The following is a 57,671-nucleotide window of genomic DNA, read 5'->3' as shown; positions in this document are numbered from 1 at the left end:
CGAAGCCGCCGAACTCCTGCTGCAGGAAAAGCCGCCGCGCGAAATCCCGGTGATGAGCGCCAAGTACGAGCCCCAGACCCCCGGCAAGGGACAGGCCGACCTGTTGCGTCCGGAAATCCGCACCATCACAGATCCGGCCAACAAGGAACGCGAAGTCGCCTTCCTGTCGAACGGACATTACTCGGTGATGCTGACGGCAACCGGCTCCGGCTATTCTCGCTGGAACGGCCAGTCGGTTTCCCGCTGGAAGGCCGACCCGACCGAAGACCGCTGGGGCACCTTCATCTTCCTGCGCGACACGGCAAGCGGCCAGTGGTGGTCGGCGACCGCCGCGCCGCGCCGCGCCGAGGATGAAAAGACCAAGGTCATCTTCGGCGACGACAAGGCCGAGTTCTTCAAGACGGTCGGCGATATCCAGACGAGCGTCGAGTGCATCGTCGCCACCGAACACGATGCGGAAGGCCGCCGCCTGACCATCCTCAACACCGGCCCGGAAGACCGCTTCATCGAAGTGACCTCCTATCTGGAACCGGTGCTGGGCTATGACGATGCCGACAACGCCCATCCGCTGTTCTCGCGCATGTTCGTCAAGACCGAGTTCGGCCGCCGTCGCGACGTGATCCGCGCAGAGCGCAACAAGCGAAGCCCCAGTGATCCGGATATCTGCGTCGCCCATCTGGTGGTCGACAATGCCGGTCCCGGCCGTCCGACCGAGTTCGAGACGGATCGCCGTCGCTTCCTCGGTCGTGGTCGCAGCCTTGCGGAGGCAGCCGCCTTCGATCCGGGTGCGACGCTTTCCGGCACGGAAGGCTTCACGCTCGATCCGGTGCTCAGCCTGCGCCGCGTCGTGCGCGTGCCCTCCGGCAAGAAGGTCAGCGTGATCTTCTGGACCATCGCCACGCCGAGCCGCGAAGAGGTCGACAAGGCCATCGAGCGCTACCGGCATCCGGATGCCTTCGCACACGAACTCATCCATGCCTGGACCCGCGCCCAGGTGGAACTGCGCCACATCGGCATTACCTCGCAGCAGGCCGCAGCCTTCCAGCATCTTGGCCGCTACCTCGTCTATCCAGATCCGCATCTGCGTGCGGATCCGGAAACGGTCCGCACCGGCCTGCGCTCGCAGTCGGCACTCTGGCCGATGGCGATTTCAGGCGACTTCCCGATTTTTGCGCTGCGCATCAACGACGACATGGACATCGACATCGCCCGCGAAGCGCTGAGCGGCCTCGAATACCTGCGTCGCCGTGGCGTCACCGCGGACCTCGCAATCGTCAACGAGCGCGCGACCTCCTACATCCAGGACATGCAGCATGCGCTGGACCGCATCGCGGAAAACATGCGCAACCGGCTGCAGGATGTATCCGGCCGCCAGCACGTCTTCACGGTCCGCCACGACCTGATGGACGAGAACGGCTCGCAGGCCCTTCTCGCCGCCGCCCGCGTCGTCTTCCATGCCCGCAACGGCAAGATCGTCGACCAGATCAACCGCGCGGTCTCGCTGTTTGCCACGCCGCGCATTCCGGATGGTGCAGAAGCCGAATGGACAGGCCTGCTGCCGGCAACGCCGGCTTCGGCTCCGGTCGCAACGACACCTGTAACGGCCGATGACCTCGACATGTGGAACGGCTTCGGCGGCTTTGCCAAGGACGGCACGGAATATGTCGTGCGCCTCGACGCAGCGACCTCGACGCCGCAGCCGTGGATCAACGTGATCGCCAACGAGCAGTTCGGCTTCCACGTCTCCGCGGAAGGTGCAGGCTTCAGCTGGAGCCAGAACTCGCGCGACTATCAGGTCACACCCTGGTCCAACGATCCGGTGACGAACCGTCCGGGCGAGGCCTTCTATGTGGTCGACCTCGAAAGCCGCAGCACCTATGTGCCGTTCCAGTCGCTGAACCTCAACGACAGCGCCCGTTTCGAGACGCGCCACGGCCTCGGCTACTCGGTCTTCACCAGCCGCCAAGACGGTCTCGAGCTCGAGCTGACCCAGACAGTGGACAGGAACCGCCCGGTCAAGCTTTCGCGTCTTGTCCTGAAGAATACCGGCAGCGAAGCCCGCACCTATCGGGTCTACGGCTATGCGGAATGGGTGCTGGGCAACAATGCCCAGAAGACGGCTCCATTCGTTCTTGCCTCTCATGACGAGGAAACGGGTGCGCTCTTCGCCACCAATCCGTATGACATCAACTATCCCGGCCGCATCGCCTTCCTCGCCGGCATCGAAACGCCGGCCGGCTTCACCGCGAGCCGGAGGGAGTTCATCGGACGCCATGGCACCATCCGGATGCCGCAGGCGCTTGCCCGCCAGTCGCGCCTCTCGGGTTCCATCGACACCGAGGGTGATCCCTGCGCGGCGCTTGCCTTCGACATCGAAGTGCCGGCGGGAGCGGAAAAGGATGTGACCTTCCTGCTCGGCGAGACCGCAACGGCGGAAGCCGCCCGCGCGCTGATCGGCGAAATCCGGAAGGAAGATTTCCAGTCGATCCTGTCGACTACCCAGTCCTTCTGGACCGACTTCACCGGCAAGCTGCAGGTCAAGACGGGCGACCAGTCCTTCGATAACCTCGTCAACCGCTGGCTGCCCTATCAGGCGCTTGCCTGCCGCATCTTCGCCCGTGCCGGCTTTTATCAGGCCAGCGGCGCCTATGGCTTCCGCGATCAGCTGCAGGATACGCTCGCCTTCCTGCTGCACCAGCCGGCACTCGCCCGCCGTCAGATCCTCAATGCAGCGGCACGCCAGTTCCCCGAAGGCGATGTCCAGCACTGGTGGTTGCCGCAGACCGGTGCCGGCGTGCGCACCCACATCTCCGACGACGTGGTGTGGCTTGCCCATGCGGTGGATGAGTACATCACAGCAACCGGCGACAGGACCTTCCTCGACGAGAAGCTCTCCTTCCTCGAGGGACCGCTGCTTGACGAAAACCGGCACGATTCCTTCTTCCAGCCGACGGTGTCGGAACAGGAAGCGGACCTCTACGAGCATGCAGCCCGGGCACTCGACCTTGCGGTCGCCCGCACCGGCCCGCACCGCCTGCCGCTGATCCTCGGCGGTGACTGGAACGACGGCATGAACCGCGTCGGCGCCAAAGGTCAGGGTGAAAGCGTCTGGCTCGGCTGGTTCCTTGCCGCAACGCTCAAATCCTTTCTCGTTTATGCCGAAGACCGGGGTGACAAGGACCGTGTCTCGCGCTGGAGCGCTCATCTCGCAACGCTTTCCGAAGCGCTGGAGACCGCCGGCTGGGATGGCGACTATTATCGTCGCGGCTACTTCGACGACGGCACCCCGCTCGGTTCGAAGGACTCGGAAGAGTGCAGGATCGACTCGATTGCCCAGTCCTGGAGCGTGCTTTCCGGACAGGGCAAGCCGGAGCGCACCGTCAAGGCACTCGACGCGGCCGTTGCCGAACTGGTCGATGAAGAGGCGGGCATCGTTCGTCTGTTCACCCCGCCCTTCGCCAAGTCGCCGCTCGATCCGGGCTACATCAAGGCCTATCCGCCGGGTGTGCGCGAAAACGGCGGCCAGTATACCCATGCCGCGATCTGGCTCGGTCTGGCGCTCGCCAAGGCCGGTCGCGCGGCAGATGCCTGGCGCTGCTTCGAGATCCTCAACCCGGTCAATCACGCCCGGGATGCCGATTCCGCCGAACGCTACCGCGTCGAACCCTATGTCGTCGCAGCCGATGTCTATGGCGGCGATGCCTATACGGGTCGCGGCGGCTGGACCTGGTACACCGGTTCGGCCGGATGGCTCTACCGCTTCGCTATCGAAGGCCTGCTCGGCATCAGCCGCAAGGGCAACCTGCTCTTCGTCCAGCCGGCCCTGCCGCCGGAATGGAACAGCTTCGAGGCAACGGTGACGATCGACGGCACGGCCTATGAGGTCGCCGTCGAACGCAGCGGCGATGCGGCCTTTGCCGTCACCGTCAACGGCAAGAAGGTCACCGATCCGGCAAAGGGCTTCAAGCTCACCAAATCGAAATAACGACTGCTTCGGGACAAGACCAAAACAAAAGCCCCGGCTCTGAGAGCCGGGGCTTTTTTTGTTACGTACCAGCGTCCCGCGGAGACCGTCAGTCGGCGAAGACCACCAGTAGATCCTTGGCGTCGATCTGGTCCCCGGTCTTGACCAGCACTTCGGCAATGGTGCCGTCGCGGTCCGCATGAAGCGCCGTTTCCATCTTCATCGCCTCGATGGAAAGCAGCACGTCGCCCGACTTGATCGACTGGCCGGCGGAGACGGAAACGGTCGAGACCACGCCCGGCATCGGTGCGCCGAGATGGGCGGAATTCGCCACGTCGGCCTTGCGACGCGCCAGCGAGGTGGCGGCGCGGTTGCGATCCGGTACCTTGATCAGGCGCGGCTGGCCATTGAGTTCGAAGAACACCTTCACCATCGCCTGCTCGTCCGGCTCGCTCTTGGCCTGATGCAGAATGACCAGCGACTTGCCCCGCTCGATCTCCGGCTGCAGTTCCTCGCCCGGCGCCAGCCCGTAGAAATAGGCAAGCGTCGGCAAAACGCCCACCGGGCCATAGGTCTCGGCGACCATCGCGTAATCGGTGAAGACCTTGGGATACATCAGGTAGGATGCGAATTCGAAGTCGGAAACCGCACGCTCCAGCTTTGTCTCAATCGTCTTGCGCTCCGCATCGAGATCCGCCGGAGGCAACAGCGATCCCGGGACTGCCGTATAAGGCTTGTCGCCCTTGAGCGCCTTCTTCTGCAGGGCTTCCGGCCAGCCACCCGGAGGCTGACCGAGGTCACCCTTCAGCATGGAGACCACCGAATCCGGGAAGGCGATGTCCTTCTCCGGGTTTACGACATCGGCCACGGTCAGGTCCTGCGAAACCATCATCAAGGCCATGTCGCCGACCACCTTGGAGGACGGCGTCACCTTGACGATATCGCCGAACATCTGGTTGGCGTCGGCATAGGCCTGCGCCACCTGATGCCAGCGTGTCTCCAGACCGAGCGAACGTGCCTGTTCCTTGAGGTTGGTGAACTGCCCGCCCGGCATTTCGTGCAGATAGACTTCCGAAGCCGGTCCCTTGAGATCGCTTTCGAAGGCCACATACTGGTTACGGACGGCCTCCCAATAGAAGGAAATGCGCCGGATCCACTGCGGATCGAGACCCGGATCGCGCTCCGAACCCTTGAGCGCCTCCACGATGGAACCGAGGCAGGGCTGCGACGTATTGCCGGAAAGGGCATCCATTGCCGCATCCACCACGTCGACACCCGTTTCCACCGCCGCAAGCACCGTCGCGGCTGCAATACCGGACGTATCGTGCGTATGAAAATGGATCGGCAGGTCGGTCGCCTCGCGCAATGCCTTGAAGAGCACACGGGCGGCCGCCGGCTTCAGGAGGCCCGCCATGTCCTTCAATGCGATCATGTGCGCACCCGCCCGCTCCAGCTCGGCGGCAAGGGCGGTGTAGTACTTGAGGTCGTATTTCGGCCTAGCCGAATTGAGGATGTCGCCGGTATAGCAGATCGCGGCTTCGCAAATCCTGTTCTCCTCCGCCACCGCATCCATCGAGACACGCATGTTGTCGACCCAGTTGAGGCAGTCGAATACGCGGAAGACATCGATGCCGCCCCTGGCAGCCTGACGGACGAAATACTTCACGACGTTATCGGGATAGTTCTTGTAGCCGACGCCGTTTGCGCCGCGCAGCAGCATCTGCAGGAGCAGGTTCGGCGCGTCCTCACGGATGCGGGCGAGACGGTCCCACGGATCTTCCGTCAGGAAGCGCATGGAAACGTCGAAAGTGGCGCCGCCCCAGCATTCCAGCGAGAAGAGCTGCGGAAGCGCCCGGGCATATGTGCCGGCGACCCGCGCGATGTCATAGGTGCGCATGCGCGTCGCCAGCAATGACTGATGACCGTCGCGCATGGTCGTATCGGTCATCAGAACCTGCTTCTGCGCCCGTACCCATTCGGCAAACTTCTTTGGCCCGAGTTCATCGAGCTTCTGCTTCGTGCCCGCCTGGATATCGCCCTCGATGAAGGGAACCACGGGTGCGGCGATATCGGCTGCGGGCTTCGGCCGACCCTTGGCTTCAGGATGCCCGTTGACGGTCACGTCGGCCAAGTAGGTCAACAGCTTAGTCGCGCGGTCCTGCCGCTTGACCTGCTGGAAGAGTTCCGGCGTCGTGTCGATGAAGCGGGTGGTATAGCTGTTGTCGCGGAACTTCGGATGCGTGATGATCGCTTCGAGGAAGGTGAGGTTTGTTGCCACCCCGCGAATGCGGAACTCGCGAAGCGCGCGGTCCATGCGGGCGATCGCCTCCTCCGGCTGCGGCGCCCAAGCCGTGACCTTGACCAGCAGAGGATCGTAGAACCGGGTGATCACCGCGCCCGGATACGCCGTGCCGCCATCGAGGCGAATGCCGAAACCCGAGGCAGAGCGATAGCCGGTGATACGACCATAGTCCGGGATGAAGTTCTGTTCCGGATCTTCGGTCGTGATGCGGCACTGGAGCGCATGGCCGTTCAGCCGGATGTCTTCCTGCTTCGGAACGCCCGATTCCGGCGTGCCGATGGCAAAACCGTCGAGAATATGGATCTGCGCCTTCACGATGTCGATGCCGGTCACGACTTCGGTGACGGTATGCTCGACCTGGATGCGCGGGTTCACTTCGATGAAGTAGAACTTGCCGGTATCGGCATCCATCAGATACTCGACGGTGCCGGCGCCGATATAGTTCGTCGCCTTGGCGATCTTCAGCGAATAGGCGGCCAGCTCCTGACGCTGGGCGTCGGAGAGGTAGGGGGCGGGAGCCCGCTCGACCACCTTCTGGTTACGCCGCTGGATGGAGCAGTCACGCTCGAACAGATGCACGACATTGCCATGGGTGTCGCCGAGGATCTGGCTTTCCACGTGCCGGGCCCGCTCGACCAGCTTCTCCAGATAGACTTCGTCCTTGCCGAAGGCGGCCTTCGCCTCGCGCTTGGCCTCCGTCACCTCCCGGATCAGGTCCTTGGGATCGCGGATGGCACGCATGCCGCGTCCGCCACCGCCCCAGGAGGCCTTCAACATCACCGGATAGCCGATCTCTTCTGCCAGCCGGTGGATTTCCGTCGGATCGTCCGGCAGCGGATCGGTTGCCGGAACGACGGGAACGCCGACCGAGATCGCCAGATTACGGGCGGCGACCTTGTTGCCGAGCTGGCGCATGGTTTCGGGCCGCGGACCGATAAAAGTGATGCCTGCAACGTTGCAGGCGTCCACAAATTCGGGACTTTCCGACAGAAGACCGTAGCCCGGATGGATTGCATCGGCGCCGGAAAGCTTTGCGACGCGAATGACCTCATCGATTGAAAGATAGCTTTCGATCGGTCCAAGCTCACGGGAAAGATGCGGTCCCCGGCCAATCTGATAGCTTTCGTCCGCCTTGAAGCGATGCAACGAGAGCTTGTCTTCCTCCGCCCATATAGCGACTGTTTTCAGGCCGAGTTCGTTGGCGGCGCGAAAGACGCGAATGGCGATTTCAGATCGGTTGGCGACAAGTATCTTGGAAATGGGCAAATCGGTCTCCTCAAACGACAGGCCAGTGCTTTTTTGCAACTGCGAAATATCTTCATAACCTGTCGTCCGGAGCAAGCCCCATCTGCGCCGTTTCGTCGAAAAATTACCCGTATCAGGTGATGAGGCCGAGCCTGAGAGCCAGCGCGACGACATGCTGGCGGTTCTTGGCGTTGAGCTTGTCCTGGATGCCGTTCATGTACCAGTCGACCGTGTGGTTGGATATCTGCAGGACCTTGCTGATCTCGTTCGAGGTCATTCCGTCGGCGAGATAGTTGAGAACTTCCATCTCTCGACGCGTCATCTTGGTATCGACGCTGGCAGCCGCGTCCAGTTCCTCGGTGTCCTTCTTCAGTTCGAGCAGACGCCAGAAGGCCTTCTTGGCAACTGCATCGAAAAGCGACATTTCCACGGGCGAAAGATCGACCGGCTTGCCACCGAGCGTCATGTTGCCAAGCAGGCCCTGACGTCCATGGATCGGGAAGATATATCCGTCCTCAAGGCCGAATCGAATTGATTCGCCCATCATGCGCTCCATGCGCTTGCGATGCGGGTCATTGCGGAAGGCGACAATGGTATCGCGCCAGCGGAAACCCTTCTGCGCCTGCGCAAGGTAGCGGATCGTCGGATCGATCAGCACGAATTTCTTGGCGATGTACGTTTCCGGCCAGCGATCCGGCCACCGCCCGACCAGCACCAGTTTCATCGGGTTCTCATGCGGCTTTGGATGACGCAAAAGACCATAATAATCAAAACGATAAACGCGGAGAAGCTTCTCCAGCTCGACGACAACTTCTTCCGGTGACCTGCATTCGTCAGCAACGACCAGGAACTGGATTATCTGATTGACACTCACATGAACCCCCAAGACCGCCGAAGCCGCAACATCACGAAAAAGCCATAGCTTTCGCGTTTGTCTTGCGCCCGTCCGGCACGATGTAAACCATTTGCTACCATATCTGGTTAGGAGGCATTTAAATTCGATATCCGAAATCTAGCCATTCCAGCCGGAACTAACCAACCAAAATCCGCCGCCAGCCCTCAATACGGCAGATCTTCCTCAAGTCTGCCTGCTCCGGCAGCGCAACCATTTGCCCCGGTTTCCAGCACTCCTCTTGCCTTGACGCCTGAAAAGCGCTTGAAGCTGTAAGAGGATAGCGGTTTACCGACGAGAGAACGCAATTGTCCCTGTTTCAAGTCTATATCAAGGCGCTCAAATACCTCTCGACCTATCGGTTCCGGGTGGCGCTGGTCGTATTCGCCAACATCATCCTCGCCGTCATCACCATCGCCGAGCCCATTCTTTTCGGCCGCATCATCGATGCCATCTCCGAAAAGCAGGATCCGAAGATGATCCTCATCGCCTGGGGCTGTTTCGGCGTCTTCAACACCTTTGCCTTCGTCCTCGTCGCGCGCGAAGCCGACCGTCTTGCCCACGGCCGCCGCGCTGACCTCCTGACCGAGGCCTTCGGCCGCATCATTTCCATGCCCCTGAGCTGGCACCAGAAACGTGGCACCTCGAACGCGCTCCACACCCTGCTGCGCGCCAGCGAAACGCTGTTCGGCCTCTGGCTCGAATTCATGCGCACCCATCTTTCGACGGCCGTGGCGCTCGCGCTGCTGATCCCGACCGCCTTTTCCATGGACGTTCGCCTCACCGCCGTTCTGATCGTCCTCAGCATCTTCTACGTTCTGATCGGCAAGACGGTAATGACTCGGACCAAGGAAGGGCAGGCCTCCGTCGAGAGCCATTACCACACCGTCTTTTCCCACGTCAGCGACTCGATCAGCAACGTCTCGGTCCTGCACAGCTACAACCGCATAGAAGCGGAAACGCGCGCCCTGAAGCGCTATGCCGAGCAGCTTCTCGCCGCCCAGTATCCCGTACTCGACTGGTGGGCCATCGCCAGCGCGCTGAACCGCATCGCCTCGACCATTTCCATGCTGATCATTCTGATCATCGGTACGCTGCTCGTCCAGCAGGGAGAACTCAAGGTCGGCGACATCATCGCCTTCACCGGCTTCGCCACGCTGCTGATCGGACGCCTCGACCAGATGCGCCAGTTTGCAACCCAGATCTTCGAGGCTCGCTCCAAGCTGGAGGATTTCTACCAGCTCGAGGATGCCGTCCAGGAGCGGGAGGAGCCGGCGGGCGCCGTCGAACTGCAGAACGTCAAAGGCAATGTCGAGTTCCGCGACGTCTCCTTCGATTTCGCCAATACCGGACAAGGCGTCCATGACGTGTCCTTCTCGGTGAAGGCGGGCCAGACCATTGCCATCGTCGGTCCGACCGGAGCTGGCAAGACCACGCTCATCAACCTGCTGCAGCGCGTCTATGTACCCCACAAGGGCAAGATCCTGATCGACGGCACCGACATTTCCACCGTCACCCGCAAGTCACTGCGCCATTCGATCGCCACCGTTTTTCAGGATGCAGGCCTGCTCAACCGCTCGATCCAGGAAAACATCCGCCTTGGCCGCGAAGACGCGACCGAGGAAGAGGTGATGAAGGCGGCGGAAGCGGCAGCGGCAACCGACTTCATCGAAAGCCGCCTCACCGGCTATACGACCGTGGTCGGCGAACGCGGCAACCGGCTCTCCGGTGGCGAGCGCCAGCGTATCGCGATTGCCCGCGCAATTCTGAAAAATGCTCCGATCCTCGTTCTCGACGAAGCCACGAGCGCGCTCGACGTGGAAACCGAAGCGCGCGTGAAAGACGCCATCGACCGACTGCGCAAGGACCGCACGACCTTCATCATCGCCCACCGCCTGTCCACGGTGCGCGAGGCAGATCTCGTGCTCTTCCTCGACCAGGGACGGATTATCGAGATGGGCGGCTATGACGAACTGAGTGCAAAGGGCGGCCGCTTCGCCTCGCTTCTGCGCACCAGCGGCCTGCTTACAGAAACCAAGGGTCAGTAGGCTTTCGTATCTCGGCAAGCACCGCGGATATCGAAGAAGACGCAATAGGCCCGGAATAGGTCGATGCCGGAGCGGCTTCGACTATATCCGGCCCGCGGGAAAGATGAGAAGTTCCGGGTGCCCGTAAAGCCCGAGATCATCGATGCCGCCTCGCCTCTCCCGTTTGATGACGGTCCTTCTTTGCCTGTTTTTCACGTTGCCCTCCATCGTCTCCGCCCAGGAGGGGCTGCGTGAGCGGGAGGACCGCTGGAATGAAGCGGCAGAACGAGCCGAGGAAGCGATCCTCAACGGCGCCGCCTCGCCTGCAGCACTGGAAATCCTGCGTGAGGAGCTTGCCGCCCAGAGGGCCGAGGCCTTCGAACTCATGGGTGCCGGCAGCATCACTGTCGAAAGCCTCCAGGCACAGCTGGAAGCTCTCGGCCCGGCACCGAAAAAGGATGAGAGCGAACCGGCATCCCGCGCCACACGCCGCGCCGAACTCACAAACGCGCTGTCCGAAGCGGAAGCACCCATCCTTGCCGCCCGGCAGGCCTTTAGCCGGTCGGAAGTGCTGATCGGCGGCGTCGACAGGCTCATCCGCCAGGCGCTGCGAGCCGAGATGTTCGCCCTGAGCCCCTCCCCCTTCATTCCGGCGAACTGGCTTCCGGCTCTTTCCGACGCCGGCGAATACATTGCGCGCATCCATGGCGAGATCGTCACGATGCTGCGAAATCCCGGGCAGGAGCTTCTCCTGCGGGAACGGGCGCCTGCCGCCGTGTCGATGATAACGGGTGCGCTTTTCATTCTCGGCCTTGTCCAGCCCGCCCTGATCCGACGGCTGGAGAACCGGGCCCGCGATCCACGGCTGGCCCGGCGCAATAGCGGCATGGTCGGCGCCCTTGCGTTGCGTCTCGCCCTGACGGCAATCGCCGCCGCCCTCTTGTCGCTCGCCCTGCAGACCCTGGATTTCGTGCCGCCCTCCGCAAGGACTGCTGTCAACGCACTTCCGAAACTCGTTTATGTCGCCGTGGCGCCCTATTGGCTCGGGCATCTGATCTTCGCACCCTCCATGCCGGAAGGCCGGCTGTTGCTGATGGACGACGCGCTCGCGCGGCGGGCCAGCCGTTACTGTACGGCGCTCGGTATTGTCGTCGTGTTCGAGGCGGTCAACCAGCTGGTGGAGATCGATTATACCTTCACCGCCGCGACACGCTCCATCTGGGCTGCGATTGTCGTGCTTGCCGGCAGCTATTGCCTCTGGCAACTTGCCCGCATCCTCGTCCAGGCCGGCCGCGACGATCCCACCAACCCTTCCGACGAGCATGATGGCGGCGTGCTGCTGATCGGTCGGCTGATACAGCTGGTCACCGGCGCCGCCATTGCATCCGTCGCCGTCGGCTATGTCGAGATCGCCCGCGAGGCGATGGACCCGATGATCATGTCCCTCGGCCTGGCTGGCGTCGCGGTCACCGTGCACAAGGTCCTCGTCTATCTGCTCCTCAGGCTTCTGGGCGGAAACGGCTACAGGGAGACGGCCGCGCAATCGCTCCTGCCGGTCGGCGTCGGCATCTTCGTGACGTTCCTTCTCCTGCCGGTCCTCGCCTTGCTCTGGGGTGCGCGAACCGCCGATCTGACCGATGCCTGGACCCTGCTGAATGAGGGTGTGGAGATCGGTGGCCGCCGCATCTCCGTCACCACCGCCGTCATGCTTCTGGCCGTCTTCGCATTCGGCATATTCGTCACGCGATGGCTCCAGCGTTTCCTCGGCAGGACCGTATTGCCGCGCACGCGGCTCGACAGTGGCGGCCGTAACGCGGTCGTCACGGGTTCCGGCTATGTCGGCCTGATCCTCTCGGCGCTTGTCGCCGTCTCGGTCGCAGGGCTGGACCTTTCCAATCTGGCAATTGTTGCCGGTGCGCTCTCGGTCGGCATCGGTTTCGGCCTGCAGGCGGTGGTCTCCAACTTCGTTTCCGGCATCATCCTGCTCGCCGAACGTCCGATCAGGGAAGGAGACTGGATCGAGGTATCCGGCCATTCCGGCATCGTGCAGAAGATTTCCGTCCGCTCCACCCGGATCGAGACCTTCGACCGACACGACGTGATCGTCCCGAACGCTGACCTCATCACCGGCGCGGTGAAGAACATGACGCTGAGTTCCACCATCGGCCGCATCATCATACCCGTCAGCGTTTCCCATGGCAGCGGCCTGGAGCTTGTCGCATCCATTCTGCGCCAGGCGGCCGAGCAGCACCCCAGGGTCGAAAGACAGCCCGCACCCGCGGTGCCGCTTGTCGGACTTGGGGAAAGCTCGATGGATTTCGAGCTCCGCTGTTTCATCGATGACGTGTCGGCCGGACTGTCCGTAAAATCGGATCTGCTTCACAATATCCATGCGGCCTTCGCGCGGGCCGGCATAGACATTCCCCATCCCCACCGCGATGTCCTCGTGCGCAATGTCGACGAGATCGCGAAGGCCTTTCTCGGCAATCTGCCGCCAGCGCCGGAGCCTCGCGATACGCCAGCCCCGCCGGTCTGAACGCCTGCACCATCAGGCATGGCCGGTATGCGCAGCGATACCTTCTTGAGCGGATTCTTTTCTTGACAATGCGCATCTGGTTTTGCAGAAAGAAGGGGCTGAAAGTCATGTTTCCCGGTCCACGAAACCATGCTGGTTTGTAGCTGTAATTTCATCACCGACAAAGAAATCAGGGACGTTATCAACGAACTCCTTGATGAGGACTGTTGGCAGCTCATTGTGCCCGCGAAGGTGTATCACGCCATGGGCAAGCGCGGCCGTTGCTGTGGCTGCTTCCCGAACGTGGTCGACATCATCATCAAGACGACCGAAGAATATCACGCCACTCACAACACGGATGGTGTGAAAGTGTGCGACTTCATGGAGCGCCTTCGCCGCTTCCATGAGGAGCAGAGGCTCGCCAATCTCGAGCGCCGCCGCAATCTCGGCAAGGTTGCCTGACCAATATGGGGCGTGCATCACTTTCGCGACGCCTTTGATAAAATCCCGTTTTATTTCAACGCCGAATGCGGAACGCATCCACGACGACAGTCGTTTCCAAAAACGCATTGCTGTTCTAGGATGAATATGGCAGTGTGCGCCTAATCTCGGATTAGAATAATTCTAAAATTGAGGACGAGGCCGCTCTAAGAGCTTCGTGCCGGTCATTGCAACACAGGTAGAGGATATCACCACCATGAAGGGCGATAAGAAAGTCATCGAAAGATTGAACGAGGCACTGTTCCTCGAGCTCGGCGCTGTAAACCAGTACTGGCTGCATTATCGCCTGCTGGAGGACTGGGGCTACCTGAAGCTCGCAAAGAAGGAGCGGGCTGAATCGATCGAGGAAATGCAGCACGCCGACAAGCTTGTTGCCCGCATCATCTTCCTCGAAGGCCATCCGAACCTGCAGACGCTCGCGCCGCTGCGCATCGGCCAGAACGTCAAGGAAGTTCTCGAAGCCGATCTCGCCGGCGAATACGACGCCCGCACCTCCTACAAGAAGTCCCGCGACATCTGTTACGAGGCTGGCGACTACGTCTCGATGAAGCTGTTCGAGACCCTTCTCGCCGATGAAGAAGGCCATATCGACTTCCTGGAAACCCAGCTCGAACTGCTCTCCAAGATCGGCGAACAGAAATACGGCCAGCTCAACGCGGCTTCCGCCGACGAAGCGGAATAAGGGCGAGTCTCGAACCGCAATTCCATATGGAAAAGGCCGGCGGTCTCAACGACCGCCGGCCTTTTTTGTTGGTTGATCCCGCTATCGCGATCAGGCGGGAACGCCGGCAAGATGCGAGAATTCCGCCACGACCTCGTCATAGACTTGACGCTTGAACGGAACGATCAGCTCCGGAAGCTCGGCCATCGGCTTCCAAGCCCAGGCATCGAATTCGGCGACGTGTCCGCCCGGCGGCGGCGAAATGGCGATCTCGTCCTCGTTGCCTTCGAAGCGGAAGGCAAACCAGCGCTGCGTCTGTCCCCGATACTTGCCCCTGAGACCGATGCCGATCAGCGCGGGGGGAAGGTCGTAGTTGATCCAGCGTCCGGCCTCGGCAAGGAACGACACGCTCTTCATGCCGGTTTCCTCGTAAAGCTCCCGGATCGCGGCAGCGAGCGGCTCCTCTCCCTTGTCGATACCGCCCTGCGGCATCTGCCAGAGCATCGGCGAACCGTCATATTCCGAATTGCCTTCCGGTATCCGCCGGCCTGCCCAGACAAGGCCGGCGCGGTTCAGCACCATGACGCCGACGCAGGGGCGGTAGGGCAGGTCTTCAGCTCTGATCTTGGGCTCGCTCATGTTCTCGTCTCATCCTCTGATTATTCCCCATCGGTCGCAAATGCGGATACGCCGACGATTTCGATACCTCGGCCCGAGGCTTCCTTTGCCCATTCGCGGATTGCGAGGATCGTTTCGTCGAAGGCCGAGGCGGTGCCGATGGCTCCGCCGCCGCGTCGCGCGATGCGTTCCAGCTCGTCCAGCTTGTCGAGAATGGCCCGCCGGTCGAGTTGACCATCGAGCAGCAGATTGCCATAGGCCTGCGGCATGCCGATCGCCTTGGCGAAATCACCGCTCAACGAACGTGCCGTGGACCCATCGTCCAGGAACAGCAGACCGCGCTTGCCGATATCGCGCATCACCGGCTCCAGCGCCTCGCCGTCAGCGAGGAACCGGCCGCCCATATAGTTCATGATGCCGGTATAATTGGTCATCCGCGCCATGGCTTCATGCAGGTTCTTCAGATTTTCATCGGCGGGCCTGCCTGTCAGCAGCGTACCGCGCCCAGGATCATTAGACGGATAATCAATTGGCTCGAACGGCACCTGCAGCAGGACCTCGTGACCCTTGCGACGCGCCTCCTGCATCCATCGCGTCAGGCTGTTGCCCGTTGAAGCGAAGGCCAGCGTGATTTCAGGGGGCAATTCCCTGATAGCCTTCTGGCTGCCCGTCTGGCTGAGGCCGATGCCCCCGACGACGATGGCGATACGGGTGCCGCGCGCGCCGGACCACGGCCGGGCATAAAGATCGATGGGCCGCAACCCATCCGGCCCAACCACCGGAATACGGCCTTCGGGCGTATCCTCAAGCAGGTTCTCGTCGGGAAGGGAGGCCATCCGCGGATCCTGGCCAACGTCCTGCGCACTGATCAGTGCGGGACCTTTGCCATCCCGAGCCTTGGGCGAATACTTCGTCACCACCGAACCGTCTTCGGTAACGGTGCGCTCAACATTGGCGCCGGAACGCGGCCGGCTGGCCTCCATTCCACCAGCCGCATCCGGCTTCGACGCAGCCGCTTCCGCTGGCGCGGGATCGGTCGTCCCCGGCTGATCCGTCTGATGCAGCACAGTCAGCGGCAGGGGCGTAAATGTCGAATAGGAGGAAAGACCGAGGAGGCCCACAACGGCAAGCCCGCCTGCAAGCGAGCTTAAAGGGACACGGCGGCGTGCGCCACGGTCTTTTCGGCTCTGACCGAGCGGTGCGTGGAGATCGGCGCTCAAGGTTATTCCGCTCCCGGGTCGCAGATGCGTTCGGGCGCCGGATCGCTCCGGCGCCCTCAGCGTTTACTTCGAAACGACGGCCTTCTGCGGATCCGGCGGGAAGGAAGGATCCGTCTTCACGCCGCGCAGCAGATCGAGCGCGTAGTTGAGCTGGAGGTCGTCCTTGGCTTCCGGCGGAACATAAGCCGAAGAGCCGGAGCCTTCCTCGTTTTCGTTCTGCCCCTTGATATGGCCCGGAAGAGCGGATTCGCCTTCGGAGCGAACCTTGCCCTGAAGTTCCGGCGGCAGCGGCTGTTCGACCTTGACGTCCGGCTCGATGCCGGTGCCCTGGATCGACTTGCCCGACGGCGTGTAATAAAGCGCCGTCGTCAGGCGCAGAGCACCCTTTTCACCCATCGGAATGATGGTCTGCACGGAGCCCTTGCCGAACGAACGCGTGCCGAGCACGGTCGCGCGCTTCAGATCCTGCAGCGCACCGGCCACGATTTCCGAAGCCGAGGCCGAACCGCCATTGACCAGCACGATCAGCGGCTTGCCATCGGTCAGGTCGCCGGCGCTGGCGTTGAAACGGCGGGTATCTTCCGGATCGCGCGAACGCGTGGAAACCACTTCGCCGCGCTCGAGGAAGGCGTCCGACACATAGATTGCCTGGTCGAGCAGACCGCCCGGGTTGAGACGGAGGTCGAGGACAAAGCCCTTCAGCTTGTCGGCCGGGACTTCCTTCTTGATCTTGGCGATCGCGGCTTCGAGGTCGTCATAGGTCTTCTCGGTGAACGAGATCACTCGGAGATAACCGACGTCGCCTTCGACGCGCGACTTGACCGCGCGGATCGGAATGATTTCGCGCACGACGCTAAGCTCGATCGGCTTGTCGGCGCCCTTGCGCAGGATGGTGAGCTTGATCGGCGTGTTGACCGGGCCGCGCATCTTGTCGACGGCCTCTTCCAGCTTCAGGCCGCGAACGGACTCGCCGTTGATATCGGAGATGAAGTCGCCAGCGAGAATGCCGGCCTTGGCGCCGGGCGTGTCGTCGATCGGCGTGATGACCTTGACCATCTCGTCTTCCATCGTCACTTCGATGCCGATGCCGCCGAACTCACCCTTGGTCTGGGTCTGCATGTCGGCAGCGTCCTTGGCATTCATGTAGACCGAATGCGGATCGAGCGAGCTCAGCATGCCGTTGATGGCGTTTTCAACCAGCTTTTCCTCATCTGGCGGCGTGACGTACTGGGCACGCACGCGCTCGAAGACGTCGCCGAAGATCGACAGTTCCTTGTAGGTCGAGGCTCCCGCTGCCTGAGCAGGAATTCCGGCCGAATAAAGAACGCTCATCGCAGTCGCACCCATCAGTGCACCGACGAGAACAAGAGAGACCCTACGTACCATTATCAGCCTTTCCAGAATCGTTCCCGGTCCACCACGGACGGGAATCAACCGGTTTTCCATCTTTGCGAAACTCAATGTAAAGGGTCGGACGATCGGTTTCCAGCGCCAAACCCGTCGCGCTCGCCACTCTTTTTTCTCCCATCACCGCCAGCGGTTCGCCTGAAAGCACGAACTTGCCCTGGCTGGTGCTGATCCTGTCCATGCCGGAGAGAACGACATGATAACCGTCGCCGGTATTGAGGATCACCATCTGTCCGTAACTGCGAAATTCCCCCGCGAAAACCACCCAGGCATCCGCAGGCGCCGTAACAAGCGCACCGGCAGATGCCGCGATCACCATGCCCCTGGCCGGGTGCCCCGTACCATCCGGATCGCCGAACTGGCGCAGGACATCGCCAGCCACGGGCAGTTCCAGTTTCTGCTTCAGTTCAGAGAACGGATATGCGGGCGCAATGCGGTTTTTATCAGGCAATGTCGAGAGCGCCAGCTCCCGCGCTTTCTGCTTTTGTTCCTCGGTCTGCTGCCGCCGTTTATCTTCTTCCGCACGCGCCGCTTCCGCCGCCTCGCGCACCGACGATGTCTCGCTTTCGAGCGAGGCGATCAGGCCTTCCATGGTGGAGGCGCGCTCGGCGAGCTGCTCCGCGCGCCGCCGCTCCGCATCGAGTTCCTCGGCATTCTGCTTCGAAAGCCGGTCGTTTTCGACGAGCAGCAGATCCATCCGCCGCTCTTCCTCCTGCCGGCTCTGCATAGTCGCAACGAGGTTCGTCATCTCCTTCTGGCCTTCATCACGCAGCCTCATGAGCTCCTGAAGATCCGCGGCAAGCCGGTCCGTCTCCTTGCGAACACCGGGAACCACCGCTCCGAGCAGGATCGCCGTACGCACCGAGGCAAGCGCATCGTCCGGACTGACCAGAAGGGCCGGCGGCGGATTGCGACCCATGCGCTGCAGCGCCGCCAGAACCTCCGCGAGAACCGCGCGCCTTTCCTTGAACGAGTGACGGATCCTGTCTTCCCGAATCCCGAAATCGGCAAGCTTTCGCTCGCCTTCGGCCATCTTCCGCTCGAGATCCTTGCGCCGTGAGGCGGATTCGATCAGCGCCGATTTCAGGCTCTCGGATGTCTTGGCAATGGCGGAAATGCTCTGCTGCAGGTTTTCGGACTTCTCCTGTGAAAGCTGCATACTGCGGGAAAGCTCCTGCAGTTCGCGGCCGATCTGGTCCCGTTTAAGGCGCAACGCCTGCGCAGCATCATCCGCTCCGGATTCAGGAGCAGGATTTGCCGAGGGTGCGACGCCGGGTGTTGCGGGGGACGCTGCGGCAGAAGCAGCCGGATCTGCTGGTTCGGCCGGTTCCTGCGCCCTTGCGGACGGCAGCACATGTCCGGCCATGACCGCAGCGAGCACCAGCGCTCCGCCCGCGCCGGCGCGCAGGAGGCGGCGTCCGGAGGCCATAGCGGCTTTTCGCATGGATGGTCGTTCGTCTTGTCGCAAGGGACTTTCCCGGTTTGCCGCGGAAATTACGCTGATTTGCCTTCGGGCGCAAAGCGCCATGCGGCAACAGGCGGGATCAGACCCGGTGATAGGGATGACCGGAAAGAATGGTGACGGCCCGGTAGAGTTGTTCTGCGATCAGGATCCGCACGAGTTGGTGCGGCCAGGTCAGTCTTCCGAGGTTGAGAACGACCTTTGCGCGCTCCCGAAGATCCGGATCGACGCCATCGGCGCCGCCGATCACGATTGCGAGATCACGCTGGCCCCGGTCGCGATGTTCGCCGAGCAGCGCGGCGAACTCCTCGCTATCGAGCGCCTTGCCGCGCTCGTCGAGCACAAGAAGCATCACGCCGTCCGGCATGCTTTTCAGCAGCTCGGCGGCTTCTTCACGCTTGCGCGTCTGAGCGTTTCCCGCGCGGCTTTCGGGGAGCTCGACCATGCGGGAAAGCTCGAGGCCGCTTGGCGGTCCTGCCTTTGCAAATCGGTCCAGATAACGGGACGCAAGTTCCTTCTCCGGCCCGGATTTCAGCCGGCCCACGGCATAGATGCCAATTCGCATGTCGCACTCCATCCATTTCGGCCGCAAAACCTGATCGGCAGCGATAGTCTGGATCGCTGCATCGCTCGGCTTCCTTCACTGCCGGGTTAGCGGCAGCCGGCCGACAGTCGATGGCTTAGTGCAGCCGCCCTTCATCGATATCCGGAGCCGCCCACATCTTTTCGATGTTGTAGAACTCGCGGATTTCAGGACGGAACACATGCACGATCACGTCACCGGTGTCTATCAGCACCCAGTCACCCGTTTCCAGTCCCTCGACACGGGCGGAGCGGAAGCCCTCGTCCTTGAGGTCGGACATCAGGTGCTCGCTGATAGCGGTCACATGCCGGTTCGAACGCCCGGAGACAACGACCATATAGTCGCCCAGCGCGGACTTTCCGGCAATGTTGATGGTGACGATATCTTCTGCCTTGGAGTCCTCGAGGCTTGCGAGGACCAGCTCAAGCTCGCGGGCTGCGGCATCGGCGCCACGTTCCGGGCTTTTGGGAAGGACGACAGGCATCTTTCCCTTGGTGTGTACTGTTGTCAGAGTTTTTCCTTTCCTTGGCATAACAGAACAGCACGTCGGCGATTCCCTCGTTGGGAAATCGCTCATAGAAGGTGGCACCGTTCCATTAATCTTTCAAGAGAGCCCGAATTGGCTATGTGGACAGCGCGGAGGGCATCATTCGGCAGCCTCCCGGAGCGCGGTCGAACTGAGGGGTGAACGCGGCCCGTGGATGAAGGTCCAGGCCGGAGCCTTCTTCTTCCAGAGCACGCCGGCATCATCCTCGTCGATGCGGGCATAATCGAAGGTGCGCGCCATTTTCGAGGAAAGATAGGAAAGCGTCGAACCCGGCCTGTCGATGACCGCTATGGGGAAGGTCTCCGCGATCCGACGCCAATGCTGCCACTTGTGGAACGACTTGAGATTGTCCGCACCCATGATCCAGATAAAGCGAGCATGCGGGTTGCGCGCCTTCACATAATCGAGCGTCCGCGCCGTATAGCTGGTGCCGAGCGTTTGTTCGAATGCCGTCACCTTGATGCGGGGATCGGCGGCGATCTCCTCGCATTTCGCCAGCCTTTCGGAGAGCGGCGCAAGATTGTTATGGCTCTTCAAAGGATTGCCCGGCGTCACGATCCACCAGAGCTGGTCGAGACCGAGACGCCGGATTGCGATCTCGGCCACCAGCGTATGCCCTTCATGCGGCGGATTGAAAGACCCGCCGAACAGGCCGATCACCATGCCTCGCTCGGTATGCGGCATGTATCGGTACCGGTAGGCAATCGGGTCTTTCGCCGTCACGTCAGGGCCGCACCTGTCCGGTGCCACGCACACGGTACTTGAAGGATGTGAGCTGTTCGACGCCGACCGGACCACGCGCATGCATCTTGCCGGTGGCAATGCCGATTTCAGCCCCCATGCCGAATTCGCCGCCATCGGCGAACTGGGTGGAAGCGTTATGCAGCAGGATCGCGGAATCAATCTCGTTGAAGAAGCGCTCCACGACCTCAGGATTTTCCGCAAGGACCGCTTCCGTATGGTTGGACGAATAGCGGTTGATGTGGTCGATCGCACCCGACACACCATCGACGATCGCAACGGAAATGATGGCGTCGAGATATTCGGTGCGCCAGTCTTCTTCCGTCGCAGCCTTGAAACCGGGATGAACCTTGAGCACCGTGGCCGAAGCACGGATTTCGCAGCCCGCTTCCGTCAGCGCGTCGAGAAGCGGCATCAGATGCGTGCCGATCGCCGCGCTGTCGACCAGCAGGGTTTCGGCCGAACCGCAGATGCCAGTACGACGCATCTTGGAATTGACTACGATCTTCCTGGCCATCTCGATATCAGCCGAAGCGTCCACGTAGATATGGCAAAGGCCTTCCAGATGGGCGAAGACCGGCACGCGCGCCTCCGACTGGACGCGGGCGACGAGGCTCTTGCCTCCACGCGGCACGATCACGTCGATTGCTCCACCAAGGCCGGTCAGCATGGCCCCGACCGCGGCGCGATCCGTAACAGGAACGAGCTGGATGGTGTCGGCCGGCAGGCCTGCCTTTTCCAGACCCTTCACGAGGCAGGCGTGGATTGCTCGCGAGGAATGGACCGAATCCGATCCGCCACGCAGGATGACGGCGTTGCCGGCCTTCAGGCACAGCGCACCGGCATCCGCCGTCACGTTCGGGCGGCTCTCATAGATCACGCCGATCACACCAAGCGGCGTGCGCACGCGTTCGATCTTGAGACCGTTCGGACGCTCCCAGGCGGCGATCACTTCGCCGACGGGATCCTTCAGCTCCGCAACCTCCCGAATACCCTTTGCGATGGCCGCGACACGGCCGGAATCGAGCGTCAGGCGATCCATGAAGGAGCCCGTCAGGCCCGATGCCTTGCCGTTCGCGACATCCATGGCATTGGCAGCAAGGATCGCCTCCTCACCGGCCAGGATCGCATCGGCCATGGCAACGAGCGCCGCATTCTTCTGCTCGGTTGGGGCAATTGCCAACGGTCGGGCAGCAGCACGGGCGCTGCGGCCGATATCGAGCATGAGGGCGTCGATGTCCGTGTGGTTGGCTTTTGCCTTGTCAAGCATGGGCTTCGTCCTTGTTTTCAGCACTCGCATGGTAGTCGTGCTTATGCGCCGGATCGGTCATCACCAGATCGTCCCGGTGGATCATGGCCGAACGGCCGGCATAGCCGAGGATTTCCTCGATCTCGCCGGACTTGCGGCCGGCAATCTTGCGGGCATCGTCGGCATCGTAGCCGGCAAGCCCCCGGGCAATCTCGCGGCCCTCGGTCCCGATCACCGAAACAGTGTCGCCGCGGCTGAACTGGCCGGCAACCATGCGCACACCGGCCGGAAGCAGGCTCTTGCCCGCCTTGAGCGCACCCTGCGCGCCGGCATCGATATGCAGTTCGCCCGCCGGCTGCAGCTGGCCGGCAATCCAGGTCTTGCGTGCGGTGACGGGCGCCGCAGACGGCGCAAACCATGAATGACGCGCACCATCGATGATGCTTTTCAACGGGTGATCGGCCTTGCCCGAAGCGATGATCATCGCGCAGCCCGCTCCGGTCGCAATCTTGCCGGCATCGATCTTGGTCCGCATGCCGCCGCGCGAGAACTCGGACGCCGCCCCGCCGGCCATCGCCTCGATCTCCGGCGTGATCTCGGCAATCGCGTCGAGGAACTTCGCCTGCGGATCGAGATGAGGCGGTGCCGTGTAAAGACCGTCGATATCCGACAACAACACCAGCAGGTCGGCCCCGGCCATGGTGGCGACGCGGGCGGCAAGCCGGTCGTTGTCGCCATAGCGGATTTCGGTGGTGGCGACCGTGTCGTTCTCGTTGATGATCGGCACCGCGCCGATCTTTAGAAGCTGCTTCAGCGTTGCGCGCGCGTTGAGATAACGCCGGCGTTCCTCAGTATCGCCGAGCGTCAGAAGAATCTGGCCTGCAACGATGGAGGAACGTGAAAGGCTTTCCGACCAGTGACGCGCCAGTGCAATCTGCCCGACAGCCGCCGCCGCCTGGCTTTCCTCCAGCTTCAGCGCTCCGGATGGAAGGTCGAGCACCGTTCTTCCGAGCGCAATCGCACCCGAGGAAACGACAAGAACATCGATGCCGCGCGCCTTGAGTTCCGCGATATCGTCGCAAATGGCATCAAGCCAGCTCTTCTTCAGGCCGCTGCCGCGATCAACCAGCAGCGCCGAGCCGATCTTGATGACGATGCGCTTGTAGCGCGTCAGCGATTTGCGTGCGGCGGCCATGCTATTCGTCGCTTTCCGTATCCGTATCCAGATCGCGCTTGCGGTTCTTGTCCTTCTTTTCCCGAAGATCCACATCGCCGTTTTCGGCGACGATGACGTCTCGGAGCGCACGCAGCGCCTCGGTCATGCCCTTGCCGGTAATGGCGGAGAGAAGCAGCGGCACCTTGCCGGACGCCTTCTTCAGCTCCTGCGCCTTCTTCTTCAGGCCCGCCTCGTCAAGCACGTCGATCTGCGACAGCGCAACGATCTCCGGCTTGTCCTCGAGCCCGCCGCCATAGGCTTCCAGCTCATGTTTCACGGTCTTGTAGGCCTTGCCGACATTCTCTTCCTGCGCGGAAACGAGGTGCAGCAGAACGCGCGTACGCTCGACATGGCCAAGGAACCGGTCGCCGATGCCCACACCTTCATGGGCGCCTTCGATCAGGCCGGGAATGTCCGCGAGAATGAACTCCCGTTCGTCGATGGTCGCCACGCCGAGGTTCGGATGCAGCGTCGTGAAGGGATAGTTGGCGATCTTCGGCCGGGCGCGGGTCACCGCTGCAAGGAAGGTCGACTTGCCCGCATTCGGCAGACCGACGAGACCGGCATCCGCAATCAGCTTCAGCCTGAGCCAGATGGTCTTTTCCTCGCCCTCGAGACCAGGATTGGCCCAGTTCGGCGCCTGGTTGGTGGCCGACTTGAAATGCGCATTGCCGAAGCCGCCATTACCGCCCTTGCCAAGCCTGAAGCGCTGGCCTTCCACCGTCATATCGACAATCAGCGTCTCGTTGTCTTCCTCGAAGATCTGCGTCCCGACCGGCACTTTCAGCGTCACGTCGTCGCCATTCGCGCCGGTGCGGTTGCGGCCCATGCCATGCATACCGACCTTGGCCTTGAAATGCTGCTGGAAGCGGAAGTCGATCAGCGTGTTGAGACCATTGACCGCCTCGACCCACACGTCACCGCCGCGTCCGCCATCGCCGCCGTCCGGCCCGCCGAACTCGACGAATTTTTCGCGACGGAACGAGACGCTGCCGGCGCCACCGTCGCCTGAGCGGATATAAACCTTTGCCTCGTCGAGAAATTTCATGCTTCAGCCATTGATAACGTGTCGGGATGTACGGAATTTATGCGGCCATCGATATAGCCGGTTGAAGCGGAGGTCAAAGAGTATCGTGAAGTTCGTCAGCTACAACATCCAGTTCGGCATGGGTCTGGATGACAAATTCGATCCCGTGCGGATCGCCGACAGCATCCGGGAGGCGGATGTCATCGCATTGCAGGAAGTCACTCGCGGTTTTCATCGAAACGGTCATGCCGATCTCGCCGAAACCTTCGGCAAGCTCTTCCCCGACTACTTCTGTGCCTTCGCGGCCGCATGCGATGTCCTGATAGACCATCAGATCATCGAAGGACGCCGCAGCGAACGGCGTTTCCAGTTCGGCAACATGGTGCTGTCGCGCTATCCGATCCTCGCAACCCGCAACCTGCTCCTGCCGCGCAGCCGCACCTATGACAAGCTGAACCTGCAGCGCGGCGCCGTCGAAGCGGTCATCGACGCGCCGGGCGGCCCGCTGCGCGTCTATTCCCTGCATCTCGACCATGTCTCGCCCGGCGAACGGATCGCCCAGATCCGCTTCATCAAGGAGCGTGTCGCAAATTTTGGCCGCGAAGGCGGAGCGCTGACGGGAGCCGGTCAATTCGGACTCCCGGATCTGCCACTTCCCTCCGGCTATCTCATCATGGGCGACTTCAACATGGAGCCGGAGTCGCCGGAATATATCGAGATGGTCGGCCTCGACGACGCCTTCTACGGTCGCGTTCCACGCGCCGACCTGCCGCTCGATGCTCTGGCGCATCGCCGCGCCCACAGCCCGGAAGGCTACAGCTGGATGAGTCCCGATCGCACCGTGCGCAAGCATCTCGACTATTGTTTCCTCAGTGGTGATCTCGCCCCTCGCCTGAAGAGTGCGAATGTCGATATTTCCGCCCCAGGCTCCGATCATTTCCCGGTCTGGGTCGAGCTCGACTGATGCCCGGCCCTGAATACTGGCGATACCGGGCAGCTTGTGCCCGCCCGGTATCCTATTCTCATGCACCCGGCCGGAAATCCGCCTGCGTGACCTGCGTCTCGATATGCGGCGCAACCGCATTGCGGGAACGCGAGTAGAGATCGCCGCTGCGGGTGACCGCAAAGCCGAGCTTTTCCTGGATGCGCAGCGAAGCGGCATTGTCGGCGAAAGCGCCGGAATGCAGCACCTCGTCGGGCATGCGCCGGAAAAAGCGCTCGACCGCCGCTCCCGCCGCCTCGGACATGATGCCCTTGCCCCAGTAATAGCGATCCAGCCAATAGCCGAGATGCCACTGGCCATGCCGAAGTTCGATTCCGACGGCGCCGATATGCACGTCGTCACCGCCAAGGGTAATGGCGAACGACCAGTCGGGTGTGATGTCCGAGGTCGCCCGGCTCAACCAGTCGATCGCGTCCTCCCGGTCATAGGGAACCGGCACCCGCGCCAGCATCCGCACGACCTGATAGTCCGAAAACGACTGGGCGATCGCATCGGCATCGCTCATGCGGTGAGGCCTCAGCACCAGCCGCCTCGTCTCGATGGTCGGGCAGGGGCCGGGCGGGCGCGTCGCCGCACGCTGGGCATCGGGACGCTGGGAGAGAGCGTTCATCTCATCTCCCCCCAGCTCTTGAGCGACATCCAGGTCTTGCGGTCGAGCCGATACCATTCCACCGGCATCATGCCGCCGGTTGCGAGATTGCCGACCATGCCCGAGCCCTGGAACTGGAAGCCACACTTCTGGATAACCCGCCGCGAGGCAATGTTGGTGACCCTGCAGCGGGCATCGATCCGCTCGATGTCGCGGGTACGGAAGGCCATATCGATCAGCGCATGCGCCGCTTCGGTGGCATAACCCTTGTTCCAGTAGGGCTCGCCGAGCCAGTATCCGATTTCGAGCGTTTCATCGTCGTTGGAATGCGGCTCCAGTCCGCAGCAACCGAGAAACTCACCATTGACGGCTTTTGTGATGGCATAGACGCACTTGCCAATCTCGCCGATATTCGTGCGTCGCACGAAGTCGGCGGCGTCTTTCATCGTATACGGGTGCGGCATGCGCGACACCATGGTCGCGATTGCGGCGTTGTTGGCGAGATGGGCAAGGGCGTCGATGTCTTCTTCGTGAGGAGCCCGCATGACGAGCCGTTGCGATAACAAGACGGGGCAATCGCTCCGTTGCCGATCCGGCCTGAACCGGTCCTGGGGTGACCGGGATTGGTCGACCCTTAACAATTCACTCTGCATGGTTCAGTCTCCTTCTGGTTGAAAGACAAAAGAAAAAGGGGAGTTGGGTGGCGCCCCATCTCCCCTGTTTTCTTGACTGAACCTGATACGGACAGCCGGGTCGATGAGACGCCGGCTGTTTAGAGCGTTACCGGCTTATTCCGCTGCTTCTGCCGTTTTCGGCATTACGGACACGTATACTCGGCCGTTGGCCTTCGTACGGTACGCAACATTGCCGGCGGTAAGTGCAAAGATCGTATGATCCTTGCCAAGGCCGACGTTCGCGCCCGGATGCCACTGGGTGCCGCGCTGACGCAGAATGATGTTGCCTGCAACGACGACTTCGCCGCCGAACTTCTTCACGCCAAGGCGCTTGGACTCGGAATCGCGACCGTTACGCGAGGAACCGCCAGCTTTTTTGTGTGCCATTGGAGTTCTCCTTTAAAACCTAGTTCTCGTTTGAGCGCGATTAAGCGGCTACGATGTCGGTGATGCGCACCACGGTGTGGTGCTGGCGATGGCCGCGCGAACGCTTGGAATTCTGGCGACGACGCTTCTTGAATGCGATCACCTTCTTGCCACGGGTCTGCTCGACGACTTCAGCCTTGACGGAAGCACCGGCGACGAAAGGCGCGCCGATCTTCGCATCGGCGCCTTCGCCGACAACGAGGACTTCGGTGAATTCTACGGTTGCACCAGCTTCGGCTTCCAGCTTTTCGATGGAGAGCACGTCGTTGGTGTTGACGCGGTACTGCTTACCGCCGGTCTTGATGACTGCGAACATTTTTTATCCTTTCATGTTCGTTCCAGCTCTGTCCGGCTTGCCGGGCGGCTGTCTTTTTGTCAGTCGGTGTAGCGGACGCCAGCGGTTCTATCGAACCCGAAACATTCGCCGGTGGAGCCCCGCATCGAAGCAGGGAAAAACGAGACACAGTACGCCCATGTCTAATTCCCCGGTCGCATACGTGAGACGCAAAAAACTGTCAAGATAAAAGCTTATGGTAACGCGATATTCGCGCTTGCCAGCCTTCGAAACTCCCGCTAAGAGACACCCCGCGCTGACCAACGCGTCATCATGCTCAAGCGGAGAGGTGGCTGAGTGGTCGAAAGCACCGCACTCGAAATGCGGCATACGGGCAACCGTATCGTGGGTTCGAATCCCACCCTCTCCGCCATTATCGACCCTTGGGGTCTAAGGCTTTCCCGAGATCTGCTGAATTCTCTTGATTTCAGTTGCCTATGCCGAAACTGGCCAGGGCCACACTTGAGGCGCTTCCTCGCTATTGAGCTTCGATTGAGAAGGCGGCGGGAGAACCCGCCGCATCCGTTAGTGAAGATCAATTCGGCGCCAGGGCATCTGTGAAGGATGGACACCCCGGAGAAAGCGAACAATGTCATTTCTTCCATAGGTTCCATGACGGCTAGCACCCAATAGCACGACCGGCTGGCCGAGCCGGACGCTGAGGGCAAAGACAGCCCTATCAGCTTCGTAGCGGCGACGCGTCATCGTGGCTTCCTTATTCGGAAGCCTTGAATGACGGCGCAGCAAAAACGCAAAACGATTTTATGAGTTTACGGCCTAGTGAAAATTGCGCCCCTTCGGCATGACACCGGAAACATCGTTGCGCGCGGCCGGTAAAAGCCCCGGCAGATCGGCATCCGCACCTGTTTGCGCCGGCTGTCGGGACGACCGGTTCTGCGGTCGGGGCATCAGACGGGCATTGTCGGGAGCGCCGGGGCGGTTGGCATCTTCCTTCAGCAAGCCGAGCTTTTCCGTCGAATCCACGATCCTTTCGGCCACGATGTGGATGACGCCACTTGCCTTCTGCAGCCGGCCATGGACCGTCACCAGCCGTGAGCCCATCACGACCGGGCGGTAACGCTCGAAGGTCTTCTTCCAGACGATGATATTGGCAACACCGGTTTCGTCCTCGATGGTCATAAAGATGACACCCTTGGCCGAGCCGGGTCTCTGGCGCACCAGAACGAGGCCGGCGACCTTCACGAAGTGGCCGGGAGCAATATCTTCCAGTTTGGCAGACCGGACGATACCGCTCGCTGCAAGATCGGCACGCAGGAAGGAAAGCGGATGGGCCTTCAGCGAAAGGGCAAGCACCCGGTAGTCCTGAATGACCGCCTCACTCGCCGGCATCGGCCGCAACGACATCCGCTCCTCCGCCTGCAGTTCGCAATCGGCGGCCTTTTCGAAGAGAGGCAGGTTTTCGACCACCGTCTCCTTGTCCAGCGCGCGCGCCGCCCAGAGCGCATCCCGCCGGCCTAGCCCCATGGAGGCGAAGGCATCGGCATCGGCAAGCAATTCGATCGTCGACCGCGACAGGCCGGTCTTCAGCCAGAGATCCCTGACAGAAACATAACCACCTCCTCGCCGCTGGACGAGCCGTTCCATATCCGCCTCGGAAAGCCCCTTGGCCAGACGGAACCCCAGCCGCACCGCCCTCGTGCTGCGAATGACCCCATGCATCGACGCGTGCCGCGGCGCGACACGCGTTGCGGCGAAGCCATTCTCCTCCAGTCCGGCATCCCAGCCTGAGAAATTCACATCGACCGGCCGGACATCCACCCCGTGCTCGCGCGCATCGCGTATGAGCTGGGCCGGCGCATAGAACCCCATCGGCTGGGAATTGAGCATCGCCGCACAGAAAACATCCGGATAGAAGGCCTTCATCCACGCCGAGGCATAGACCAGCAGCGCAAAGGAGGCCGCGTGGCTTTCGGGAAAGCCATATTCGCCGAAGCCCTCGATCTGGCTGAAGCATTGGCCAGCAAAGTCCCGTTCATAACCCTTGGCGATCATGCCATCGACGAAACGCTGCCTGAAATCGGCGACCTGCCCCGTTCGGCGGAACGTCGCCATGGCGCGCCGCAACCGATCTGCTTCGGCCGGGGTGAAACCGGCGGCAGTGATCGCGATCTGCATGGCCTGTTCCTGAAAGAGCGGCACCCCCAGCGTCCGTTCCAGAACGGTCTTCAGCTCGGGTTTCGGATATGTGACCTCCCGGCCTAACCGCTCATTTTCACGGTTTTTCAGATAGGGGTGGACCATCTTGCCCTGGATTGGCCCCGGCCGGACGATCGCCACCTCGATCACCAGATCGTAAAACTTTCGGGGCCTTAGCCGCGGCAGCATGCTCATCTGCGCTCGGCTCTCGATCTGGAAGACGCCCAGGGTATCGGCCCGGCAGATCATGTCGTAGACGTCGTTCTGATGATCATGGAAGAGAGTGGCAAGCGTCTCCTCGCGTCCGTAATGATGGGCGAGCAGCTTCATCGCCTTGGCGAGGCAGGTGAGCATGCCAAGGGCGAGAACATCGACCTTGAGGATCTTCAGCGTATCGAGGTCGTCCTTGTTCCACTCCACCATGTAGCGGCCATCGGCGGTGTTCATGATCGGCACCACTTCATCGAGCCTGTCCCGGGTAATGACGAAGCCGCCGACATGCTGGGAAAGATGCCGGGGGAAACCCAGCAGAGCCGAAGCATAACGGAGCACGCTCAGCGTCGTCGGATTGGTGAGTTCGAGCCCCGCTGCCCGCGCCTCGCGCTCCGAAAGCTCGGACGTTGACCAGCCCCATATCGACCCCGCAAGCGCCGACTGCACATCTTCCGAAAGGCCGAAGACCTTGGCCGTCTCGCGCCCCGCCGAACGCGCCCGGTAGCTGATGACCGCCGCCGTCAGCGCCGCATGCTCCTTTCCATATGCCTTGTAGATGAACTGGATCACCTCCTCGCGCCGGGCATGCTCGAAGTCGACATCGATATCCGGCGGCTCCTCGCGCTCGGTCGAGATGAAGCGGTCGAAAAGCAGCGTCGTCTCCGACGGATCCACCTCGGTGATGCTGAGGCAGTAGCACACGGCGGAATTGGCGGCCGAGCCGCGTCCCTGGCAGAGAATATCCTGGCTGCGGGCATAGGTGATGATGCGATGGACCGTCAGGAAGTAGGGTTCGTAACGCTTGTCCGCGATCAGGTTCAGTTCGTATTCGAGGAGGCCTGCGACCTTGGGCGGAACGCCATCCGGGAAGCGCCGGGCGGCCCCCTCGTAGGTCAGCCGGCGCAGGGCCTTGTCCACCGGCTCGCCATCGACCGTTTCGTCGGGATATTGATGGCTGAGTTCGTCGAGGGAAAACTGCAGCCGGCCGAAAAAGTCGGCCGTGGCCGTGATCGCCTCAGGATAGAGATGGAAAAGACGCACCATTTCCGCCGGCGGCTTCAGATGTCGCTCGGCATTGGCGGCGAGATGGAAACCCGCCTCGGCCAGCGTCACATGCTCGCGAATGGCGACGACCACATCGGCGAGCGGCTTGCGTTCAGGCACATGATAGCCGGGTTCGTTGCTGGCGATCAGCGGGATCGAAAGCCTTTCGCCAATCTCGAACAGTTGCGCGAACGTCAGCCGGTCGAGACCGTCATAGCGGGGTACGAGCACAAGATAGAGCCGGTCTCTCAGATGTTCTGCAAGGTCCGCAAGTTGTCCGGAAAACGCTTCTGCCTGCTCAGGATCGGCAAATGCCGGCGCCATGGCCGCAAACATGAGATCTTCGGACCATTCGAGAAGATCGGCTTCATACAGCGTGCACACGCCCTTCTCCGACCGCAGGTTTCCCGCGCTCAGCATCCGGCAGAGATGCCCCCAGCCGCGCCGGTTCATCGGATAGGCCAGAAGCTCCGGCGTGCCATCGGCAAAGACCAGCCGGGCGCCGGGCCTGATGGCGTAGCCTGTGACTCTCGCCGCGGCATGCATGCGCACCACGCCCGCCACCGTGTTGCGATCGGCAAGTCCGAGCCCCGCAATGCCGAGTTCGGCCGCTGCCGCCACCATTTCCTCAGGGTGAGCGGCTCCCTCGAGAAATGAGAAGTTGCTCCTTGCCCCTATCTCGAAGAAAACAGGCGTGCTCATGCGAAGAGCCCCTGCATGAACCAGTCGGGATCGGTGGCACCGCGTTCGTACAGTCCCTGACGGTAAAGCCAGAAACGATGGCCGGCACTGTCCTCGATGCGGAAATAATCCCGTGGGGACGCATCCTCGCCATCGATCCACCACTCCGCGCTCAACCGCTCCGGCCCTTCGGCCCGCACGACCCGGTGCAAGGCGCGGCGCCAGCGAAAGCTCGCCGGCGGACCATCCGGCACCGCCGCCATAACCTGAACCGGCTCGGGATGAGCAAGGAGCCGCATCGGCCGCTCATTGCGCACCGGCGGCGCAACCTTCACCGCTGCCGGCGTGGCGTCGACAAGCGGCGCAAGACCGGAAGCCCGCTCCGGCCAATGGCTGGCATGGAGCACGGGCTGCCTGAGAAAATCCCGCCCGAAACGCGCGGCCACCCGGTCGATGAAATCGAGAGACTGGTCCGCATCGGAGGAGCGAGCACCAAACGCCACCTGTTTCTGGTCGAGAGGTTCCGACTGCAGCACGTTGAGCCTGAGGATCTCGAAACCGAAACCGGCATCTAGGTCGTCATGCAGCACGGTCATGCGCTCGTTGAACAGGGCCTTGATCCTCGCGGCATCGCGCAAGGGGCTTGCCGCGCCGATTTCGATGCGGAAAACGCGCCCGTCCACCCTGAAGAGCAGGAGTTCGAACAGCCGCCCGCCTTCGCCGCGCGCCTCCAGCCCGGATCTCAAGCCTGTCGCCAGTCGCCCGACGAGATCGGGGATCGCTTCCTCGTCGCGAACCGGTTCGGCAAGACGCCGCTCGACCGAAAGAAGGGCAACCGGCCGACGCGGCACGATCGGCTCTCCCTCCCGCCCGAGCGCCTGGTCGAGCCTGAGCAGAAGCTCCGGCCCGAAGCGCCGCGTCAGTGGTCCGCGCGGCGCGGCGAGCAAATCGCCCACCTGCTTGAGGCCCACCCGGGCAAGCGCCAGCGACATATCCGTATCGATGCGCAGCGCCCGCATCGGAAAGGCAGAAAGGATCCCGACCATCGCTTCATCGGCAATCACCTGCCTGTCCGAAAACCGCGCCGCCGCCCAGGAGAGGCCGGGGGTCGAGGAAATCGCCCCCCGCACCTCAAGGCCAAGCTGGAGGAGACGCCCCAGAATATCACCGATCAGGCCCTGCTCTCCACCAAAGAGGTGCGCGCAACCGGTAATGTCGAGAAGTAGCCCATCGACCCCGTCGATCGCCACCAGCGGCGTGTAGCGGTCGCACCAGTCGGCGATCGCCTCGAGAAACTGCCGGTCCGAATGCTGATCGGCCTCGGCGACATCGAGCGTGGGGCAGATTGCCCGTGCTTCCGCAAGGCCCTGCCCGGTCCTCAGACCGATCGCCTCGGCCGCCTCGTCGAGCGCCGTCAGCCGCATGCTGTTCTGCACCCGGCCGGCGCAGACAACAGGCGGATGTTCAGGACGCCCTTTCGAACGCCACGACATCCCCCAGCGCCGTCGCGCCAGCCTGTCGGTCGAAAGCCGGGGAAACCAGAGCGCCAGGATGCGCCGGGCGGAAGGGGCGTGCCCTGCCGGAAGAGGGGGAAGCTGCGGGGGAAAACAGACGGTCATGGGGGTTCCACTCCAGGGTCAGTCCGGCGGGAGCCGCAAGTCGGCTCTTTTCCGGAACAAGGTGAAAGACGGGGTTGCCGATGCTGCCGCCAAGCATCGACCCGCCGGCCAGGAACCGCGCCGCTGCCGGCGCGGGTTCGATACGCAGACGAAGGGAAGCGCTGCTCGCCTCTTCCTCCCCCGACTGCCGCAGGAGAAGCAGGAAGCCGCCGCCGGCCTTCGCCTTCAGACTGAGGCGCCGGCTCTCGGTCAGACCGAAGCCGCGTGGATTGCCCTGAACCTCCAGCATCACGGCGGAAAAGGCGCTGCAGGAAAGTGCTGCATCCGCCAGCCACAGCGCATCCTCGAGCTTCCTCGGCATGGCATGCAGCAATTCGCCCGGCCGGAAGCCGTAATCGACAAGGCCCGACGCGTAAGGCAGGCCCGCCTCCCGGGCGACGGACCGTTCGCCGATCCACAGGATCCGTTTGCCTGACCGATCAGGCCGGCACGACAGGCAGAGCCCGAGACCGAAGCCGCTGACGGACGTCGCATCCCGCATCGCCGCACCGCGCACCTCGATCATCGCCCCGACCGGAAAACCTTCAGGCAGGAGCCGTCCAAGATCGTTCGCACTTGCGCCGGATGCGTCGGAAACCGGGACAACGGCATCGCCGCCCGCCGGCGAAAGCCCCTCGGCCGCCGGCTTGCCCTCGATCTTCGCAATCGCCTTGCGCAGGGCGAAAAGCTTCTCCTGCGCCAGAGCGTTCCCGCCCATGACGTTCTCTCCCGTTAATTTGTTCTCTATATGTTCTTATGGATTCCAGAGCTTTTGCGAAGAGTCAACCACATTTTCTGTGAATTTATTCCTTGACCGGATTCCCACTCGAAAAGCGGTGGCAAAAACCCTATATGATGGGCTCAACAAGGAGCTCAGATGGCCCGCATTGACCAGACCGAAGATTGGCATGAACGCCATGCGCCGACGATCAGCACGTTCGAATCGTTGGCCATTGAGGCCTATGGCCATCTGCCGGAGGAATTCCGTGCGCTGACCGGAAACCTGATCATCGAGATCGCCGATTTTCCGACCGACGAGATCTTCGAAGACATGGCGCTCGAAACGCCCTTCGATTTGCTCGGCCTGTTCGAAGGCCGTGGAATTTCCGAGCGTTTCACCATGGACACAGGCGAAATGCCGAACCGTATCACGCTCTATCGCCGGTCAATCCTCGATTACTGGGCAGAAAACGAAGAAACGCTCGGCGACATCATCACCCATGTGCTGATCCATGAGATCGGCCATCATTTTGGCCTTTCCGATGACGACATGGAGCGCATCGAGGAAAGCGCCGAAGACGCCTCCACAAACCGGTAAGGCCCAAAACAAGGTTTAGAACACCGTCATTTCCGACGCACACCCGAACCGAAGCAGGAAACGGGTGGCGGGCGTATTTTCGTCCTCCTATCCCTCAGCCTCCATTTCAAGGAGGTTTCAATGTCAGTTGTGAAAAACAAAGTCGCGATCATTACCGGTGCATCGTCGGGCATCGGTCGTGCCACGGCCATGCTGCTTGCCGCCGAAGGCGCATCCGTCATCCTGAATGCCCGGGGCAGCAAGGCCCTGGAGGATGTCGCCGATGTTATCAGGCGGAAAGGCGGAAAGGCCCTTGCCGTCGCAGGCGACGCCAGCCTGGACGAAACCCACGCGGAACTCGTCTCCGCGGCCATAAACCGGTTCGGCAGGCTGGATGTCGCGATCAACAACGCCGGAACGGTCGGCCCGATCAGGCCGCTTGCGGAAATCGCCCCGCAGGAATGGCAGGACACGCTCACCACCAACCTGACATCGGCCTTTCTCGGCGCCCGCCACCAGATCCCGGCCATGCTGGAAAGCGGCGCGGGCGCCCTCGTCTTCGTTTCGAGCTTCGTCGGAACAAGCGTCGGCCTGCCCGGAATGGCAGCCTATGCCGCCGCGAAAGCGGGAATCATGGGTCTGGTAAAGGGGATCACCGCGGACTATGGAAGCCGGAACATTCGCGCCAACGCGCTTCTGCCCGGCGGTACGGACACGGCCATGGCCGGAGATCAGGCGCAGAAAGAGTGGGCCGCAGGCCTGCATGCGCTGAAACGGATCGCAAGGCCGGAAGAGATCGCCCAGGCAGCGCTTTTCCTCGCAAGCCCGCTGTCGAGCTTCGTCGCGGGCTCAGCACTTTATGCCGATGGCGGCAACGCCGCCGTCAAATGATGCAAAAATGATCGCAAGGGCCCGCCTGACAGGCTGACCCTTAGCCGGCTTACTGTTCGCCGAGCTTCATGGCCGGATCGTAGTCCTTGCCGTGCACGGTCTTCACCACGGCCTGGCCGCAATGCATCTGGTTGGTCGCCGCGTTGAAGGAAAGGCTCGGCGCGCCGTGCAATTCCCAGCCCTTGTTGAGGGCGTCGGTGACCCGGTGACAGAAGGATGCGTCATCCGGACCGGTGAGGAAACGATAGACTTTCACGATAGCTTGCCTTCTCTCTGTTCGATGATCGCGATTTTCGCGAGCAGTTTTTCGGCCTCGTCGAGATGCAGCCGCTCGATCATGCGGCCGTCGACATTGATGACGTTGAGCGCTGCCGTCGCAGGATCGGCAAAGGCGGAAACGATCATCCGCGCCTCGGCGACGGCCTCCGGCGAAAAGCCGAAATGCCGGTTGGCGCCCTCGATCTGTGCCGGATGGATCAGCATCTTGCCGTCGAAGCCCATCGAACGGCCCTGCAGACACTCGCGGCCAAAGACCTCCAGATCGCGAAAATCGTTCGAAACGCTGTCGATCGCATCGAGCCCATAGGCCCGCGCCGCAAGGATCACCTGCATCAGGAAGGGCACGAGATAGGTGCGCCCCGGCTCCGGAACCACCCCGGTCGCCTTCCTCAAGTCATTGAGACCGACGACGAAACCGTCGAGCCGTCCGCCGGCGGTGCGGCCGGAGGCAGCAATCTGGGCCGCATTGAGAACGCCGAGCGGCGTCTCGATCATCGCCCATATCCTGAGGCTTTCTGACGCATCCGCTTCCGCGAGCAGATCCGCGACGGCACGAACGACGTCGGGTCCATCGACCTTGGGAAGCAGGACGGCGTCGGGCCGGCATTCGATCACCGCCGCCATGTCTTCGGCGAAATAATCGCTGCCGATCTCGTTCACCCGGATCACGGCTTCGCGCCCCACAAGCGGCGTTTCGGTAAAGAAACGACGCAGATTATCCCGCGCTTCGGCCTTTTTATCCGGAAAGACTGAATCCTCCAGATCGAAGATGACGGCGTCGCAGGCAAGGCCGTGGGTCTTTTCAAGCGCGCGGACGTTGATTGCCGGCACGCTCAGAACGGAACGGCGCAATCTCGAAGGGTGATCGTCGGCAAAGGAAACCATGCCCTCGTTCTGCCAATCTTTGCCTGCCGGTGCAAGCCGACTTTTGGCCGACAGCCCTTGCATTCAGGGCGAAGAAGGACCACCTTGATGTGCGAGAAAGGATTTCGAACATGCAGAATCTTCGTTCCGTCGCTCTGGGTCTTGCCGGCGTCGTCGTCATCGCCGCAGCCGCCGCCTTCGCCGTCTCCCTGACGCTGATTGCCGGCGCCGTGCTGACGCTTTCGCTCGGCTATCGCATGCTGACCGCACGGACCAAGGCCGCCCCTGTCTACGCCAAGACAAACCGCAAATCCGGCGAGCGCGAAATGCGCGTCTGGAACGACGGTCGCGGTACGATCATCGACCTCTGAGGCGTGCGCCGCATTGGGGTGACCAAAGATGACGGCAAAAACGGATGCTTCAGGGCCAGAGCGTACCCGTTCGGGCAATAAAGACCTTCAAATCCGCACAATTTTCCTCTAAGTGCAGCGGAAATTCCTGAATTGCGTTCAGAAGGCAGGGTCTGATGGAAAAGTTCGAAAAGCTCACCGGCGTCGCGGCGCCGCTTCCGGTCGTCAACATCGATACGGACATGATCATCCCGAAGGACTATCTGAAGACCATCAAGCGGACCGGTCTCGGAAAAGGCCTCTTCGCCGAAGCACGCTACAAGGAAGACGGCACGCTCAACGAGGATTTCGTCCTCAACAAGCCTGCCTACCAGAATGCCAGGATCCTGGTCGCCGGCGACAATTTCGGCTGCGGCTCCTCGCGCGAGCATGCGCCGTGGGCGCTCCTCGATTTCGGCATCCGCTGCGTGATCTCCACCAGCTTCGCCGACATCTTCTACAATAACTGTTTCAAGAACGGCATCCTGCCGATCGTCGTCAGCCAGGACGAACTGGACAAGCTGATGGACGACGCAAGCCGCGGCTCGAACGCCGTGCTGACGGTCGATCTGGAAGCCCAGGAAATCACCGGCCCCGATGGCGGCCGCATCAAGTTCGAGATCGACGCCTTCAAGCGCCACTGCCTGCTGAACGGCCTCGATGACATCGGCCTGACGCTCGAAAAGGCCGGCAGCATCGCCTCCTTCGAAAAGACGAACGCCGTCAACCATCCCTGGGCCTGACGTTCACGGACTTGACCCGAAAGCAATACCGGCGCGGCGACATGAGCCATCGCGCCGGAAACGGCTCCTCCCGCCGTACCGTTCTGCCGCTGAGCGTCCTTGAAACGCGGGGCTTTGCCCGATAGAAGGCGGCAACTCTTTCATAGCCAGGGAGGCTTCCCCATGACACAGCGCAATCTCTTCCTTCTGCCCGGCGATGGCATCGGCCAGGAAACCATGGCCGAAGTGCGCAAGATCATCGACTACATGAATGCCGAGCAGGACGCCGGCTTCACCACCGACGAAGGCCTTGTCGGCGGATCCGCCTATGACGCCCATGGCGTCGCGATCACCGACGCCGACATGGAAAAGGCGCTCGCCGCCGATGCGGTCCTGTTCGGCGCGGTCGGCGGTCCGAAGTGGGATGCCGTGCCTTATGAAGTACGCCCGGAAGCCGGCCTGCTGCGCCTGCGCAAGGATCTCGAGCTCTTCGCGAACCTGCGTCCGGCGATCTGCTACCCGGCGCTGGCCGCCGCTTCCTCGCTGAAGCCGGAACTGGTCGAAGGCCTCGACATTCTGATCGTGCGCGAACTGACCGGCGGCGTCTATTTCGGTGAGCCGAAGACCATCACCGACCTCGGCAACGGCCAAAAGCGCGCCATCGACACCCAGGTCTACGACACCTACGAGATCGAACGCATCGCTTCCGTAGCCTTCGAGCTGGCTCGCACCCGCAAGAACGCCGTCTGCTCGATGGAAAAGCGCAATGTCATGAAATCAGGCGTGCTCTGGAACCAGGTGGTCACCGAGATCCACAAGGCCAAGTATCCGGACGTGAAGCTCGAACACATGCTGGCCGATGCCGGCGGCATGCAGCTCGTGCGTGCGCCGAAGCAGTTCGATGTCATCGTCACCGACAACCTGTTCGGCGACATGCTCTCCGACGTCGCGGCCATGCTGACGGGCTCGCTCGGCATGCTGCCGTCTGCATCGCTCGGCGCGCCGGATGCCAAGACCGGCAAGCGCAAGGCCATGTACGAGCCCGTGCACGGCTCGGCGCCTGACATCGCCGGCCAGGGCATCGCCAACCCGATTGCCATGATCGCCTCCTTCGCCATGTGCCTGCGTTACTCCTTCAACATGGTCAAGGAAGCGGACAACCTCGAAAAGGCGATCGCCAACGTGCTCGACAAGGGCATCCGCACCGGCGACATCATGGCTGAAGGCGCAACCCGCGTCGGCACCACGCAGATGGGCGACGCGATCCTCGCCGAGTTCAAGGCGCTTTCTGCCGCCGCTTGATTGCCGGAGCCGGAAACGGCTCAGGGAATTCCCGCGGCAATACAGGGCATTGTAATGCCGGTTGGGCGCGTTGAACCGCGCGCGTTAAAAAGCGTGTGACACAATCGCAGCGCCCCTTGCAATTCGCAGCCGTGGCGACCATCTTGCCGCGGCTGCTGCCATCCTGGGTGCTGGCGCACGACGCTCTCATCATCCAGCCATGGCAAAACGGGAATAAGTGGAAGGCGCGCGTGAACGGCATCGAAAAAACCTGGGCCTGGCTCAAGAAACGACGCGACGCAAACCGCCATCCTCCGGCACCTCACTATTGGCAGATCTTCGCCATCGTCGCCGCCAATCTGGTGGTGCTTTCCTTGCTGATCTTCGACACCGCTGTCGGTGAAACCCGGCCAGCCGGCCCGTTTGCCCGGGCTCTCGGTGAACTCATCACCGATTTTGGCAGCTCCGGCTGGATCCTCATCGCATCAGCCATCCTGCTGTTCGAGGGGCTCTCTTCCTTCCGCCTGTCGAGAAGTGTGAAGCGTCGCTTCCGCGCTCTTTATGCCGCCCAGATCGGCGCCTATTTCTTCCTCGCCGTCGCCCTTTCGGGCCTTTCGGCAAACGTGCTGAAACGGGTGATCGGCCGCGCGCGGCCGAGCCAGTTCGACGAATGGGGAGCCTTCGGCCTTTCCCCCTTCAGCGGCTCCAAGTTCGAGAGCTTCCCCTCCGGCCACTCGACCACCGTCGGCGCCATCTTCATGGTGCTGATCCTGCTCCTGCCCCGCTATCGGCTGGCCTTCATCCTGCTGGCCCTCTGGATGGGCTTCAGCCGCGTCATGGTCTCCGCGCATTATCCGAGCGATGTGATCGCGGGCCTTTCCTATGGTGCCTGGTTCTCGCTGCTGCTCGCCAATATCTTCGCCCGCTACCGGCTGGTCTTCATGCCGGACGCGAAGGGCTGGCCCGTACCGCGGCTGTCGCTCATCCCCCTGCAGCAGTTGCCGCCCGACCCCTTGGGGAAGCCCTTCCGCACAGGCAATTGAGCCCTCGGGCGTCTTCCCGCGCCTCGCCAATGAAAAAACGCTGCCTGCATTGCATTTCCAGCGTTTCAGGCAAAACCGCGCGCCGTCTTCATGCGTAGAATGCGATGACGACTGGAAAATCCGCCCGGCGGTTCGCTGAAAAAGCCCCTTCCGCCATGGAACCGGAGCGTCCTTCGTCCGTTGAAGCAAAGTTCCGGCGGGATAGTCCCGCAGCGGTTGCGCATTCCATGGAGACGACGATGAAATCCATGTCCGCCGACAGACATATCATCCGATTTGCTATGGCTCAGCCCTATCTCGACCGGGAGGAGGAGCTGGATCTCGCGATCCGCTGGAAAAACGGCAACGACCAGAAGGCGCGGAACCGCATTGCTCAGGCCCATATGCGCCTCGTGATCGCCATGGCCTCCAAGTTTCGCGGCTTCGGCCTGCCTCTGAACGACATGATCCAGGAAGGCTATATCGGCCTTCTGGAAGCAGCCGCCCGTTTCGATCCCGCCCGCGAAGTCCGCTTCTCCACCTATGCCGGCTGGTGGATCCGCGCCTCCATGCAGGATTACATCCTGCGCAACTGGTCGATCGTGCGCGGCGGCACGAGTTCCTCCCAGAAAGCGCTGTTCTTCAACCTGCGCCGGCTGCGCGCCAAACTCGCCCGCGGCGACAATCGCCTGAGCGAGCAGGCGATCCATCAGGAAATCGCCTCCGCGCTTGGCGTCAGTCTCGCCGACGTACAGTCCATGGACGCACGACTGTCAGGCAACGACACTTCTCTCCAGACCCCCGTCGCCGGCCGGCATGGCGAAGGCACGGAACAGCTCGACATGCTGGAAAGCGATGAGTTGCCACCGGACGAACAGGTAAGCGGTATCATCGATGGAGAACGCTGGAGCGCATGGCTGCACACCGCCATGACCGGCCTCAACGAAAGGGAAAGCCGCATCATCAAGGCTCGGCGGCTGACCGAGGAGACCGTGACACTGGAGGAACTGGGCGCCGAGCTCGGCATTTCCAAGGAGCGCGTACGGCAGATCGAGACCCGCGCCATGGAGAAGCTCAAGGCAGCACTTACGGAAGTCGCTCCGAAAGCCGGAAAGTCGCTCGAAATGGCGTGAAAACTAAAGAGATAGAGCCTTATTCGGAAATGATCTTGACCCGGCTTCCCGGCTGCAAAGTCGAAGTCGGCGTCAGCGCGTTGATCAGCCGGAAGAGTTCCAGCTTGCGCTCCGTTCCCATCATCCGCGCCGAAAGCGAACCGATCGTATCGCCTGATCCGACGGTAACCACGCGTACGCGCAGCGGCTTCAGCGATGCCGCCTCCTGCGGCGTGATCCGCCGGAAGCTGGACCGCAGCTTTTCAGCCGTCGGATCGAGCATGGCGCTGCCCTTCGGCACGGCCGTCAGGAAGCGGAAGATCTGCGAGCCGATGCGGATGACCGTGATGTCGAAATCCCAGCGATCGGCCGAGGCGCGAGCGGTGGCGGCTTCAAGCCCGTTGACGGTGATCGGCTTGATCGTCTCAGGCAGAAGCCCGGTCACCCAGCCGCTCGAAATGTAGTTTTCGAGACTGCGCTTCTGGTTATCAGCCACGCCGTCGAAGCGGATCGCCACGTCGCCCGGACCGGTCGCCAAAACCGCTTCCACCTTGTTGTCGATCTGGAAGCCTTCCGGCACATCGAAACGAATGCCGAGGCTTCCGTGCAGGAAGGTCTGCCCGCGAACATAGCCTTCCTGCGGACTGTCGCCATAAAGCAGCCCGTTGATGCCGTTCAGGTAATAGTCTCGGCCGGTCTCGCCATGCGTCCCTTCCGGTCCGAAGGCGCGGGCATGCCGGCGGGCAAGCTCGACGCGCTGCGGCGCGTTCGGATGGCTCGACAGGAAGTCGAGACTCTGGTCCGCATCCGGATCGACGGAGGTGAAATGGCTGTAAGCCGCCATGGAATCGAGGAAGCGGGCCGCGGCATAGGGATCGTAGCCAGCCTCGCCGAGCGTGCGCACGCCGATCACGTCAGCCTGCAGTTCCTGCTGGCGGGAAAAGGCCGCAAGCCTCAACTTGCCGCGCGCCAGCGCTTGCTTGCCGGCGATGTCGCTCGACAGCACTTCCGCGACGACCCGGCTTGCGATCACCTCGGCTTCTTCACGGCGCTGCCGCTCGATACCGTGGTTTGCGGTCACATGCGCCATCTCGTGGGACAACACGGCTGCGACCTCCGAAGCGTCGTTGGCGAGCGCCAGAAGTCCGCGCGTCACATAGAGATAGCCACCGGGAAGCGCGAAGGCATTGATCGCCGGAGAGTTGAGAATGGTGATGCGATAGGACTGCGCCGGGTTTTCCGACACCGCCGTCAAGGCGCCGGCAATGCGCGCAACCAGCTTCTCGGTCTTTTCGTCGTGATATTCGCCGCCATAGCTTGCGACGATGCGCGGATGCTCCCGCGCACCCATCTGCGCGCGCGGATCGTTCTTCTGCACTTCGTCGACGATCTGCGGATTGCTGGACGGGCTGACCGTCGGCACGTAGGCCTGCTCGAAGATAGACTGACAGGAGGTCAGCATGAGCACGGCCGCAAACGTTGCGACGAGGCCTCGCCGCAAGCCGGTCGACCGGTGCAGCCGAACGCGAGCGCCCGGCGCTGTGCTCTTATCGGCGACTACTTGCATCCTGCCCCACTACCACCCTGCCTGCGATCCGGAACCCAGTACGGTCCGGGGACTTGCCGTTGCAACCTGCGAGAATCGTTCCGTCGGCACCAACCATTTAACATCATTCATCGAATATGGATAAATTTGCATAATGGAAAAGATGCGCAGGTGGGCGCGAAAAGAGTAGGACGAGAAAAGAAAACCACCCATTCCTTAAGCGCATGCCACCGGTGAGCGTCCAAATTAAGGCGAACCGACCGGGAATGGCACACTCAGCCGCCGGAATGGCCGAGGAACCGCCCGATGACCTCGATATCACCCCTTTCCACGAACGCGCCATGCGGACCCTCGAAAATGATCCTGCCCCGGTCGAGGAAGAGGACGTCTCCCGCAAGCCGCGCCACTTCGTCGGGATCGTGGCTGACGATGACGATCGTCGCGCCCGTTTCCCCGTGCAGGTCGATGAGCAGATCCGCCATGGCCGACCTCAAACCCGGATCGAGTGCCGCAAACGGTTCGTCGAGCAGCATGACCGGTTTTCGCCGCACCAGCGCCCTTGCAAAAGCCGCCCTCTGGCGCTCCCCGCCCGAAAGCGTGGCGGGCTTGCGCTTTTCATAGCCGGCAAGCCCGACGCGTGACAGGGCCACGGAGACGGCCTCCCGGTCCGCTGCGGAAAGCCGGAGCGCGGGGTTAATCCCAAGCCCGACATTGGTGAAGACATCGAGATGGGCAAAGAGATTGTTGTCCTGAAAGACCAGCGAGACCGGCCGCCTGCCGGGCGCAAACCCGCTCACATCCTCGCCCGCGATCAGCACCCGGCCGCTGTCGGGCCGCTCGAAGCCGGCGATCACGTTGAGGAGCGTCGACTTGCCCGATCCGGACGGACCGGCAATGGCGGTGATCCGACCGGCGCCGATGCGGCAGTCGAAATCGAATGCGGCTTCGCCGAGACGCAGTTTCACGCCGTCCAGCACGATGTCACCAGTCGCATTACCGGACATCGGCACCACCTTCTCTCGATGCGGTTCCCCACGTTCCGGCCAGCGCCAGCATCAGGCAGACGAGACCGAGCAGGAAGGCGAAGCCATCGGCGTCATCGCTGCGATAACTCCCCATCCGGCTATAGATCAGATAAGGTAGCGTCGTCAGGTTCTCCGAACCGAACAGCGCGACGGCGCCGAGATCGCCGAGCGACAGGGCCATGGCGAAGGAAAACCCGGTCAGCACCGGCCGGCGCAAGACCGGCCAGTCGACGAACCTCAGATGCGAAAGGCCCGACATGCCGAGGCTTGCGGCAAGTCGCGCCGTTCTGGCCCGATGTTCGGCAAAGGCGGGAGAAAGCACGCGCATGGTGAAGGGCAGCGACATCAGCGCATTGATGCACACCACGATGGCGGGTGCGAATACGGCGGTATTGCCATAGGCCCTGAGCACCATGAACCATCCGGTCGCGAGCACCGTCGTCGGCACCAGCAGCACCAGCGAGGACGAAGCGGCAAGCAGCCCTGAAAACAATCGTGCTGGCGGCGACGGATGCCTCCCGGCAGACAAGGCAGCCCGCGCCTCGATGATCGAAACACTGATCGTAACGGAAACGACCGCAGCGGCCGCGGCGATGCCGAGACTGGTCAGCGCGGCATCCTGGAATACCCGCTCGCCGGCGAGCTTGACGAGATCGGCCTTCAGCCCCGACACGGCCACCTGTCCGAGCGGTAGGCCGAGAAACAGCGCGGCAACAAGGATCGCCGCCCCGTCCGCCATCCGGGCAAGGGGTGATTGTCCGTCGAAACGCCGGACTGCGGCACCGGCCGACGCACCCGGATCGGACGGCGTTCCGGCAAGCGACAGCAGGCCGAGAATGACGCCGGTCACCGCGATCTGCAGCATCGCCAGCGATATCGCACGCGGCGGGTCGAAATCGAGCCGCAGCGCCTGATAGATCGCCACCTCGATCGTGCTGGCAGCCGGCCCCCCGCCAAGCACCAGCACGAGCGTGAAGCTGGTGGCGCAGAGCATGAAGATCAGCCCGGCGATGCCCGGCAGGATGCGCCGGATGACAGGCCATTCGATGAAACGGAAATTGGAAAGCGGCCCCATGCCGAGACTGGCACTGCTGCGCCAGTATTCCGCCGGAATACGCTCGAGGCCGGCGAGAATGAGCCGTACCGCAAGCGGCATGTTGAAGAAGACATGGGCGATCAGGATACCGCCGAGCCCGTAGATGCTGAAACGCTGGTCAGCGCCGAGCATCGCCAGCAGATCATTGACAAGGCCCTGCCGCCCCCAGATGCCGAGGAGGCCAAGCGCTCCGATCAACACCGGCAGGCCCATCGGCACCGCCATCAGCCGGATCAGCCAGACGCGGCCGGGAAATTGCGGCTGCCGCGCCAGCGCCCGCGCCACCGGTATGGCGAAGGCTATGGAAAACAGCGTCGACAGCGCCGCCTGCATCAGCGTGAAACGCAGGACGGTTGCAACCACCGGATCGGAGGTGACGGAAAGCAGCGCGCCTTCCCCGCCGAATTGAAAAAGCGAAACGACCGCGATGCCGATGAAGGCCGCAATCGCCGAAAACGCGACGAGGCCGCCGGAAAGCGCCGGCAGCCTCTCGCGAAAATCCATGGAGTAAGAACCCGCCACGCTCACTTCAGCGTCATGGCGGCGAGCCATTCGTCGATCCACGCCTTGCGGTTGGCGGCAACCTCTTCCGGGCTCATCAGGAAGGTATTCTTCGGCGAAACCAGCTTGCCGAAGGCTTCCGGCAACGGCTCGGAGGTCGCAGCAACCGGCATCATCCAGTTATTGGTGGGAATAGTGTCCTGGAAGCCGGGGCTGACCATGAACTGCAGGAATTCCTTCGCCAGTTCCTTCTGCGGCGCCTTCTTGAGCAGGCCGGCAACCTCGATCTGGATGTAATGGCCCTCGGAGAATTCGGCCGCCTGATAGCGGTCGGTGTTCTCGGCCACCATGTGATAGGCCGGCGAGGTGGTATAGGACAGCACCATCGGCGCCTCTCCCTTGGTGAACAGGCCATAAGCCTCCGACCAGCCGGGAGTGACCGTCAGCACGCGACCCTTGAGCTTGGCCCAGGCTTCCGCGGCCTTGTCGCCATAAACCGACTTTACCCAGAGCAGCAGGCCGAGACCGGGCGTCGAGGTGCGCGGATCCTCGATCACGATCTTCTCTTCGGGATTGCCTTCCACCAGTTCCTTCAGGCTCTTCGGCGGGTTCTTCAGCGCCTCGGTGTCGTAGACCACGGCGAAATGGCCATAGTCATAGGGAACGAAGCTGTCGTCGGAGAAGCCACCGGGAACGGAGACCTTGGAAACATCGACGCCGTGGGTGTCGAACAGGCCGGTCTGCTTCGCCTCAGTAACGAGGTTGGTGTCGAGACCGAGCACCACGTCGGCCTTGGTCGCTTCCCCTTCGAGCTTGAGGCGGGTCAGCAGCGCCACGCCATCGGCGACGCCGACGAAATCGACGGTGCAGCCGCAGGTCTTCTCGAAGGCCTCCTTGACCTTCGGCCCCGGACCCCATTCGGAAATGAAGCTTTCATAGGTGTAGACCGTCAGGGTTTTGTCCGCAGCCACTGCGGAGAGCGCAGGCAGCAACGAGAAAATCGCCGCTGCGGCAAGCCCGCGGCGGAAAAACGAAAGAGATGTGGTCGGCATATCGCCCCTCCATAAAAGTAGGATTTCGGGATAGGGCGTTTTTATCTCACGCGTCTAATCCCTCCGCCGGTGTTAACCGGATCAGGTTCCGCGGGTTGGCTATTCGCCTCTCAGCCACGTGTCCGGGAAGGACATGAAGCACCCCGTTAGAGCAGGACGAGACATAGCGCGGCGCACCCCGGGAGGCAAGAGCCGCCGAAAACACCTCAAAAAGTACAGATGCGGCACTTCCTCAACGCTTTTCCAACCTATTTCTGCCATTCTCTCGAAGGATGGCTGGTTTGTGCACGGCAACGGATGCATACGGCCTTTTTGATGGTATAAGAAAAAGCCGACACGGCGAGACAGTGGTATATGGTCAGTTCGGAACCGGAAAAGGCTGCAAGCGAGCGCCCCGCGGCCGCTACCGTTGAGCTTAGCTTTTCGCGGCAGTTGCGAATTGCCGCCGATTCCTTCTGGGCATCCTCGGTGCGCAACCGAGTCTTCGGCGTCGCCACCGCCCTGCTTGCCGTCATCCTCCTGACCACCTACGGCCAGGTCCTGATCAACCGCTGGAACGTTCCCTTCTACAATTCGCTTGAAAGGCGCGACATCGACGCCTTCGTCCGGGAACTAGGCAATTTCGGCCTCATCGCCGGCTTCCTGCTGCTGCTCAACGTCATTCAGACCTGGCTCAACCAGATGACCGCGCTCTACATGCGCGAAGGCCTGTCGCGCGATGTCGTCGACCAGTGGCTGAAGGATCGCCGCGCCTACCGGCTATCGATGTCGAGCCCGCTCGGCGTCAATCCGGACCAGCGGCTGCACGAGGATGCCCGCAAGCTTGCGGAAATGACCACATCGCTATCGATCGGCCTTGTTCAGGCAACGATCCTGCTGGTCAGCTTCATCGGCGTTCTCTGGCAGATGTCGAGCGGCTTTGTCTTTCATATCGGCGATTACAGCTTCTCCATTCCCGGCTACATGGTCTGGGGCGCGCTGATCTACGCCGCCGCCGCCTCGCTGCTCAGCAAGGTGGTTGGCTGGCGTCTCACCCGACTCAATGCCGAGCGCTATGCGCGTGAAGCCGACCTGCGCTTCTCGCTGATGCGCGCCAACGAAAATCTGGAAGCCATCGCGCTTGCCGGCGGCGAGGAAACCGAGCGCCGCCACATTCACGAGGCGATCGATTCCGTGCTCGCCGTCATCCGCCAGCTTGCAATGGCGCTGACCAATCTCACCTGGGTCACCGCGGGCTTCGGCTGGCTCGCCATGATCGTGCCAATCCTGATCGCGTCTCCCGCCTATTTCGCGGGAACCATGACCTTCGGCGAGCTGATGGCCGCCGCTGCCGCCTTCAACCAAGTCTATTCCGCCCTGCGCTGGTATGTCGACAACTACGGCGCCATCGCCGACTGGCAGGCCGCCCTTCTCCGGGTGACTGTCTTCCGCGCAGCCTTGACGGAAATCGATGACATCAAGCCGAAAGGCGGCGGCATCGCACTGGAAGTCGGCCCGCCCGGCAAGCTCAGTTTCGAGGATCTGGCGATCTGCCCGCAGGTCGATGGCGAAGTCAGCCGTACCGGCTTCCGGATCAGGGAACAGAACCCTGAGATCACCGCCGGCGAGCGCATCATGGTCAATGGCGACCAGGGCGTGAACCGCCGGCTGCTGTTCAACGCGATTGCCGGGCTGTGGCCCTACGGCCGAGGCACGATCCGTCTGCCGCGGGAAGACAATATCCTGTTCGTGCCGCAACTCGAATATCTGCCGGAAGGCAAATTGAAGAGCGTACTGGCCTATCCGCTGGCCTCCGCCGGCATACCGGAAGAGGCGATGGTCGCCGCCCTGAAGCGGGTCGGGCTGGAGCATTTTGCCGACAAGCTGGACGAGCGCGCCCGCTGGGACCGTTTGCTGGACAAGGACGAACAGATGGCGCTGGCCTTTGCCGGCCTTCTCCTGCGCAAGCCCCGCTGGATCGTCTTCAACGATGTTCTGGAAGGCCTGGAGCACGACACGGTCGCGACCCTGTCAAGCGTCATGGCAGAATTCACCGATGCGACGCTGATCTATATCGGCCGCTCCGGCGCCTTCTACGACGCCACCTCGCCACGCCTGCTGCATCTGGAACGGCTTAGCCCGGAACCGCCCCGTCCGCGGGAAACGACGGAGGCCGCCTGAGGCAGGAAGCCGCTGCAGGCGGTACGCGCTGCTTTGAGCCTTGGGCCTCAGCCCTCCAGCTCCTCGCGCAGCATCTCCAGTTCCAGCCATTCCTCTTCCATGCGGGTGAGATCGGCGCGCAGCTTTTCCATTTCGGCGGCGAGCCTGTTGAAGGTCGCAGGGTCCTTGGTGAAGAGCTTCGGATCGGCCATCTTCGCCTCGCGGGCAGCGATTTCCTTCTCCGTCTTCTCCATCTCCTTCGGCAGGTTTTCGAGCGCGAATTTCTGCTTGTAGGAGAGCTTGCCCTTGCCCTTGGACCCCTGGTCCGAGGCAGACTTGTCCGCGCTGCCGGAAGCCTTAGCCTTCTCCGCTTTCTCCACCCGCTTACGCTCTTCTTCCGCCCCCTTGCGCTGGGCGAGCATGTCGGAATAACCACCGGCATATTCGATCCAGCGGCCATCCGGATGTTCCGGATCCACCGGTGCAATGGTGGACGTCACCGTCCGGTCGAGAAAGTCGCGGTCGTGGCTGACGAGGATGACGGTTCCCGAATATCCCGCGACGATCTCCTGCAGAAGATCGAGCGTCTCGATGTCGAGATCGTTGGTCGGCTCGTCGAGGATGAGCAGGTTCGAGGATTTCGCCATGATCCGGGCCAGCATCAGCCGGGCGCGCTCGCCGCCGGAGAGATTGCGGATCGGCGTGCGGGCCTGTTCGGGCTGAAACAGGAAGTCCTTCATGTAGCCGGTCACATGCTTCTGCTCGCCATTGACCAGCAGGTTTTCGCCGCGCCCGTCCGTCAGGTAATGAGCGAGCGTCTCGTCGGGGTTCAACCCTTCGCGCTTCTGGTCCAGAACCGCGATTTCGAGATTGGTGCCGAGCTTCACCGTGCCGCTGTCGGGGTCGAGCTGACCGGTCAGCATCTTGAGAAGCGTCGTCTTGCCGGCCCCGTTCGGGCCGATCAGGCCGATACAGTCGCCGCGATGCACGCGGATGGAAAACGGCGCGACGATGGTGCGCTCGCCATAGGCCTTGGTGATCTTGTCCGCCTCGATCACCAGCTTGCCGCTTTCCCGGCCCTCGGTGGCGCTGGCCTGGATGGTACCCTGCGGCCCCTTGTGACCGCGATATTCGGCGCGGAGATTCTGCAGATTGCCGAGCCGGCGCATATTGCGCTTGCGCCGCGCGGTCACGCCATAGCGCAGCCAGTGTTCCTCACGCTCGATCGCCTTGCCGAGCTTGTGCTGCTCGATTTCCTCTTCCTCGAGCACCTTATCGCGCCATTCCTCGAAATGGCCGAAACCCCGGTTGAGCCGGCGCGAAAGACCGCGGTCGAGCCAGACGGTCGCGGTGGAAACCTTTTCAAGGAAGCGACGGTCGTGGCTGATCAGCACCAGCGCGCTGCGGGTCTTCTGCAACTCGCTTTCCAGCCATTCGATGGTCGGAAGGTCGAGATGGTTGGTCGGCTCGTCGAGCATCAGGATATCGGGTTCGGGCGCAAGCACCCGCGCCAGCGCCGCCCGGCGCGCCTCGCCGCCGGAAAGGCTGTTCGGATTCTCGTGGCCCGTCAGCCCCAGATGTTCGAGCAGATAGGTGACGCGATAGGGATCGTCGCCTGGTCCAAGTCCTGCCTCGGCATAGGCCTGCACCGTCGAGAAACCGGCGAAATCGGGGGCCTGTTCCAGATAGCGGATGGTCGCCGCCGGATGACGGAAGACCTCGCCCGACTGCGCTTCGACAATGCCCGCCGCGATTTTCATCAGCGTCGACTTGCCCGAACCGTTGCGGCCGACAAGGCAGATCCGATCTCCGGGCTCCACCTGCAGGCTGGCGCCGGCAAGCAGCGGCGTACCGCCAAAGGAGAGGAAGATGTCATCGAGTTTCAGGATGGGAGGCGCCAAGGCTTCAGGCTCCGGTCATGTCATAGGGACGGGCAAGCAGGATCGCGTCGCCGCTTTTCAGCGACAGCGCGATCGGACCTTCCGCCACATTGGAAACGGTACGCGACGAACCGAACGGCAGTTGGAAATCGTCGAGCGGATAACGGGCATTGCGGATCGAAAGCCCTGTCAGTGGCGAAAATCCGAGAATGGAAAACAGCGAACCCTTCGGCAGGTCGATGACGCGCTCTCCGGGCAGCAGCGGATAGAACTCTTCCTCGCCGGATGTCAGGAGAATGTCGTGGCCTTGCCTGGCGAGGCTGATCGCCTGCAGCATGTGCATCAGTGCGTGATCGGACCGCTCGCCGCCGAGCGCGCCGGCAAGGATCAGGCTTTCGGCGCCGCGTGCGAGAGCCTCGCCGATGGCGATGGCCCCGTCGGTCTCGGCCTTCTGCGCCGGATAGGGCATTTTCGGCACATCGGGAAAATCCCTGGACAGGTCTTCCGGCGAGGAATCGAAATCGCCCACCCAGAGTTCGGGCGTGAGGCCGAGCGCCGCCGCATGGCGCATGCCGCCATCGGCTGCGATCACGCGGCTCCCGGCAATCGCCGCCTTCAGGCGGTCGGTCGCAGTCAGTTGCCCGCCGAGCAGGATGGTGAAGCTGTTTTTCCTCATGGCTCTGCCCATAGCGCATCTTGCAGCGAAAGGGAAAGCGCTTCGGCAAACCGTCGTCAGGCTGCGTAAGGCGCGAGAAACGGCAACCAATGTCCACCTTGCACCGCACCTTCCCTCCCATTACTTTCCGGCCGACCAAAAACGGGAAGAAGACCATGCAATTCACCGGCACCGCCGACTACGTCGCCGACAAGGACCTGATGGTCGCCGTCAATGCGGCGATCGCGCTCGAGCGTCCGCTGCTCGTCAAGGGCGAACCCGGCACCGGCAAGACCGAGCTTGCCCGGCAGGTGGCGACGGCCCTTGGCCTCGACATGATCGAATGGAACATCAAGTCGACCACAAAGGCGCAGCAAGGCCTTTACGAATATGATGCCGTCTCGCGCCTGCGCGACAGCCAGCTCGGCGACGAGCGTGTCAACGACGTGAAGAACTACATCCGCAAGGGCAAGCTCTGGCAGGCCTTCGCCACGGATACCAAGACCGTGCTTTTGATCGACGAGATCGACAAGGCCGATATCGAGTTTCCGAACGACCTCTTGCAGGAACTCGACCGCATGGAGTTCCATGTCTACGAGACCGGGGAGACGGTGAAGGCCAGGGTCCGGCCAATCGTCATCATCACCTCGAACAACGAGAAGGAACTGCCGGACGCCTTCCTGCGCCGCTGCTTCTTCCACTATATCCGCTTCCCCGATGCAGATACGCTGGCGCGGATCGTCGAGGTCCACTATCCCGGCCTGAAGCAGAACCTGATCCGCGCGGCGCTGACCCAGTTCTACGAAATCCGCGAGACACCGGGCCTGCGCAAGAAGCCGTCGACCTCGGAAGCGCTCGACTGGATCCGTCTTCTGGTCGCCGAAGACGTCGATCCCGCCGACCTTCGCGTCGATCCGAAGCAGGCCCTGCCGAAGCTCCACGGCGCGCTCCTCAAGAACGAACAGGACGTCCATCTCTTCGAACGGCTCGCCTTCATGGCAAGGCGGGAGGGACGATGACGCGCGATGCGATGCCTGATGGGATGCCTGATGCATTCAAGGTCCTGATCTACGCGACATGGCGCGATCGCCTTCTCGTTTTCGACGAACCGGACTTTCCCGAAATCGCACTTCAGGTTCCCGGCGGCACGGTGGAGCATCCGGAAACCGTCGAGCGCGCTGCCTTGAGGGAATTCGCCGAGGAAACCGGGCTTGAGCCGAAGGCACCGTTCCGGCTGATCGAGACCTGCGACTACCGCTTCGAGCAGAAGGGATCACTCATCACCCACCGGCGCTCCTATTTTCATGTAGCGCTGTCGCAAGAGCCGGCAGAAACCTGGGTCCATTGGGAAACCATGCCGTTCGGCGGCGGCGAGCCGATCCGCTTCCGCCTGTTCTGGCTCGAGTTGGACGAGGCCCGTCAAAGGCTCGGCTACGGCATGGCGGATGCGCTTGCCCACCTCCCCGGAAAGCCGGTCACGCCCGTGCTGCACCGCGAAAACCTTTTCCGTTGATTCGTGCCGCCGACAGGCGTAAAGGACTGACCTCGTGGTGATTTGGCCGGCCGGCTTGCAGCCACGTTAAATAAGTCGCTAAAGGGCCGAGGCGAGTTCGAAAAACTTTCCGAGGACCGGTAGCGATATTGGAAGCTGCCGGTTTTTTTGTATGTGCGCGGTGCCGGACCTGTCCGGACCGCCATGACACGGAAAGTCGAGTTCGAACATGCCGATCAAGATACCCGATACCCTGCCCGCCTTTGAAACCCTCGTGCATGAGGGCGTTCGGGTGATGACTGAAACGGCCGCTATCCGTCAGGATATCCGCCCGTTGCAGATCGGGCTGCTCAATCTCATGCCGAACAAGATCAAGACGGAAGTGCAGTTCGCCCGTCTGATCGGCGCATCGCCGCTGCAGGTGGAACTGAGCCTCGTGCGCATCGGCGGCCACAAGGCCAAGAACACGCCGGAGGAACACCTCCTTTCCTTCTACCAGACCTGGGAGGAAGTGCAGGACCGCAAGTTCGACGGCTTCATCATCACCGGCGCGCCGGTCGAGACGCTGCCTTACGAAGAAGTCACCTACTGGCCCGAGATGGAAAAGATCCTCGACTGGACGGAAACCAACGTCCATTCGACGATGAACGTCTGCTGGGGCGCAATGGCAGCGATCTATCACTTCCACAGTGTGCCAAAGCATGACCTGAAGGAAAAGGCCTTCGGCGTCTACCGCCACCGCAACCTTGCTCCGTCCTCCATCTACCTCAATGGTTTCTCGGATGACTTCCAGGTGCCCGTTTCCCGCTGGACCGAGGTCCGCCGCGACGATATCGAGGGTGTTCCGGGGCTGGAGATCCTGATGGAGTCGGATGAAATGGGCGTCTGCCTCGTGCATGAGAAGCGCGGCAACCGGCTCTACATGTTCAACCATGTCGAATACGACTCGACCTCGCTCGGCGACGAGTACTTCCGCGACGTCAATTCCGGCGTGCCGATCAAGATGCCACACGACTATTTCCCGCACAACGATCCGGAGATCACTCCCTTGAACCGCTGGCGCAGCCATGCCCATCTGCTGTTCGGAAACTGGATCAACGAGATCTACCAGACGACACCCTACGATCTGGATGCCATCGGCACCGGCAAGGAGACCTGAGCCCATGGCGGGAACCGTCGAGATCCGTCCGCTCACGGCAGCAGACGAAACCGAATGGCGGCGGTTGTGGAAGGCCTATCTGGCCTTCTACGAAACCGAACTGCCGGAGGAGATCTATGCCACGACCTTCGCCCGGCTGACGGGTGGAGCACCGGGCGAATACAGCGGTCTCCTCGCGCTGGTCGATGGCCGGCCCGCCGGCCTTGCGCATTATCTCTTCCATCGTTCCTGCTGGCATATCGACAATGTGTGCTATCTTCAGGATCTCTACGCCGACCCTGAGGTCCGCGGCACCGGTATCGGCCGCGCGCTGATCGAGGCGGTCTATGAGAAGGCCAAGGCGGAAGGCTCGAAGGAGGTCTACTGGATGACGCAGGAATTCAACGCCACCGCCCGCCGGCTCTACGACCGCATCGCGGAAAAAACCCCCTTCCTCGTCTATCAGAAGAACTTCTGAGCCCGGATGTTCATCCCCTTCTTCCTCAAGCTCAAGGAAGCGCGGATCCCGGTGACGCTCCGGGAATTCCTGGCGCTTCTCGAGGGCGTGGAAGCGGGGCTCGCCGATTTCGACACCGAAGCCTTCTATTTCCTCGCCCGCACCGCGCTGGTGAAAGACGAACGGCATATCGACCGGTTCGACCGGGTGTTTTCCGAGATCTTCGGCGGACTGGAGAGCACCTCCGGCGCCGACGGCGTGGAAACCGTGCCGATCCCCGAGGAATGGCTGCGCAGGCTGGCCGAAAAGCACCTTTCGGAAGAGGACAGGAAACTGGTCGAGGCCCTCGGCGGCTTCGACAAGCTGATGGAGACGCTGCGCCAGCGGCTTTCCGAGCAGAAGGGCCGCCATCAGGGCGGTTCCAAATGGATCGGCACCGCCGGAACCTCCCCCTTCGGCGCCTATGGCTACAATCCCGAAGGCATCCGCATCGGCCAGAACGAATCGCGCCATCGACGGGCGGTGAAGGTCTGGGACAAGCGCGAATTCCGCAATCTCGACGACGGGGTCGAGCTTGGAACCCGCAACATCAAGGTGGCGCTGAGGCGGCTCCGCCGCTTCATTCGCGAGGGCGCCGCCGACGAATTCGACCTGCCCGGTACGATCCGCTCCACCGCCGAGCACGGCTATCTCGACGTGAAGACGCGGCCGGAACGGCGCAATGCCGTCAAGCTGCTGATGTTTTTCGATATCGGCGGTTCCATGGACGATCACATCCGCATCGTCGAGGAACTCTTCTCCGCCGCCCGCTCCGAATTCCGGCACATGGACTACTTCTACTTCCACAACTGCCCCTATGAACGGGTGTGGAAGGACAATCGCCGCCGTCACTCCGAAGTGATGGCGACCGAGGACGTGATCAGAACATATGGTTCCGACTACCGCCTGATCTTCGTCGGCGATGCCTCGATGAGCCCCTACGAGATCACCCATCCCGGCGGTTCCGTCGAACATTGGAACACCGAAGCCGGCGCGGTCTGGATCGACCGGCTGACGGGCCATTTCAGAAAGAGCCTCTGGCTCAATCCGTTGCAGGAGGACCGCTGGGGCTATACGACATCGGTCGGCCTCGTTCGTCGGCTGATGGGCGACCGCATGTTTCCGTTGACGCTCGGCGGCCTCGAAACCGCGGCGAGAGAACTTTCCCGCTGAATTTTCATCTCCTCACCATTTCCCAAGCCAGGATCACGCCATGCAGAAAGAGATTTTCGGACAGACCGCAAGCGGCGAGACGGTCGAACGCGTCACGCTTTCGGCCGGCGGCCTGACGGCCCGCATCATGACCTATGGCGCGTCGATCCAGGACCTGCGTCTCGACGGCCATGTTGCACCCTTGGTGCTCGGTTTCGACCGGCTGGAGGATTATGAGCGCCATTCGCCCTATTTCGGCGCAACCCCCGGCCGCTGTTCCAACCGCATCGCTGGCGGCGCTTTCACGCTCGACGGCAAGCCGTATCGGCTCGAACGCAACGAAAACGACGTCAACCACCTGCATGGCGGCTCCGACGGCATTGCGAAACGGAACTGGCGGATCATCGGCTTATCTTCTGACAGCGTAACGCTGGCGATCACCGATCCGGACGGCCGCGCCGGCTATCCCGGCAATTGCCGGATCACCGCCACCTACCAGCTCAGGGACGAAGGCGTGCTGTCTGTCGTCTATGAAAGCGAGACGGATCAGCCGACGCTCGCCAATATCTGCCAGCATGCCTATTTCAATCTCGACGGCAGCGCCGATATCCTCGGCCACGACCTGATGATCGCCGCCGATCATTACCTGCCGGTCGATAACGTGCTGATCCCGACCGGTGAGATCCGCCCGGTGGAAGGAACGCCGTTCGACTTCAGGGACATGCGTCCGATCCGTCGCGAGATCGACGCCGCACAGGTGCCCTACGACCACAATTTCTGCCTCTCCCCGACCCGCACGCCAAAGCGCAGCGTGGCGCTTGCCCGCAGCATCAATTCCGGCGTCAACATGGAAATGCGCACCACCGAGCCAGGCGTGCAGTTCTACGCAGGCGTCTATGTCGACATTCCCGTTCCCGGACTGGACGGCAAAACATACGGCCCCTATGCCGGTTTCTGCCTCGAAACCCAGATCTGGCCCGACGCCATCAACCACGCCGGTTTCCCGAGCGCGGTGCTCCGGCCCGGTGAGGTCCTGAGGCAGGAAACCGACTACGTCTTCTCACGGATCTGAGATGGTCCTCGGCCCATAAGAGGCCGGGGGGCCTTGGACGCTCCCTCAGATGGCGGTGAAGCCGTTATCGACGAAGAGATGCGCGCCGTTGACGAAATTCGATTCGTCACTTGCCAGATAGAGCGCGGCGCGCGCCACGTCTTCCGGTTCGCCGATGCGGCCCTGCTGAGCGGCAATCGCGGCCTCGGAGACATCGACTCCATGGGCGGTAAGCTCCGCCACTTCCCGAAGCCCGTGCGGCGTGCGGATGAAGCCGGGGCAGACGGCATTGCAGCGGATGTTCCGGTCGCGGAACTCGACCGCGATCGCGCGGGCGAACATGTGCACGGCGCCCTTCGTCGTGTCGTAGAGCACTTCCATCGGCGTTGCCGCCACGGCCGAAATCGATGAGGTACAGACGATCGAACCGCCGCCAGCGCCAATCATTCCCGGCAGCACCGCCTTGGTCATCAGGAACATCGAACGGACATTGACGGCGTGCAGCCAGTCCCATTCCTCGGTCGTGGTTTCGAGGAAAGGCTTGATGACGATCGTGCCTGCGTGATTGAAGAGAACGGTCACCGGACCGAAATGCGCCTCGGCGCCCTTCACGGCATTGTTGACGGCTTTTTCGTCGGAAACATCGGCGACCCAGTGCTCCGCCGTGCCGCCCGCCTCGCGGATGGCAGCCACGGTCCGGGCTGCCTCTTCGCCATTGCGGTCGATGATGGCGACCTTGGCGCCCTCCGCCGCAAAAAGCCTCGACGCCGCCCCGCCCATGCCGGTCGCCCCGCCGGAAACGATCGCAATCTTGCCCTTCAACCTGTCGGCCATGCCGTCCCCCTCCGATGCGGATCGAGGGACTATAGGACGCGAAACTGCGTCTGTCTGCCGTATTGATCCGGGCAGCAGCAAGGCTGCTTTGCGCTGTTCTTTTCGGAAGGAAAACTGGAGCGGGTGAGGCGATTCGAACGCCCGACCCCAACCTTGGCAAGGTTGTGCTCTACCCCTGAGCTACACCCGCTCATGTCGACGATCCGGGGGTAGTCGGTGGATCGAAGGTCGTCTGCGTTGCGGCGACGGGCGGTATATGGCCCAATCATTTTTCAAATGCAACAGGGAAATGACGAAATTTTCGAGAAAAAATCACGACGCCTCGAAAAGCCCGGAAAACCGGGCTTTTCAGGTAAAAGGAACGATTGCCAAGCCCGGCAAGCGGACGTATCACTCTCCGCCGACGGCCAAACGGCCTCTATTTTTCATCTGCACCTCCCTGAAATCCGCCCCCGAAAGCCTCCGATGACGACCGATCCAGAAACCACCGCACCGAAGACCGCCGAAGACCTCTTTCGCTTTCTCGACGAGCTGAAGATCGAGCATAAGACGGCCCGTCACGAACCGGTCTTCACCGTCGCCGAATCGGTTTCGCTGCGCGACGAGATCCCGGGCGGTCACACCAAGAACCTGTTCGTGAAGGACAAGAAGGATCGCTTCTTCCTGCTCACCGTCGAGGAGAATGCGTCGGTCGACCTGAAGACGGTGCACACGCTGATCGGCGCGGCCAGCAAGGTATCCTTCGGCAAGCCGGAAAAGCTGATGGAATATCTCGGCGTCATTCCCGGCTCCGTCACCGTC

49 protein-coding genes, 2 tRNA genes and 2 riboswitches (2 of these 53 running past the window's edge) are annotated in these 57,671 nt (G+C 62.1%); of the genes, 21 read left to right on the top strand and 30 right to left on the bottom strand.

All coding sequences use genetic code 11. The features are described 5' to 3' along the window. On the top strand, positions 1-3,985 hold the 3' portion of the coding sequence (locus NBH21_RS11730; protein ID WP_250913524.1) for a glycoside hydrolase family 94 protein. 4,508 nt of this gene lie to the left of the window's left edge; the window shows 3,985 of its 8,493 coding nt (coding positions 4,509-8,493); the start codon falls outside the window, past its left edge; it ends in the stop codon at positions 3,983-3,985. 88 nt (positions 3,986-4,073) lie between these two features. Here the strand turns inward: NBH21_RS11730 and pyc are convergent, their stop codons facing one another. Both pyc and NBH21_RS11720 read right to left on the bottom strand, forming a co-directional pair. Further along, entirely contained in the window at positions 4,074-7,532 is a 3,459-nt protein-coding gene (gene pyc, locus NBH21_RS11725; RefSeq protein ID WP_250913525.1) for a pyruvate carboxylase, read from the bottom strand. Between the two features lie 112 nt (positions 7,533-7,644). After that, positions 7,645-8,385: a LuxR family transcriptional regulator gene (locus NBH21_RS11720; RefSeq protein ID WP_250913526.1), complete on the bottom strand. Its 741-nt coding sequence runs from the start codon at positions 8,383-8,385 to the stop codon at positions 7,645-7,647. Between the two features lie 326 nt (positions 8,386-8,711). Between NBH21_RS11720 and NBH21_RS11715 the strand changes: the two genes are divergently transcribed. Continuing rightward, positions 8,712-10,451 carry a glucan ABC transporter ATP-binding protein/ permease gene (locus NBH21_RS11715; RefSeq protein WP_250913527.1) on the top strand — a complete coding sequence of 580 codons (1,740 nt, stop codon included), beginning with the start codon at positions 8,712-8,714 and terminating at the stop codon, positions 10,449-10,451. A gap of 142 nt (positions 10,452-10,593) precedes the next feature. Then, entirely contained in the window at positions 10,594-12,966 is a 2,373-nt protein-coding gene (locus NBH21_RS11710; RefSeq protein ID WP_250913528.1) for a DUF3772 domain-containing protein, read from the top strand. A gap of 105 nt (positions 12,967-13,071) precedes the next feature. On the opposite strand, the gene NBH21_RS26235 is transcribed toward NBH21_RS11710, so the two are convergent. Further along, positions 13,072-13,515 (bottom strand): hypothetical protein, encoded by a 444-nt coding sequence (locus NBH21_RS26235; RefSeq protein WP_425340405.1) that lies wholly within the window; start codon positions 13,513-13,515, stop codon positions 13,072-13,074. Positions 13,516-13,642: 127 nt separating this feature from the next. Here NBH21_RS26235 and bfr point away from each other — a divergent pair, with 127 nt between their 5' ends. Continuing rightward, positions 13,643-14,128 (top strand): bacterioferritin, encoded by a 486-nt coding sequence (bfr, locus tag NBH21_RS11700; protein ID WP_099059639.1) that lies wholly within the window; start codon positions 13,643-13,645, stop codon positions 14,126-14,128. A 90-nt stretch (positions 14,129-14,218) separates the two neighbouring features. On the opposite strand, the gene NBH21_RS11695 is transcribed toward bfr, so the two are convergent. The 10 genes from NBH21_RS11695 to obgE form a co-directional block, all read right to left on the bottom strand. Continuing rightward, a complete protein-coding gene (locus NBH21_RS11695) occupies positions 14,219-14,746 on the bottom strand; it encodes an RNA pyrophosphohydrolase (RefSeq protein WP_250913530.1) in 528 nt (175 codons plus the stop codon). Between the two features lie 20 nt (positions 14,747-14,766). Further along, the gene (locus NBH21_RS11690; RefSeq protein ID WP_250913531.1) at positions 14,767-15,945 is read right to left on the bottom strand and encodes a divergent polysaccharide deacetylase family protein; all 1,179 of its coding nucleotides are present in this window, start codon (positions 15,943-15,945) and stop codon (positions 14,767-14,769) included. A 63-nt stretch (positions 15,946-16,008) separates the two neighbouring features. Next, positions 16,009-17,331, bottom strand: a complete 1,323-nt coding sequence (locus NBH21_RS11685; protein WP_250913532.1) for a S41 family peptidase — start codon at positions 17,329-17,331, stop codon at positions 16,009-16,011. After that, positions 17,321-18,796: a murein hydrolase activator EnvC family protein gene (locus NBH21_RS11680; protein WP_250913533.1), complete on the bottom strand. Its 1,476-nt coding sequence runs from the start codon at positions 18,794-18,796 to the stop codon at positions 17,321-17,323. Before NBH21_RS11680 ends, NBH21_RS11685 begins: the two co-directional genes overlap by 11 nt. Before the next feature lie 100 nt (positions 18,797-18,896). Further along, positions 18,897-19,379, bottom strand: a complete 483-nt coding sequence (gene rlmH / locus NBH21_RS11675; protein WP_250913534.1) for a 23S rRNA (pseudouridine(1915)-N(3))-methyltransferase RlmH — start codon at positions 19,377-19,379, stop codon at positions 18,897-18,899. A 115-nt stretch (positions 19,380-19,494) separates the two neighbouring features. Then, on the bottom strand, positions 19,495-19,929 hold the full coding sequence (rsfS, locus tag NBH21_RS11670) for a ribosome silencing factor (protein WP_250913535.1): 435 nt from the start codon (positions 19,927-19,929) through the stop codon (positions 19,495-19,497). A gap of 114 nt (positions 19,930-20,043) precedes the next feature. Next, positions 20,044-20,694: a nicotinate-nucleotide adenylyltransferase gene (locus NBH21_RS11665; protein ID WP_250913536.1), complete on the bottom strand. Its 651-nt coding sequence runs from the start codon at positions 20,692-20,694 to the stop codon at positions 20,044-20,046. Further along, a complete protein-coding gene (locus NBH21_RS11660) occupies positions 20,669-21,955 on the bottom strand; it encodes a glutamate-5-semialdehyde dehydrogenase (protein WP_250913537.1) in 1,287 nt (428 codons plus the stop codon). The genes NBH21_RS11665 and NBH21_RS11660 overlap by 26 nt, the downstream gene beginning before the upstream one ends. After that, positions 21,948-23,129: a glutamate 5-kinase gene (gene proB, locus NBH21_RS11655; RefSeq protein WP_250913538.1), complete on the bottom strand. Its 1,182-nt coding sequence runs from the start codon at positions 23,127-23,129 to the stop codon at positions 21,948-21,950. Before proB ends, NBH21_RS11660 begins: the two co-directional genes overlap by 8 nt. Position 23,130: 1 nt before the next feature. Beyond that, positions 23,131-24,198, bottom strand: coding sequence for a GTPase ObgE (gene obgE, locus NBH21_RS11650; RefSeq protein WP_250913539.1), 1,068 nt, complete (start codon positions 24,196-24,198; stop codon positions 23,131-23,133). An 85-nt stretch (positions 24,199-24,283) separates the two neighbouring features. Between obgE and NBH21_RS11645 the strand changes: the two genes are divergently transcribed. Continuing rightward, on the top strand, positions 24,284-25,141 hold the full coding sequence (locus NBH21_RS11645; protein ID WP_250913540.1) for an endonuclease/exonuclease/phosphatase family protein: 858 nt from the start codon (positions 24,284-24,286) through the stop codon (positions 25,139-25,141). A gap of 58 nt (positions 25,142-25,199) precedes the next feature. Here the strand turns inward: NBH21_RS11645 and NBH21_RS11640 are convergent, their stop codons facing one another. The 4 genes from NBH21_RS11640 to rplU form a co-directional block, all read right to left on the bottom strand. Beyond that, positions 25,200-25,790, bottom strand: coding sequence for a GNAT family N-acetyltransferase (locus NBH21_RS11640; protein WP_250913541.1), 591 nt, complete (start codon positions 25,788-25,790; stop codon positions 25,200-25,202). Next, on the bottom strand, positions 25,787-26,422 hold the full coding sequence (locus NBH21_RS11635; RefSeq protein ID WP_250913542.1) for a GNAT family N-acetyltransferase: 636 nt from the start codon (positions 26,420-26,422) through the stop codon (positions 25,787-25,789). Before NBH21_RS11635 ends, NBH21_RS11640 begins: the two co-directional genes overlap by 4 nt. A gap of 135 nt (positions 26,423-26,557) precedes the next feature. After that, entirely contained in the window at positions 26,558-26,830 is a 273-nt protein-coding gene (gene rpmA / locus NBH21_RS11630) for a 50S ribosomal protein L27 (RefSeq protein WP_163902171.1), read from the bottom strand. Positions 26,831-26,870: 40 nt separating this feature from the next. Beyond that, positions 26,871-27,185, bottom strand: coding sequence for a 50S ribosomal protein L21 (rplU, locus tag NBH21_RS11625; protein WP_112830514.1), 315 nt, complete (start codon positions 27,183-27,185; stop codon positions 26,871-26,873). A gap of 301 nt (positions 27,186-27,486) precedes the next feature. Between rplU and NBH21_RS11620 the strand changes: the two genes are divergently transcribed. Beyond that, a tRNA-Ser gene (locus tag NBH21_RS11620) sits at positions 27,487-27,576 on the top strand. 404 nt (positions 27,577-27,980) lie between these two features. Here NBH21_RS11620 and NBH21_RS11615 read toward each other — a convergent pair. Genes NBH21_RS11615 through NBH21_RS11605 form a run of 3 tightly spaced genes read right to left on the bottom strand, consistent with a single transcriptional unit; the run spans position 27,981 to position 33,674 of the window. After that, positions 27,981-31,319 (bottom strand): error-prone DNA polymerase, encoded by a 3,339-nt coding sequence (locus NBH21_RS11615; RefSeq protein WP_250913543.1) that lies wholly within the window; start codon positions 31,317-31,319, stop codon positions 27,981-27,983. Then, on the bottom strand, positions 31,316-32,722 hold the full coding sequence (locus tag NBH21_RS11610; protein WP_250913544.1) for a Y-family DNA polymerase: 1,407 nt from the start codon (positions 32,720-32,722) through the stop codon (positions 31,316-31,318). Before NBH21_RS11610 ends, NBH21_RS11615 begins: the two co-directional genes overlap by 4 nt. A 40-nt stretch (positions 32,723-32,762) precedes the next feature. Continuing rightward, positions 32,763-33,674, bottom strand: coding sequence for an ImuA family protein (locus NBH21_RS11605; protein ID WP_250913545.1), 912 nt, complete (start codon positions 33,672-33,674; stop codon positions 32,763-32,765). 159 nt (positions 33,675-33,833) lie between these two features. Here NBH21_RS11605 and NBH21_RS11600 point away from each other — a divergent pair, with 159 nt between their 5' ends. Then, the gene (locus NBH21_RS11600; protein ID WP_250913546.1) at positions 33,834-34,274 is read left to right on the top strand and encodes a metallopeptidase family protein; all 441 of its coding nucleotides are present in this window, start codon (positions 33,834-33,836) and stop codon (positions 34,272-34,274) included. A gap of 120 nt (positions 34,275-34,394) precedes the next feature. Next, the gene (locus tag NBH21_RS11595) at positions 34,395-35,144 is read left to right on the top strand and encodes an SDR family oxidoreductase (protein WP_250913547.1); all 750 of its coding nucleotides are present in this window, start codon (positions 34,395-34,397) and stop codon (positions 35,142-35,144) included. Positions 35,145-35,193: 49 nt separating this feature from the next. Here NBH21_RS11595 and NBH21_RS11590 read toward each other — a convergent pair whose 3' ends face one another. Continuing rightward, positions 35,194-35,400 (bottom strand): DUF1737 domain-containing protein, encoded by a 207-nt coding sequence (locus NBH21_RS11590; RefSeq protein WP_250913548.1) that lies wholly within the window; start codon positions 35,398-35,400, stop codon positions 35,194-35,196. Beyond that, positions 35,397-36,308 (bottom strand): HpcH/HpaI aldolase/citrate lyase family protein, encoded by a 912-nt coding sequence (locus tag NBH21_RS11585; RefSeq protein ID WP_250913549.1) that lies wholly within the window; start codon positions 36,306-36,308, stop codon positions 35,397-35,399. Before NBH21_RS11585 ends, NBH21_RS11590 begins: the two co-directional genes overlap by 4 nt. Before the next feature lie 110 nt (positions 36,309-36,418). On the opposite strand from NBH21_RS11585, the gene NBH21_RS11580 reads away from it, so the two are divergent. The 5 genes from NBH21_RS11580 to NBH21_RS11560 all read left to right on the top strand — a co-directional run bounded on the left by NBH21_RS11580 (position 36,419) and on the right by NBH21_RS11560 (position 40,834). Beyond that, the gene (locus tag NBH21_RS11580; RefSeq protein ID WP_250913550.1) at positions 36,419-36,658 is read left to right on the top strand and encodes a hypothetical protein; all 240 of its coding nucleotides are present in this window, start codon (positions 36,419-36,421) and stop codon (positions 36,656-36,658) included. Between the two features lie 155 nt (positions 36,659-36,813). Further along, on the top strand, positions 36,814-37,419 hold the full coding sequence (gene leuD, locus NBH21_RS11575) for a 3-isopropylmalate dehydratase small subunit (protein WP_250913551.1): 606 nt from the start codon (positions 36,814-36,816) through the stop codon (positions 37,417-37,419). Between the two features lie 162 nt (positions 37,420-37,581). Beyond that, positions 37,582-38,700, top strand: a complete 1,119-nt coding sequence (gene leuB, locus NBH21_RS11570) for a 3-isopropylmalate dehydrogenase (RefSeq protein WP_250913552.1) — start codon at positions 37,582-37,584, stop codon at positions 38,698-38,700. A gap of 116 nt (positions 38,701-38,816) precedes the next feature. Next, complete coding sequence (locus tag NBH21_RS11565) at positions 38,817-39,722, top strand: phosphatase PAP2 family protein (protein ID WP_250913553.1); 906 nt, start codon at positions 38,817-38,819, stop codon at positions 39,720-39,722. 239 nt (positions 39,723-39,961) lie between these two features. Beyond that, positions 39,962-40,834: an RNA polymerase factor sigma-32 gene (locus NBH21_RS11560; RefSeq protein ID WP_250913554.1), complete on the top strand. Its 873-nt coding sequence runs from the start codon at positions 39,962-39,964 to the stop codon at positions 40,832-40,834. Positions 40,835-40,853: 19 nt separating this feature from the next. Here NBH21_RS11560 and NBH21_RS11555 read toward each other — a convergent pair whose 3' ends face one another. From NBH21_RS11555 to thiB, 4 genes are all read right to left on the bottom strand, one after another. After that, positions 40,854-42,380: a M48 family metalloprotease gene (locus NBH21_RS11555; RefSeq protein WP_250913555.1), complete on the bottom strand. Its 1,527-nt coding sequence runs from the start codon at positions 42,378-42,380 to the stop codon at positions 40,854-40,856. A gap of 254 nt (positions 42,381-42,634) precedes the next feature. Next, positions 42,635-43,363 carry a thiamine ABC transporter ATP-binding protein gene (locus NBH21_RS11550; RefSeq protein ID WP_250913556.1) on the bottom strand — a complete coding sequence of 243 codons (729 nt, stop codon included), beginning with the start codon at positions 43,361-43,363 and terminating at the stop codon, positions 42,635-42,637. Further along, positions 43,353-44,984 carry a thiamine/thiamine pyrophosphate ABC transporter permease ThiP gene (gene thiP, locus NBH21_RS11545; RefSeq protein ID WP_250913706.1) on the bottom strand — a complete coding sequence of 544 codons (1,632 nt, stop codon included), beginning with the start codon at positions 44,982-44,984 and terminating at the stop codon, positions 43,353-43,355. Before thiP ends, NBH21_RS11550 begins: the two co-directional genes overlap by 11 nt. Positions 44,985-45,004: 20 nt before the next feature. Continuing rightward, on the bottom strand, positions 45,005-46,033 hold the full coding sequence (gene thiB, locus NBH21_RS11540) for a thiamine ABC transporter substrate binding subunit (RefSeq protein ID WP_250913557.1): 1,029 nt from the start codon (positions 46,031-46,033) through the stop codon (positions 45,005-45,007). A 41-nt stretch (positions 46,034-46,074) separates the two neighbouring features. Beyond that, a riboswitch (TPP riboswitch) is annotated at positions 46,075-46,189 on the bottom strand. Positions 46,190-46,387: 198 nt separating this feature from the next. On the opposite strand from thiB, the gene NBH21_RS11535 reads away from it, so the two are divergent. After that, the gene (locus NBH21_RS11535; RefSeq protein ID WP_250913558.1) at positions 46,388-48,193 is read left to right on the top strand and encodes an ABC transporter ATP-binding protein/permease; all 1,806 of its coding nucleotides are present in this window, start codon (positions 46,388-46,390) and stop codon (positions 48,191-48,193) included. A gap of 47 nt (positions 48,194-48,240) precedes the next feature. On the opposite strand, the gene NBH21_RS11530 is transcribed toward NBH21_RS11535, so the two are convergent. Then, a complete protein-coding gene (locus NBH21_RS11530; RefSeq protein WP_250913559.1) occupies positions 48,241-50,073 on the bottom strand; it encodes an ABC-F family ATP-binding cassette domain-containing protein in 1,833 nt (610 codons plus the stop codon). A 4-nt stretch (positions 50,074-50,077) separates the two neighbouring features. After that, positions 50,078-50,728, bottom strand: a complete 651-nt coding sequence (locus NBH21_RS11525) for a thiamine diphosphokinase (RefSeq protein WP_250913560.1) — start codon at positions 50,726-50,728, stop codon at positions 50,078-50,080. A 155-nt stretch (positions 50,729-50,883) separates the two neighbouring features. Here NBH21_RS11525 and NBH21_RS11520 point away from each other — a divergent pair, with 155 nt between their 5' ends. From NBH21_RS11520 to NBH21_RS11495, 6 genes are all read left to right on the top strand, one after another. Continuing rightward, positions 50,884-51,726: an AAA family ATPase gene (locus tag NBH21_RS11520; protein WP_163902239.1), complete on the top strand. Its 843-nt coding sequence runs from the start codon at positions 50,884-50,886 to the stop codon at positions 51,724-51,726. Next, positions 51,723-52,220 (top strand): NUDIX hydrolase, encoded by a 498-nt coding sequence (locus NBH21_RS11515; RefSeq protein ID WP_250913561.1) that lies wholly within the window; start codon positions 51,723-51,725, stop codon positions 52,218-52,220. The genes NBH21_RS11520 and NBH21_RS11515 overlap by 4 nt, the downstream gene beginning before the upstream one ends. A gap of 24 nt (positions 52,221-52,244) precedes the next feature. Beyond that, a riboswitch (SAM riboswitch) is annotated at positions 52,245-52,322 on the top strand. 106 nt (positions 52,323-52,428) lie between these two features. Then, the gene (gene metA, locus NBH21_RS11510; protein WP_250913562.1) at positions 52,429-53,358 is read left to right on the top strand and encodes a homoserine O-acetyltransferase MetA; all 930 of its coding nucleotides are present in this window, start codon (positions 52,429-52,431) and stop codon (positions 53,356-53,358) included. Between the two features lie 4 nt (positions 53,359-53,362). Further along, complete coding sequence (locus NBH21_RS11505) at positions 53,363-53,815, top strand: GNAT family N-acetyltransferase (protein WP_250913563.1); 453 nt, start codon at positions 53,363-53,365, stop codon at positions 53,813-53,815. Positions 53,816-53,821: 6 nt separating this feature from the next. Next, a complete protein-coding gene (locus NBH21_RS11500; RefSeq protein ID WP_250913564.1) occupies positions 53,822-55,006 on the top strand; it encodes a vWA domain-containing protein in 1,185 nt (394 codons plus the stop codon). 40 nt (positions 55,007-55,046) lie between these two features. After that, a complete protein-coding gene (locus NBH21_RS11495; RefSeq protein WP_250913565.1) occupies positions 55,047-56,057 on the top strand; it encodes an aldose epimerase family protein in 1,011 nt (336 codons plus the stop codon). Positions 56,058-56,102: 45 nt separating this feature from the next. Here NBH21_RS11495 and NBH21_RS11490 read toward each other — a convergent pair whose 3' ends face one another. Together NBH21_RS11490 and NBH21_RS11485 are read right to left on the bottom strand one after the other, a co-directional pair. Continuing rightward, a complete protein-coding gene (locus tag NBH21_RS11490) occupies positions 56,103-56,870 on the bottom strand; it encodes an SDR family NAD(P)-dependent oxidoreductase (RefSeq protein ID WP_250913566.1) in 768 nt (255 codons plus the stop codon). A gap of 115 nt (positions 56,871-56,985) precedes the next feature. Then, positions 56,986-57,060: transfer RNA gene (locus NBH21_RS11485), tRNA-Gly, on the bottom strand. A gap of 275 nt (positions 57,061-57,335) precedes the next feature. Here NBH21_RS11485 and NBH21_RS11480 point away from each other — a divergent pair. Then, positions 57,336-57,671: the 5' portion of a prolyl-tRNA synthetase associated domain-containing protein gene (locus NBH21_RS11480; RefSeq protein WP_250913567.1), read on the top strand. Its footprint extends 186 nt past the window's final position; the window shows 336 of its 522 coding nt (coding positions 1-336); its start codon is at positions 57,336-57,338; its stop codon lies beyond the right edge, outside the window.

This window comes from Ciceribacter sichuanensis, assembly GCF_024055605.1.
Lineage (GTDB): Bacteria > Pseudomonadota > Alphaproteobacteria > Rhizobiales > Rhizobiaceae > Allorhizobium > Allorhizobium sichuanense.
The sequence above is the reverse complement of the archived record's forward strand: the minus strand, read 5'-3'. Positions and strand labels throughout refer to the sequence as shown.

Excerpts from the sequence above, each read along its gene's own strand:
- NBH21_RS11710 (WP_250913528.1), top strand. The coding sequence starts at position 10,594 with ATGCCGCCTCGCCTCTCCCGTTTGATGACGGTCCTTCTTTGCCTGTTT.
- NBH21_RS26235 (WP_425340405.1), bottom strand. The coding sequence starts at position 13,515 with ATGCGTTTTTGGAAACGACTGTCGTCGTGGATGCGTTCCGCATTCGGC.
- bfr (WP_099059639.1), top strand. The coding sequence starts at position 13,643 with ATGAAGGGCGATAAGAAAGTCATCGAAAGATTGAACGAGGCACTGTTC.
- NBH21_RS11695 (WP_250913530.1), bottom strand. The coding sequence starts at position 14,746 with ATGAGCGAGCCCAAGATCAGAGCTGAAGACCTGCCCTACCGCCCCTGC.
- NBH21_RS11685 (WP_250913532.1), bottom strand. The coding sequence starts at position 17,331 with ATGGTACGTAGGGTCTCTCTTGTTCTCGTCGGTGCACTGATGGGTGCG.
- NBH21_RS11680 (WP_250913533.1), bottom strand. The coding sequence starts at position 18,796 with ATGCGAAAAGCCGCTATGGCCTCCGGACGCCGCCTCCTGCGCGCCGGC.
- rlmH (WP_250913534.1), bottom strand. The coding sequence starts at position 19,379 with ATGCGAATTGGCATCTATGCCGTGGGCCGGCTGAAATCCGGGCCGGAG.
- rsfS (WP_250913535.1), bottom strand. The coding sequence starts at position 19,929 with ATGCCAAGGAAAGGAAAAACTCTGACAACAGTACACACCAAGGGAAAG.
- NBH21_RS11660 (WP_250913537.1), bottom strand. The coding sequence starts at position 21,955 with ATGCTTGACAAGGCAAAAGCCAACCACACGGACATCGACGCCCTCATG.
- proB (WP_250913538.1), bottom strand. The coding sequence starts at position 23,129 with ATGGCCGCCGCACGCAAATCGCTGACGCGCTACAAGCGCATCGTCATC.
- obgE (WP_250913539.1), bottom strand. The coding sequence starts at position 24,198 with ATGAAATTTCTCGACGAGGCAAAGGTTTATATCCGCTCAGGCGACGGT.
- NBH21_RS11640 (WP_250913541.1), bottom strand. The coding sequence starts at position 25,790 with ATGAACGCTCTCTCCCAGCGTCCCGATGCCCAGCGTGCGGCGACGCGC.
- NBH21_RS11635 (WP_250913542.1), bottom strand. The coding sequence starts at position 26,422 with ATGCAGAGTGAATTGTTAAGGGTCGACCAATCCCGGTCACCCCAGGAC.
- rpmA (WP_163902171.1), bottom strand. The coding sequence starts at position 26,830 with ATGGCACACAAAAAAGCTGGCGGTTCCTCGCGTAACGGTCGCGATTCC.
- rplU (WP_112830514.1), bottom strand. The coding sequence starts at position 27,185 with ATGTTCGCAGTCATCAAGACCGGCGGTAAGCAGTACCGCGTCAACACC.
- NBH21_RS11615 (WP_250913543.1), bottom strand. The coding sequence starts at position 31,319 with ATGAGCACGCCTGTTTTCTTCGAGATAGGGGCAAGGAGCAACTTCTCA.
- NBH21_RS11610 (WP_250913544.1), bottom strand. The coding sequence starts at position 32,722 with ATGCGGCTGACGGCGCTCGACGAGGCGGCCGAGGCGATCGGTCTGAGG.
- NBH21_RS11605 (WP_250913545.1), bottom strand. The coding sequence starts at position 33,674 with ATGGGCGGGAACGCTCTGGCGCAGGAGAAGCTTTTCGCCCTGCGCAAG.
- NBH21_RS11600 (WP_250913546.1), top strand. The coding sequence starts at position 33,834 with ATGGCCCGCATTGACCAGACCGAAGATTGGCATGAACGCCATGCGCCG.
- NBH21_RS11595 (WP_250913547.1), top strand. The coding sequence starts at position 34,395 with ATGTCAGTTGTGAAAAACAAAGTCGCGATCATTACCGGTGCATCGTCG.
- NBH21_RS11585 (WP_250913549.1), bottom strand. The coding sequence starts at position 36,308 with ATGGTTTCCTTTGCCGACGATCACCCTTCGAGATTGCGCCGTTCCGTT.
- NBH21_RS11580 (WP_250913550.1), top strand. The coding sequence starts at position 36,419 with ATGCAGAATCTTCGTTCCGTCGCTCTGGGTCTTGCCGGCGTCGTCGTC.
- leuD (WP_250913551.1), top strand. The coding sequence starts at position 36,814 with ATGGAAAAGTTCGAAAAGCTCACCGGCGTCGCGGCGCCGCTTCCGGTC.
- leuB (WP_250913552.1), top strand. The coding sequence starts at position 37,582 with ATGACACAGCGCAATCTCTTCCTTCTGCCCGGCGATGGCATCGGCCAG.
- NBH21_RS11560 (WP_250913554.1), top strand. The coding sequence starts at position 39,962 with ATGAAATCCATGTCCGCCGACAGACATATCATCCGATTTGCTATGGCT.
- NBH21_RS11555 (WP_250913555.1), bottom strand. The coding sequence starts at position 42,380 with ATGCAAGTAGTCGCCGATAAGAGCACAGCGCCGGGCGCTCGCGTTCGG.
- NBH21_RS11550 (WP_250913556.1), bottom strand. The coding sequence starts at position 43,363 with ATGTCCGGTAATGCGACTGGTGACATCGTGCTGGACGGCGTGAAACTG.
- thiP (WP_250913706.1), bottom strand. The coding sequence starts at position 44,984 with ATGGATTTTCGCGAGAGGCTGCCGGCGCTTTCCGGCGGCCTCGTCGCG.
- thiB (WP_250913557.1), bottom strand. The coding sequence starts at position 46,033 with ATGCCGACCACATCTCTTTCGTTTTTCCGCCGCGGGCTTGCCGCAGCG.
- NBH21_RS11535 (WP_250913558.1), top strand. The coding sequence starts at position 46,388 with ATGGTCAGTTCGGAACCGGAAAAGGCTGCAAGCGAGCGCCCCGCGGCC.
- NBH21_RS11525 (WP_250913560.1), bottom strand. The coding sequence starts at position 50,728 with ATGAGGAAAAACAGCTTCACCATCCTGCTCGGCGGGCAACTGACTGCG.
- NBH21_RS11520 (WP_163902239.1), top strand. The coding sequence starts at position 50,884 with ATGCAATTCACCGGCACCGCCGACTACGTCGCCGACAAGGACCTGATG.
- NBH21_RS11515 (WP_250913561.1), top strand. The coding sequence starts at position 51,723 with ATGACGCGCGATGCGATGCCTGATGGGATGCCTGATGCATTCAAGGTC.
- metA (WP_250913562.1), top strand. The coding sequence starts at position 52,429 with ATGCCGATCAAGATACCCGATACCCTGCCCGCCTTTGAAACCCTCGTG.
- NBH21_RS11505 (WP_250913563.1), top strand. The coding sequence starts at position 53,363 with ATGGCGGGAACCGTCGAGATCCGTCCGCTCACGGCAGCAGACGAAACC.
- NBH21_RS11500 (WP_250913564.1), top strand. The coding sequence starts at position 53,822 with ATGTTCATCCCCTTCTTCCTCAAGCTCAAGGAAGCGCGGATCCCGGTG.
- NBH21_RS11495 (WP_250913565.1), top strand. The coding sequence starts at position 55,047 with ATGCAGAAAGAGATTTTCGGACAGACCGCAAGCGGCGAGACGGTCGAA.
- NBH21_RS11490 (WP_250913566.1), bottom strand. The coding sequence starts at position 56,870 with ATGGCCGACAGGTTGAAGGGCAAGATTGCGATCGTTTCCGGCGGGGCG.